The sequence below is a fragment of the Citrobacter sp. UYEF32 genome, from assembly GCF_040546205.1.
Taxonomy (GTDB): Bacteria; Pseudomonadota; Gammaproteobacteria; order Enterobacterales; family Enterobacteriaceae; genus Phytobacter; species Phytobacter diazotrophicus.
Map to the genome: position 1 here is coordinate 172,101 of NZ_JBEPNI010000001.1, position 57,132 is coordinate 229,232.

Below are 57,132 nucleotides of genomic sequence, written 5' to 3' on the forward strand. Positions count from 1 at the left end.
CCGCCATCGCCTGTTTAGTCAATTCCGTACGCGGCACACGTTGATTCGCCAGCATCGTGCGCACCATCCCGGCAATCACCACATGTTTTGGCTCCTGGCCAAGGTCTCGCATCTCAAGCACCACTTTCCCAACGACCCGGCACATTTCTTCATATAACTCGGCATCTTTTGTCCTGCCCATGCACTCCCCCATGAGGTGATCACGACTTTTCGTGGTTTGTTGTTCTTCTGTTACTCATTAATAATACTGAATAACCACAGCAAGGTGATAATCACAATAAGGAAATGTCGATGTCATTTACCGCACAAGAGCGCACTGCCCTGCTCGCCTGCAAAGGTGTCGGCCCGAAAGTCATTGAACGACTGGAGCAAATGGGATTTAGCGCGCTCGCTCAACTCCGTGAAGCTTCCGTTGACGATATCGTCGCCCAGGGGGCGGCGCTCGTCGGATCAACGTGCTGGAAAAACAGTCCGCAGGCAAAAGCTGCTATTAGCAATGCTATCGCGCTGGCAAAAACAACAGTATCTGAGGGAAAATAAAGGGCCGGAGAACCCGGCCCGGTGCGGTTACATCTTGTAGCCGAGGGAGACTGTGGTTCGACGATCGGTGTGCTCTGGCGCCGATGATGGCGGCTGAGAATTCCAGGTCACGTTGTATGCCACTTTCAGACCAAAGTGGTCATTAATAGCGACATTTAACGCAGTCTCAGAGTTCAGTGTCGTGTCATCTGAACCAAACACAGATACACCCTGTGTGAATTTGGCGTTGTCGGTCATCTGCCAGGTATAGGTACCAGAGGCATAGCCCAGGCCTTGCGTTTTGGTGTCCCCGTCAGTGTATTCGTCGTAACGAACACCGGGACCAAATTCAAAGCGGAAGCTGTGCACCGGACCATTGAGGAACTGACGACCATAACCAGCGGTCAGAACATCACGTTCACGATAGCCGTTGTATCGGTCAGTCAGCCAGCTTGCCTGGCCAAACAGATAATCGTAATCCGTCATGTTGTAACGGCTACGTCCACCTACGGAATATTTCTCTGAGGAACGCTCATCATTTGATGAGGTGTTGCTCGCGGTTCCCCATAAAGACCATGCGGTAGATGTGCCATACCAGGTCAGGGTGGAGTCAGCAGTCAGAGAAGAACTTGTGGTATTGCCAGACTGGGCCAGGTAACCACCGTTAACGCTACCTTCAAACGGTTTCTTCGCGGTGGAGGGGTCATCCATAACAGTAAAAACGGTGTCATCTGCGGCAGCATTCAACGACGCAAGCACGCCTCCCGCGAGAACAATCAGCACGGGTACTGTCTTAAAAAGCTTCATTTATTAGGAGTCCGAACAACAAAAAAAGAGACCATAACGGTCCCGGAAACTTTCAGGTGGATCAACGACCGACGGTCCATTGAAAGGTAACAAATTATAAAAAGGCCCGTTTAACATAGCAATGAATTCTTATTTCATTTTTTGAATAAGACAGATCTCAAATAGACATTAAATGTATAAAAGCTTTACGGCGACTTATCGAAAATTCATATTCTAAATCATCGATTTATTTACATTGCCTTCTGAGAATCAGATGCCAGGATTAATACATTCACCGTAAAAGGAGATCATTATGGTATCGGTTTATACCCTAACGCTGGCCCCTTCCCTCGATAGCGCGACTCTCACGCCGCAGATTTACCCGGAAGGGAAACTCCGCTGTAGCGCCCCCGTCTTTGAACCCGGCGGCGGCGGCATTAATGTCGCACGCGCCATCGCCCATCTGGGGGGGAAAGCCACGGCAATTTTCCCGGCAGGTGGTGCGACAGGCGAGCATTTAACGGCGCTGCTTGCCGATGAAAATGTTCCCACGCAATGTGTCGCAACGCATGACTGGACCCGGCAAAATCTGCATGTGCATGTTGAGGCCAGTGGCGAGCAATACCGTTTTGTGATGCCAGGCGCCACGCTAACCGCTGATGAATTCCGCCGACTGGAAGAGAAAGTGCTCGCCATTGAGAGTGGCGCGATCCTTGTGATTAGCGGCAGCCTGCCGCCGGGTATTGATGTGACGAAGCTGACGCAACTGGTTAAGGCCGCGCAACAACAAGGGATCCGCTGCATCATCGACAGTTCGGGTGATGCTCTCTCCGCGGCGCTCGAAATCGGTAATATAGAACTGGTCAAACCGAATCAGAAAGAGCTCAGCGCGCTGGTAGGCCGGGAATTAACGCAGCCGGATGACGTTCAGAATGCGGCAAAAGAGATTGTTCGTCAGGGCAAAGCGCGACGGGTCGTGGTTTCTCTCGGCCCACAGGGCGCGCTCGCCGTTGATGAAAGCCAGTGTGTCCAGGTTGTGCCGCCGCCGATGAAAAGCCAGAGTACCGTGGGTGCCGGCGACAGCATGGTCGGCGCGATGACGCTGAAACTTGCCGAAGGCGCGTCGCTTGAAGAGATGGTGAAATTCGGTGTTGCCGCCGGGAGTGCTGCGACCATTAATCAGGGTACGAAATTGTGTTCCCGCGCCGACACACAAAAAATCTACGATTACCTGCGCAATCTCTGAAAATACGCCCTCGCCTTACCGCGAGGGCCTTCCCTCCTCTGGCGGCAGTCGACAAATCCCCTTCGCCGACTATGCTAAAAAAATTCAGGATAACAACGAGGTGAATTATGAGCAGCGACGGTATTACCCGCTACGTGGTTACGGTGAAATTTCACGAGCAGAGCCTGGCGGAAATCAACGAGCTGAATAATCAGTTTACGCGCGCCGGATTCCTGCTCACGCTCACGGATGAAGAAGGCAAAGTGCATGACCTCGGGACAAATACCTTTGGCCTTATCAGCCCGTTGAACGAACAAGAGGTGACAGAGCTGGCCAGTGGCCTTGCAGATAGCGTCGTCAGCGCAAAGCCCGACATTAGCGTGACAACCTGGGAAGCATGGCAAAAACAGACACAATAAGTGCCATTGTCCGTCCCAGGATGCGCAGGTGTGCGTTGGTTCGTATTTTTTCATAGCAGTAGTGCGCTAACCTTATGATCTGGCTGATAACATGGGAGACATATCATGTGGCAAGCAATAAGTCGTCTGTTAAGCGAACAACTAGGCGTTGGTGAGATCGAACAGCGTGACGAGTTGCCAGGTGGAGAAATCCATGCTGCATGGCACCTGCGTTATGGTGGTCAGGATTTGTTTGTAAAATGCGATGAACGGGAATTACTGCCCATCTTCACCGCAGAGGCTGACCAGCTAGAACTGCTCTCCCGTAGCAATACGGTGCGCGTACCCAAAGTCCTGGCGGTCGGCAGCGACCGCGACTACAGCTTCCTGGTGATGGAGTATCTCCCTGCCCGCCCTCTCGATGCCCACAGCGCTTTTTTACTCGGCCAGCAACTGGCACGGCTGCATGAGTGGAGCGACCAACCGCAGTTCGGTCTTGATTTTGATAATGACCTGTCGACAACACCGCAGCCCAATGCCTGGCAACGTCGCTGGTCAACCTTTTTTGCCGAGCAACGTATCGGCTGGCAACTGGAGCTGGCGGCAGAAAAAGGGCTGGAGTTTGGCAATATCGATGCCATTGTCGAACATGTTCAGCAGCGTCTTGCTTCGCACCAACCTCAGGCGTCTCTGCTTCATGGCGATCTGTGGTCAGCAAACTGTGCGCTTGGTCCGGATGGTCCGTTTATTTACGACCCGGCATGTTACTGGGGAGACAGAGAGTGTGACCTGGCAATGCTCCCGTTACACCCGGACCAACCGCCGCAAATTTATGATGGCTACCAGTCCGTGAGTCCCTTACCGGGCGATTTCCTTGACCGTCAGCCCGTATACCAGCTTTATACACTCTTTAACCGGGCGATTCTGTTCGGTGGGCAGCATCTGGTAACGGCGCAAAAAGCGCTGGAGCGGGTACTTGCCGCATGACGGAACGATAAGGCCACCCAGAGGTGGCCTTAGTTCAAAGGAAGCCGAGCAGAGAGAAAAAGAAGTAACCTGCGACGATACAGATAACAGGCAGGACATAGAGCGGGAAAATCTGTCGGAAAATGGAGTGATTCGGTACCACGATACGCGCTGCTATTTGTTCGCGTGACAGCCCTTCGGCCCCTTTTGCCTTTTCCAGAATCAGTTGATCTTCAAGGTTTTCACGTAGAAACCGCGTCTGACGGCTCATCCTTGCCCCGGAAGCCTGCAGCGCCAGCCCCACAAAGATCAGCGCAAAAATAATCCAGAAACCGATATTAAGCTGGTGATGGAAATCCGGCGTGGGTGAGTTGTACCAGAAAAAATTGAGGAATGGCGTGTTAAACCGCATCATCTCAATCATCACATGGGCGAAATCCAGCATAACGGCATTGATGCCCGGCTGTTTTTCACTGTGGTCGTACATAAACTTAAGTACTGAAATAATTGTCGAAATCACCGATGGGATAAAGATAACCCACCCCAGGACGCGTTTTAGTATGGCAATGCGTCCAGCTTGTTGATACGTCATGGATTCCCCTTGTGAGACGTTCCGTTTTCCGCCTAAGTCTACCCTCTCATATTCATTTTCGCCCGATCTTTAAAGACGGTATGATGACCTCCTGACCAGAAAAAGTGTTTCTCCCTGTGTTCTAACGTAAGAAAGAGAGGTGTGAATGTCTGCCCCGCGACAAATACTCGCTGCCATTTTCGATATGGATGGATTAATTATGGACTCAGAGCCACTCTGGGATCGTGCTGAACTGGATGTCATGGCAAGCCTGGGGGTTGATATTACCCGCCGCGATGAGCTACCGGATACCCTCGGCCTGCGCATTGATATGGTTGTTGGCCTGTGGTTCGCTCGCCAGCCGTGGACCGGCCCGGACTGCGAAGAGGTCACCCAACGCATCATCAGTCGCGCCATCGCCCTGGTGGAAGAAACGCGCCCGTTGCTGCCAGGCGCGCGTGAAGCGATTGCTCTGTGCAAAGCCAGTGGTCTTAAAGTGGGTCTGGCCTCGGCATCGCCGCTGCATATGCTGGAAAAAACGCTCTCTCTGTTCGGCCTGCGCGATAATTTCGATGCGCTGGCGTCCGCCGAAAAACTGCCCTACAGCAAACCGCATCCGCAGGTTTATCTGGACTGTGCCGCAAAGCTTGGCGTTGACCCGCTTACCTGTGTGGCGCTGGAAGATTCTGTCAATGGCATGATCGCCAGTAAAGCCGCCCGGATGCGCTCCATTGTGGTGCCTGCCGAAGAGAACCGTGCCGATCCACGCTATGCGTTAGCCGATGTGAAGTTAGCCAGCCTTGAAGAGCTCACCCTGACGCATTTGTGCGGCTAACTCCTGACACCAGAGATAGGTAACACTGTCTCTGGTTTTTATTTTTAAAACATCGTTTCATTTTATTTGTAATTCTCCGTATCTGCCCCTATCCTCATCTCAGGCGCGATGACAATAACCAGGACCTGGGGGAACTATGATTCTTGATGCCTTTTCACTTGCAAACAAAGTCGCCATCGTTACCGGCTGCGATACCGGCCTGGGGCAAGGGATGGCGCTGGGGCTTGCCGAAGCAGGATGCCATATCGTCGGCGTTGGCCGTAAAAAACCACAGGAGACCGCCGAGCGAGTCACCGCGCTGGGCCGCAAATTCCTCGCAATCCAGGCTGATCTCAGCAAGCAAGACAGCATTAATGACATCGTCAGCCAGACCGTTTCACAGATGGGGCGCATTGATATTTTGCTCAATAACGCCGGGACGATTCGCCGCTGCGATGCGCTGGAATTTAGCGAGAAAGACTGGGACGATGTGATGAACCTTAACGTCAAGACGGTTTTCTTTTTGTCTCAGGCTGTCGCTCGTCAGTTTATTGCCCAGGGCGACGGCGGAAAAATCATCAATATTGCTTCTATGCTCTCGTTTCAGGGGGGCATCCGCGTACCGTCATATACCGCGTCTAAAAGCGGTGTTCTGGGGCTGACCCGTCTGCTCGCCAATGAATGGGCATCACACAACATCAATGTTAATGCCATTGCCCCTGGTTACATGGCGACCAACAACACCCAGGCGTTACGGGAAGATGCAGAACGTAACCAGGAGATTGTCGATCGCATTCCGGCAGGCCGCTGGGGAAAACCGGATGATCTCAAAGGCCCGGCGGTCTTTCTGGCCTCTGCGGCTTCTGACTATATCAATGGCTTTACTCTCGCCGTGGATGGTGGCTGGCTGGCGCGTTAAATGTCATTCTTGTGACAAAGAGTTACACCGTCACCTCTTCCACCTACTGTATAAAAACCCTATACTGTATGCATCGACAGTTTAGCGAGTTTTATCATGACGGCGGAAGGACACCTGCTTTTTTCCATTGCCTGCGCGGTGTTTGCCAAAAATGCCGAGTTGACGCCTGTGCTGGCACACGGGGATTGGTGGCATATTGTTCCGTCAGCTATTCTGACCTGTCTTCTGCCCGATATCGACCACCCGAAGTCGTTTCTTGGGCAGCGGTTAAAATGGATCTCAAAACCCGTGGCCCGCATGTTCGGTCACCGGGGTTTTACCCATAGCCTGTTGGCCGTTTTTATTGGCTTAACGCTGTTCTATCTCAAAGTGCCCGATAGCTGGATTATCCCGGCAGACGCACTGCAGGGGTTGGTTCTGGGTTATTTGAGCCATATCCTTGCCGATATGATCACCCCGGCAGGCGTCCCTCTTCTCTGGCCCTGCCGCTGGCGATTCCGTTTGCCCTTGCTCTCGCCGCAACGCGGTAACCAACTGGAGCGTGTGTTATGCATGGCGCTGTTCACCTGGGCACTGTGGATGCCACAAACATTGCCCGATAACAGTGCAGTGCGCTGGTCGTCGCAGATGATTAATGTGCTGCAAAACCAGTTCAATCGCTTTATTCATCACCAGACCGACCATTAAATCGCCACTTTCCGCACTTACGGCATAATTCATTCCATTTGGATATAAGGCTTGCGGACCTCTTCTGCTAACCTTCCGCCATTGGCTGACCTTTGGATGCCGGCCTTATAATGAGATCAGGAGAACGGGGATGAACTTTCCTTTAATCGCAAACGTTGTGGTGTTTGTCGCACTGCTGCTGTTGCTGGCGCAAACGCGTCACAAGCAGTGGAGTCTGGCCCAAAAAGTACTGGCCGGTTTGGGGCTGGGCGTAGTGTTTGGCCTTGCATTGCAGGCTATCTACGGCTCGGACAACCCGGTACTGAAGAATTCTATCCAGTGGTTCAACGTGGTCGGTAATGGCTACGTGCAACTGTTGCAGATGATTGTTATGCCGCTGGTTTTTGCTTCTATTCTGAGCGCCGTTGCACGTCTGCACAACGCGTCTTCGCTGGGAAAAATTAGCTTTTTAACTATCGGCACTCTGCTGTTTACGACGATGATTTCAGCGCTGGTTGGCGTCATGATGACCAATCTCTTCGGTCTGACCGCCGAAGGTCTGGTTCAGGGGACCGCCGAAACGGCCCGTTTAACGGCCATTCAAACCAACTATGTAGGCAAAGTGGCCGATCTGAGCGTACCGCAACTGCTGCTGTCGTTTGTACCGAAGAACCCGTTTGCCGATCTGACGGGTGCAAGCCCGACCTCCATTATCAGCGTTGTGATTTTCGCTGCGTTTCTGGGTGTCGCCGCCCTGAAACTGCTCAAAGACGATGCGCCGAAAGGCGAACGCGTGCTCATCGCCATTGATACGCTGCAAAGCTGGGTGATGAAGCTGGTGCGTCTGGTGATGCAACTGACGCCGTATGGCGTTCTGGCGTTGATGACCAAAGTGGTGGCCGGCTCGAACATCCAGGACATTATTAAGCTCGGCAGCTTTGTTATCGCCTCCTACATTGGTCTTGGCATCATGTTTGTGGTGCATGGCCTGCTGCTGGGTGTGAATGGCATCAGCCCGCTGAAATACTTCCGCAAAGTATGGCCGGTACTGACCTTCGCGTTTACCAGCCGTTCCAGCGCCGCGTCTATTCCGCTGAATGTGGAAGCGCAGACCCGTCGTCTGGGCGTACCTGAGTCTATCGCCAGCTTCTCTGCCTCGTTCGGTGCGACCATCGGTCAGAACGGCTGTGCGGGTCTCTACCCGGCAATGCTGGCGGTAATGGTTGCTCCGACAGTAGGCATTAATCCGTTGGATCCGATGTGGATTGCCACCCTGGTCGGTATTGTGACAGTCAGCTCCGCAGGTGTTGCGGGTGTCGGTGGTGGTGCGACCTTCGCCGCACTGATTGTACTGCCTGCTATGGGTTTACCCGTCACACTGGTTGCACTGCTGATTTCGGTGGAACCGTTGATCGACATGGGGCGTACGGCGCTTAATGTCAGCGGCTCAATGACCGCAGGTACGCTGACCAGCCAGTGGCTTAAGCAGACGGACAAAACCATTCTGAACAGCGAAGAGGACGCCGAACTGGCACATCGCTAATTTCGACGTCATTCGAAACGAAAACCGCCTGACAAGTCATTGCAGGCGGTTTTTTTATTCGTCGATTTCGCCTTCCTGACGAATCTGAGTTGCCCAGCGCTGAGCGGCTTCAGGCACGCTAAAAACAGGTGAACGCGTAAAACGCTCGCCCTGTAACACGAAGGCCACATATTTCCCGCGCAATAACCAGACGTCACGAAACCCATCAACCTTCAAAGCATGTTCAGGCGGTGCAGGTTCGATACGGGGTACATAGCTGATAACACGACGGTTTTGATGGCGCAAAGGTTTCATAAGCGAAGAGTTCACTAAAACGATTTCCACTAACACGAAAGTCCTATCATAGCCGATCGTCACCCCGCGCGTCGCCTCCGGGCTGACTTTCTGCGTATTTTTGCCGCTCTTTCAGTGCGCCCATAGCCGTTACGCCTGAGCACTGTCCTGAGTTGTTCTATAGTTAGAAGGGTTTTGCCAAAGCAACGACCATTTTTCAGCAATGAAAACAGGAGACGTGTTCAATGTCGGATCAAGAACAAAACCCTACAAATCATCAATCACCGGTGCATGATGCCAGTGAGTCAAAGCCCGGTCTCGATTCTCTGGCGCCGGCAGACGGTTCCCATCGCCCTTCCCCGCATCTCTCCGCGCCCGGCGAGCAACCCACGGCCCCAGGCAGTTTAAAGGCCCCTAACACGGCCAATGAGAAACTCACCGCGCTGGAAGCCTTTCGTAAGGGCAGCGAAAATTTTCCACTGACGACAAACCAGGGCGTACGCATCGCAGACGATCAAAATTCACTGCGGGCGGGCACGCGGGGACCGACGCTGCTGGAAGACTTTATTCTGCGCGAAAAGATCACCCATTTTGACCATGAGCGCATTCCTGAACGCATCGTCCACGCACGCGGTTCTGCCGCCCATGGCTATTTCCAGCCTTACGAAAGTTTATCGGCCATCACCAAAGCAGATTTTCTCTCCGACCCGGAGAAAATCACGCCGGTATTTGTGCGTTTTTCCACGGTTCAGGGAGGAGCAGGCTCCGCCGATACCGTGCGGGATATCCGTGGATTTGCCACCAAGTTTTACACCGAAGAGGGGATCTTCGATTTGGTGGGTAATAACACGCCCGTATTTTTTATTCAGGACGCGCATAAATTCCCGGATTTCGTTCATGCGGTTAAACCCGAGCCTCACTGGGCAATTCCCCAGGGGCAGAGCGCCCATGACACCTTCTGGGATTATGTCTCGCTGCAACCGGAGACACTGCATAATGTCATCTGGGCAATGTCTGATCGCGGGATCCCACGCAGCTATCGCACCATGGAAGGCTTTGGTATTCATACCTTTCGCATGATCAATGCCGAAGGCAAGGCCACGTTTGTGCGTTTTCACTGGAAACCCGTGGCAGGCAAAGCTTCACTGGTCTGGGATGAGTCGCAGAAATTGACCGGTCGTGACCCCGATTTTCATCGTCGCGATCTGTGGGAAGCGATTGAAGCGGGTGATTACCCGGAATATGAGCTTGGATTACAGCTCATTCCCGAAGAAGACGAATTTAAATTTGATTTTGATCTCCTCGACCCGACGAAACTGATCCCGGAAGAGCTGGTACCAGTGAAGCGAGTGGGCAAAATGGTGCTCAACCGCAATCCGGATAATTTCTTTGCCGAAAACGAGCAGGCCGCGTTTCACCCCGGCCATATTGTCCCCGGGCTCGATTTCTCTAACGATCCCCTGCTGCAGGGGCGTCTGTTCTCCTATACGGATACGCAGATTAGCCGTCTTGGCGGGCCAAACTTTCATGAGATCCCCATAAACCGCCCCACCTGCCCGTACCATAATTTGCAGCGCGACGGCATGCATCGAATGGATATTGATACCAACCCGGCAAACTATGAACCCAACTCGATTAATGACAACTGGCCGCGTGAGACGCCGCCGGGCCCTAAACGGGGTGGGTTTGAGTCGTACCAGGAGCGGGTCGAAGGCGGCAAAATTCGCGAACGTAGCCCCTCATTTGCCGAATATTATGCGCATCCACGCCTGTTCTGGCTCAGCCAGACGCCATTTGAGCAGCAGCATATTATTGATGCTTTCAGCTTCGAGCTGAGTAAAGTTGTGCGCGAGTACATTCGTGAACGGGTGGTTGACCAACTGGCGCATATTGACGTCCATCTGGCAAATGCCGTCGCCGGGAACCTCGGCATTACGCTGAGTGAAGAGCAACGTAACATCGCGCCACCGAAGGAGGTGAACGGTCTGAAAAAAGATCCTTCGCTCAGCCTGTATGCCATCCCGGATGGGGCCATCAAAGGGCGTGTCGTCGCCGTGTTGCTGAATGATAAAACGCGCGCTGACGATGTGCTCACCATCCTGCAAGCGCTTAAGGCGCAAGGGGTGCACGCGAAACTGCTCTATTCCCGAATGGGCAGCGTTGTAACCGATGATGGATCCGTCTTACCTGTCGCGGGGACTTTTGCGGGCGCGCCGTCACTGACGGTTGATGGCGTCATTGTGCCTGGCGGTGATCTCACCCAGTTACTGAATAATGGCGATGCGCTTTACTATCTGCTGGAAGCCTACAAACATCTAAAACCCATTACGCTGCTGGGCGATGCCCGTCAGTTCAGCGCCGCTTTACAGGTTGGCGCGCAGGGGGAAGAAGGTGTGATCCAGGCCGAGGATGCCTCAGGCAGCACCCTGGATGATTTTCTGGGGTTATTGCGCGCGCACCGTATTTGGTCACGCATGAGTAAAATCGCCAGCATTCCTGCCTGATAAACGCGCACCGCGGCCTGTTCCGCGGTGCGTGACTTACAGATCCCGAAAAGTGCCCGGTCTGAAGGCACGTTCGGCAATGACCCGCTTCAATGAAGGCTGCGTCAGCACTTCCAGCTCTTTTAAACGTGGGTAACAGTACTGACTTGCCATAAGCTGATTATCCACAAACGCCGGATGGCTCATGATCTCCAGTGAGCTGTCGCCACGCAGCGCGGCGGTATCCAGAATGGCGGTAAACAGCGATACCGTGATCTCATCGCCATAAAAGGCGCTGGAAAAACCGCTCGTGCTGCATACCCCGTTTGCATCAATTCCCTGGCGCCGGGCCTCATCGCGATCGACACGCAGCGGAATGCCTTTCTGCCGGGCAAACGCCGCAACCAGCGGGAAAATGGCGCCAATCATATGCACATGATGATGACTATCGATGTGTGAGGGCGGCTTGCCAAACAGCGCGATAAAACGCGCATACTGGCAGGCCAGCTCATCGGCAATCTCCTGGAGCGGCAGGGAACCTTGTGCAGCCAGATCCCAGATCCATTTTCCCAGTTTCCCCTCTCGCGTCAGTGATGGCGTATTTCCCACGGGTTTTCCCAGCGTCAGGGTGAAATGCAGCCCCACCGCCAGTTCCGGAACCTGCTCGCACAGCGCAACCGCATGTTCGATAGCGGCACCGTTCACCAGCGCAGTCGTGGACGTTACGACGCCGTTACGGCAGGCGTCGACGATGCCGTAGTTCTGCCCACGGCTTAAGCCAAAGTCATCCGCATTGACGATTAACAGTCTTTGCATAACCCCTCACTGTTTGAAGGATGCTATTGCCGTAGCAAAACGCGGTAACCACTGCTGATTGGCCAGCAGCATATCGCGGGCCAGTTTTTCCGCGTCTTTATCAGAATGGATCAACGGATTCAGGTTGAGCGCCAGCAAAATGTCATTCAGTTCACCGCTCAGTGCCGCGTTGCTGGCAGCAATCTCAAAGCCCTTAATGGTGTAAATCAGCCCAAGAATCTTGTCATCAAAGTGTGTGATTCGCGGATGCGGCGTCGCCCCCTCGCGCCCCAGAAGACAGGTCATTTCTACCGCCCATTGCGCAGGGATATTTTCTACGCAGCCCCGGTGCGGCACATTCACGTAATGCTCCGTCTGCTTATCATTAAAAATCGCATTGATCACTTCACAAGCGGCATCGGAATAATAGGCACCGCCGCGCATCTCCAGCGCCTTCGGTTTCACATTGAGTGTCGGATCTTTGTACATCTCAAAGAGATTTTTTTCGACCTCCTGAACCACCTGCGCACGCGTCCCCCCTTTGTAATATTCCCCCATTTCGATACCCAGCATCTCTTTGGATTTGAAATAGTATTGCAGGTAGGAACATGGCAGCAGGTTGAGCGAACGCAGTAAGCCTTCCGAGAAGGGTAGATCAAAAATATTCTTCACCGAAGATTTCGCCAGACGCCCGGAAGCGACCCCGTCCATTAATTCGGCAAAGCGCGACTCGCCATTCACCAGCACATCTTTGATAAAGACCAGGTGGTTCAGACCAAATAAATCGATCGATAGCGTGTCAGTCGTGGCGAGTTGCAGAACATCACGGACGAACATTTTCATGCCGATGGGGACATTGCATACGCCAATAAAGCGACGGAAGTTGGTATGCCGATAAACCGCTTCTGTGACCATGCCAGCCGGGTTAGTGAAATTGATCACCCATGCCTGCGGGCACAACGCTTCCACATCACGAAGAATATCGAAAATCACCGGGATAGTGCGTAGCCCTTTAAACAAACCACCGGCACCATTAGTTTCCTGACCAAGATAACCATGGCTTAACGGAATGCGCTCGTCGAGTTCCCGTGCTTTGAGCTGGCCGATACGGAATTGTGTGGTAACGAAATCCGCATCGCGCAGCGCTTCACGTCGATCAAGGGTTTTAAATATTTTTAATGGCACCCCCGCTTTGTCGACCATGCGGCAACAAAGATCATAAATGATATCCAGCTTATGTTTCCCCTCCTCCACATCTACCAGCCATAATTCGCTGACGGGTAATTCATGGTAGCGAAGAATAAATCCTTCCAGTAATTCCGGGGTATAACTGCTGCCGCCACCGATAGTGACAATTTTCAGTTTCGTCGTCATATTTTCTCCCTCAGGCCTGATGTTAAGGCAAGCCGTGTCATTACCGCAGTGCGATAATTATAGAATGGTGATGTTTGTTAGCGGGGACGAACCCCGCAAATCAGGAAATATTCGTCAGTTGTTTACGGTAACTACCCGGTGTAAATGAGGTCAGTCGTTTAAATGTTTTAATAAATAAGCTGGGGCTGCTGTACCCTGCCTCCCATGCAATATCATTGATTGAGAAATTCGAAATTTCGAGCTGCTTGCGGGCAAAATTAATCCGAATTTCATTAATAATTTGCAGCGGTGTTTTATGATAATAACGCTGTGTCGCCCTGGTTAAGTATTCCTGAGATTTCCCCGACAAGGCGACCATATTTTCCAGCGCGTTTTCAGCAAAACGGTGTTTGTCATGCATACCCTCTACGGTCATTTTTAACCATTGCGGAATGCAATCTTCCTCCTGCTGCTCGCGGTAATGGCGCAAGCGATTGATAACATGGAAGGTGACATTCTCAATAAACTCATCGAGTTCACTATCACGAAAATTGAGCGATGCTATGACCGATTCAATGTACGCCAGAAAGGTTGCCTTGATGCGGTAACTCTGCGAGGCAACGAAACAAAACGGCACCAGCGAAAGATAATGCGTATCAAAAAATTGCCGGCTGATCCCCACATTAAGGATCCGCGTTGCGCCAAACTCATAAAAACTCTGGTGGGTTGAACCGACGGGTATAAACACAAAGTCACCTCGCTCCAGCAACACCCGTTTCCCGTTGATCACCTGATAGTAACGCCCGGTCAGGACGAGCGTAAATTCATAGTAATCATGCTGATGCAGCCCACTGATGCTCTCAACTTTATTGTAGATAAACACGTGAAAAGACCGGCCATTAAAAAGCTGTTGCTCTCTGACTATTCTCGCGTCCGTCGCATTTATCTCTGGCTGCATCTGCGGGCTTCTCCTTTATCGTCACATTTTCTCGTGCAGTTCAATCAGCTCGGCAATAAGCTCACGCGCCAGCATGGCTGTCATCAGGTGATCCTGCGCGTGAACCAGTACCAGGCTTACCTTTATCTTACCCTGCCCTTCATCACTTTCAATGAGCTGAGTCTGTACGCGATGTGCCTCATGCAGGGCGGCATGAGATTGCGCCATCAGCGTTTTTGCCGTCTCAAAATCCCCCTGCTTGGCTTGTTTTAATGCGCTGTACGCCAGGCTTCGCGCCTGACCCGCGTTGATGATAAGCCCCATGACGACCTCTTCCAGGGCGTCCGCGTCGGTGCCTGTTTCCGGCAGGTTATCTAAATCCAACATGATGACTCCTCGTCTGTAGCCGCGGCGGTACACAGGCCGCGGCGAAGTTCCTTAAAATTTCAACGCCTGGGCGATATCTTCCTCGCTCTCTTCGGCTTCGATAGTGTTCTGTGCTTTGTTCGATATCACGACGAACGGCAGATAGAGCAGTGTCGCCACACCGAGGTTGAACAGCGCCAGCAACAGGGCTGCGATACTGCCGTTGGTGTTAAAGAAAGCCCCAAGCCCGGTGGGCATGGTCCAGGGTGCGATATTGGTGACAGGCGGGATGATTCCCATGTAATAAGCCGCCATGGTGATGGCTGCCAGTAACGGCTGAACCAGAATGAACGGAATAAACATCACCGGGTTCATGATAATCGGCAGGCCAAACATCATGGGTTCGTTAATCTGGAAGATCCCGGAAGGCAATGCCAGCTTCGCCACCTGGCGGTGATCGGCGCGGCGGGACGCAATAAAGATGGCGATAATTAACCCCAGCGTCGCCCCGGTGCCGCCCAGGAAGATATAGGAGTCAAGAACCGGTTTCGCCCAGGCATGGAAGGTTTTCCCCGCGGCCAGCGCCGCATCGACTGAACCGTATTCGGTATACAGCGCCACGTTTTCCAGCGCCCACGGCGTCATGATGCCGCTATCCAGTGCGGCCAGGGCCAGTGAACCATGGACACCAAAGAACCACAGCAGCGAGGTAAAGATGACATACGCCCAACCAACCACCCCGCCCATTGCCGCCAGTGGCTTAGAGATGGAGTCCATAATGATCTGGTGAAAGGTCGTTCCGGCACCGGCCAGTCCCCATGCGATAATCCCCATGACAGAGAGGATCACAAAGCCCGGAATCAGCGCCGAAAAGGAGCGAGAGACCGACGCAGGAACGCTGTCAGGTAACTTAATCACCCAGTTACGCCGGACAACAAAGGCGAACATTTCCGCGACCACCAGCCCAATTAACATACCGGAGATAATGTTCGAGCCGCCGAGCCAGTTGGCATCTACCGCATACGCCTCCCCAACGCTATAAGGGGTCACCGTCATAAACGCCGCCACGGCCAGCAACCCGGCAGCAAGGGGATCAACTTTGCGTTCCTCCGCCAGCGCCATGCCAATAAAAAAAGGCGCCATCAGCGACATAATGCCCAATGTACCGTTATAGACATTACCGCCGATGGCTTTAAGGCCATTCAGGGAATCAATTGTTGACGCATCCAGTCGAATGCCAAGAGAGTAGAAAAAAGATCCTTCGCCAAAACTAAGAAAGACATTATTAATTAAAACAAACATGGCCCCGGCGAGCGTTAATGGCATTAATTTAATAAAGCCATTTTTAATCGCATTGACATGCGGTTGCTTGCCTATTTTTACCGCGAACGGCAGCAGCACCTTTTCCAGAGAATTGATCGCTTTATTCATACAAATAAGCCCTTAAGTGCCGCAACGTTAATTGCGGCATGAATGTGTGAAATTACTCTTTGACGGGAAAAATAAAAATTTAAAGCGCTGCTTTTTTAATGGCAGCAATGGCACTTTTAAGAACGGCTAAACCATCGATTTTGCCATAAAGCAAAGAATCAATAACTTCTACTGGCTTATCGGGCAGAATGCGCTGAATTTCAGGCAACATATACGCAATTTGCGGACCTAATAAGACGACATCCGCCTGCGGGCCTTTCTCTGCCGCCAGCGTTTCCGGAAAAGCATCTATAATAACCGGCACATTATACTTTTCTGCCTGCGCGCGCATTTTCGACACCAGCAACGAGGTAGACATGCCCGCTGAGCAGAACAAATAGATGATTTTCTTATCCATAAAAACCTCCCTTGAGCGGCATTTATCATCGAAGAATGCAATGATTAAGCCGTGTGGCGAGACGCCGTGTTATCTGTTTTTTGATGTTGTAATGAGTATACGTTGGCGCGCTGCGAGGGGATAATTCGCTACAAACCACAATTGTCTCTCATTGACCTGGCATCATGACTCCCTTCACATTACGGCCAAATAATTCGCTTCGTTAAAAAAGATCCTGACGTAAAAAAACCGGCCCAGGGGCCGGTTTTAGATCTGCTCAGGCAAAGAGAATCAAAGGTTACTGCTTAGGCGCTTGCGGATCGGTGTCATATTCGGCACAGGTCTGGTAGCCTGAGTTCATCACGTGACCCGTCTCATCCAGCGCGACGAAATAGGTTTCAGTTTTACCATTACGTTGACCCAGGATATAGGTCTGGCAAGTGCCACGCGCGTGGATCATGGTCACTTCGGAAGAAGGACGACCGGCAACCTGCATAACCTGCTGGCGCGTCATCCCTTTTTTGACATCTTTCACTACCGGCTGGCTCACCTGATCTTTAGCGCGATCGTAAGCCGTACACCCTGCCAGCATAGTCAGTACCGCCACTGCACCCAGAATTCCTGCGATGTTCTTGTTCATATTCCATCCTCTTGTTTATCCGCTTGTGTATCAGCGTGTTATCTAAGCCTGGAATATAAAATTGCATTTTTCAACTATACTGCGTGACTGGCATAACTTTCGGAAAAATCTAATAAAACGACGATAACCTGCTAAAACGGCGTAATATGCGACACTCAAATTCGTGATCCTTGTCGTTTTACCGTCAAAGGGTTAATTTGGCTGCATCACCTATTTGCTACCTGCATAGCAGGCCACATGACGGAGGGGTTAAATGACTCTGCAACAAGAAATTATTCAGGCACTGGGCGTCAAGCCGACCATCAACGCCGAAGAAGAAGTTCGCCGTAGCGTAGATTTTCTCAAATCCTATCTGAAAACCTATCCTTTTTTACGCTCACTGGTGCTGGGGATCAGCGGTGGTCAGGACTCAACGCTGGCCGGTAAGCTTTGCCAGACCGCCATCTCCGAATTGCGTCAGGAAACCGGCGACGCCAGTTACCAGTTTATCGCCGTACGTTTGCCTTACGGCGTACAGGCTGACGAGCAGGATTGCCAGGATGCTATTGAGTTTATCAAGCCGGATCGCGTGCTGACGGTAAACATCAAAGGTGCTGTGCTGGCCAGCGAACAGGCGCTGCGCGAGGCAGGTATTGAGCTGAGCGATTTTATTCGCGGCAACGAAAAAGCCCGTGAGCGTATGAAAGCCCAGTACAGTATCGCCGGGATGACGAAAGGTGTCGTCGTAGGTACTGACCATGCGGCAGAAGCGGTCACCGGCTTCTTCACCAAATACGGTGATGGCGGTACAGATATCAACCCGATTTTCCGTCTCAACAAACGTCAGGGTAAACAACTGCTGGCATCCCTGGGTTGCCCGGAACATCTGTATAAGAAAGCCCCTACCGCAGACCTGGAAGACGATCGCCCTTCTCTGCCGGATGAAGCGGCACTCGGCGTTACCTACGAAAACATTGATGATTACCTGGAAGGCAAAACGCTCGACGCCGGTACAGCGCAGATCATCGAAGGCTGGTATGTGAAGACGGAACATAAACGTCGCCCGCCGATCACCGTTTTCGACGATTTCTGGAAAAAGCAATAAATCTCAGGGGCGGCGCAAGCCGCCTCTTTTTTCACCTGCCGCAGCCTGCTACACTGGATATCTAAACAGTATCAGGAGTCCGCAGTGAACAGGCGTCAATCCGCCCCGCGTCTTGAATTTGAAGCGGCGGCTATTTATGAATATCCCGAGCATTTACGTCCATGGCTGGAAGCACTACCAAAGCAGCCAGGCGTCTATTTTTTTCATGGCGAAAGCGACGCGATGCCCCTGTACATCGGTAAAAGCGTGAATATCCGTAGCCGGGTGCTTTCCCATTTGCGTACCCCCGACGAAGCGGCGATGCTCCGCCAGTCCCGACGCATCACCTGGATATGTACCGCAGGTGAGCTTGGAGCCCTGCTGCTTGAAGCTCGCCTGATTAAAGAGCAACAACCGCTTTTTAATAAACGTCTGCGCCGCAATCGACAGCTTTGTTCATTATCAGTCAACGGCGATAAACCACAGGTAGTCTACGCCCGTGAAGTGGATTTTTCCTCAGAGGTCGGCCTGTACGGCCTGTTCGCCAACCGCCGCGCCGCCCTGCAAACCTTGCAGTCCATCGCCGATGACGAAAAGCTCTGCTATGGCCTGCTTGGCCTGGAGTCATTAACCCGCGGTCGCGGCTGTTTTCGTTCGTCGTTGCGCCGGTGCGCAGGCGCGTGTTGCGGTAAAGAAACCGTGGCCGAACATGATGGCCGTTTTCTGGCCGCAATGGAGCGTATGCGTCTGGTGTGCTGGCCCTGGAACGGGCCAATTAGCTTACAGGAAGTGGGTGAACAGATGACGCAATACCATATCATCCACAACTGGCTGTGGCTTGGCGCAGTAAACCATCTGGATGAGGCGGCAGAGTTACTCCGCACGCCCGCCGGGTTTGATCACGATGGTTATAAAATACTCTGCAAGCCATTACTGTCCGGGGAATATTTGATTAGTGAGTTCCCTCAGTGACCGGGAAGCCAGGTAATTTCGCTACAAAGTAACTGACCTTCTGATTTTAACAAGCGAAGCGTCTGGCGACCTTCGCTCCAATAGGCCCCCTGATCGGCGGTAAGCAGCTTATCGCCAAGTTGCCATGCCCCACTCAGTACGAAGATCACGCCCCCACGGGTACCAAATGTGGTAAAAGTCCGGTCCGCAATACGCACTTTTGCACGACAGTGATCGCGGCGAGTCATGATATTGAAATCCATCGACATCTGCCCTTCATGAAGCTGGACTTTAACCGGCTGTTCTCCGGGAAACGTAAAAGGCTGGAATTTTTTCAACGTGTGACAGAATTCATGGCCGGCATCTAAGGTAACTTCACCGCCTTCAATAAGGGTGATGACACGATCGACGCCGGGAAATTGCGGAAACTCACCGTTACTGGCCAGCGATGCGATACTTGCCCGCCAACTGAAATCTCGCGTCGCCTCCGGAAAACAACAAATTTCTCGGGTTTCCCCTGCACCATTACGCCAGAGATTTACCGGCATTTTGCGGATATCAAAGAATTCCATCATCACTCCTGAATGGCGCAGCATGGAAGCGCCGCGCCGCTGCTTCTAAAGGCAGCGTGTCATTATCATCCATCCTGCCATTAAAAGATTATCGGCAGCAAAGCAGGATGCCTTAGCGATGCTGTGGTCAGCATGTAAAAAATTAACGTAATGATACACGGAAATTTTTTCTCAAAACGAGCAGGTTGAGGATACCGTGATACAGGCGGCAGACAAGGGGGCGAAAAAGAAAAAACCGCCAGTCCTGCCCACAACGTAAACACGTGCTATGAGCAAGACCGGCGGTCTTGATGAGGGTTGCTGAATCAATTATTCAGCAGGTTGTGGCATTTTACCTTCTGGCGCCGGACGTTCTGTCAGACGCTTCTCAAAATTGGCATTAAACTGTTTTTTCTGTTCCGGCGTCAGAACATTGTAGATTTTGTTCTGGGTTTCCAGATGTGCCAGAATGTGCGCTTTACGCTGCTCATCCATCTTCGCGATTTGCGCTTCTGCTTTCGCTTTATCGAAGGTGTCACTGGCAATAATGTTGTGCATATCGCGGCGTTCTTGCAGCATCTGCTCATACTCGCCTTTCCTGATGTCACGGATCTGCTGTTTCTGCGCATCCGTCAGGTTCAAACCTTTGAACATCATGTCATGATGAGGTCCGCGTGGGCCTTTATGGTGCATTGCCGGGCCGCCATCAGCCGGTGCGGTCGTGGTATCGGCAGCATGCGCCAGGTTAGCAGCGCCAAGAGCCAGGGTAGAGGCAACAAACAGAGCGGTGAGTTTACGCATAATATTATTCCTTACTATTCATGTTTTCTTGCGGCGTGTGCCGTATCGACGATATTCACTTTAGCGTTTTATTCGTCAATAAATCAGAGCATCAGTAAAACAATGAAAGTGTAAAAAACATTTTTACAGCAATTGTGGAGAGAATATGGATAAACGGAGGAGAGTGGCAAACCAAATATAACAGCAGGGAGTTTTACAGGTAATAATGGAGATTATATAGTGCTGATGAATAATAACAAGCCAATGCAACAGGAATAATCTGCAATTCACTATGTACGTTCGCTTAAAGGCCAGGCAGATAGACAGATAACCGGATCATGCACAGACAGTGGCATGGCGAAAGGTAGAAAATGCACTCTTTTACTGATCGGGCGTCTACGCCACCTTGCAACAAAAGAGTGCGATTTTAGAGCATCAATTCATAAAGAGGGCATTAAAGACTGACCTGATTATAAATGGATAACTTCAAGGTTATTAATATCCATACCATAAGCAGCGATCTTTTCACTACTCAGGCAAATAATATCGTATTGACCGTAGCGAGAAATAATATATTCATCAGAGATACCTTTGACCTTATCAAAGATTTCTTTGAGATCTGATTTTTGAACTTCGATTTGCAGGACCGGCATCGATTTACGGAAAGTTTCGACCGCGCCATCAAGAACTTTATTCTCCATCCCTTCCACGTCGATTTTAACAAAGCATACATTTTCAAAATTAAAATCGTCGATACGAACTTGTTTAACGAATTCGTTTGAAATACCACGTTGCTGTTGCAGTTTTTCTTTCTGGCTGTTACCAAACTCGATGCTACCGAAGTTCATTTCTTTAGTATAATCAAAGCGAGGAATGGGAATCGGAGTGTTATCATTACCGACACAGGCATGATGTACAAACAAATTCTGATAACCGTTAAGTACAGCGGAACCGCACACCATATAAGAAATGATGCGTTGGGCTTCAAAAGCATGAACCACGCCGCCTTTACCCTGCAAAAACGAGGCGCAGCTTAATGCATATGAACCAAAGTTTGCGCCAATATCCAGCATGACGCTCTTTTCAGGTGCCAGGTTGCAGATATGTTGCGCAATGTCGATTTGAAGAATATCAGGCCCGCCGCAGGTTTTAATCAACGAATTGGTTTGGTTGACGTCATAGCGGTTAACCAGCATTTGACCATGTACTGTGGGAATCGAAATCGTAAAAGGAATAGCCATCATGCCCTCTGTTGCTATTGATTTGCCATATGTTTTAGTATGATACCTGACCAGAGTCTAACGCCCGCGCGATCCAGCAATGGGTCTAACATGATAAAAAAAGCGTGTCTAATCGTCTGTTAGAAACATAGGGTGAATGTTACGATCAAAATTTAATAGAATGATGGCAAAATCAGTCGTGTCAGGGATGGCTCATTGAGGATCGAGAAGATGAAGTTCCATTTTTATATCGAAACGAGCCCATCTGCGTTCAGTATGCAGGCAAGTGATATTTCGCAGACAATAAAAAATACCGATGAACATGTATTTATTTTAAGACAGGCACTGGATTACAAGGACGAATTTAAAGAAAAAAGCAATGTCACTATTATCAATATCACTTACGCGAACTTTCCAGATGTCGTAAAAGACATCCTGCATGGTATTAGCCAAAAATCAATCCCTTCTGTTTATCTTCATTTTGGTACCGGCCATGCAGAAGATATTGGCACGATCCTCAGCAAATCGCGTTATCCTGAGAATAAAACGCATCTACGAATTTATGAAGATGATCCCCTTTCTATTATAACGCGTAATACGTTACTTGCCCTGCCTGCTGCGCAACGTCAAAATGCCATCAGTACCTATGCGCAACACTTGCAAGATAAAATATACACTACAAATGAAAACCTTATATCAAGCAGAGGGTGGAATTCTGTCGTCACTTACTCTTTTGGGAAAATTTACGATACCAAATACTACTCAAGCGACAAGACTCAGCTCACTGAAGACGGGTTATCCATTTTCCCATTGGAAACCGACCCAAATTTAAAAACTATACTCTTTACTTTCCCTGAAATCGAAACAGCACGGGAATTCGTTGATAGCAATACGTTATTAATCATCTTTAAAAATGATTATTCCGTTCGCGATTGCCAGGCAAATGTCGACAATATCATTAGCGAATTTCGCGCAAACCCACTCAACAATAATATTAATAAACTCCTCGTGTGGGGTGGTAGAAAAGGCGTCATTTATCCGGACGATTTGCAGGTTTTAAATCTGGCAAACACGATACCTCTCGTCTTCCTTGATAGATGCAATGTCCTGCCAGGGAAGATGGCCGGGGAATTATGTACTGAGATGTTTTTGATGAACGGGAATGAAGTTATTTTGACATTGCCGCGCATGGAAGAGACGCCTTTAGAACAACTTACCGGTAAATTCGCCTGTTTTGCCAATACCAAAAGCCTTGAGCTTATTGATAACGATGCGCTTTTATCGCCTGATAATCTGCGTATTTTTCGTTGCGCAGCCTCGATGGGTGACGTTGTTTTTGCATTGGGTGCCTTAACTGCGCTCAAAGCACAAACGACAGAAAAATTTGTGCTCATTGCCAATAAGCTTTATGAGGATATGGCGTCAGCCTGTCCGGCAGTTGACTACTTCTGGCCAATGAATTCGGTTACAGAAGGGAAAAGCAAGCTCATTGAAAAAGTCGGCATGCGAGATAAGATTCACATTCTCGATAAATGGGAGCAGATTCTGGCGCCCAAACATATGTCTTTGGCCTTTCTTGATGAGTTTGGAAGTCAGTGGCGAGAAAGCGATTTACAGCCGAAGCTCGATTTAAGCCATCTCGATACCACCCGTGTCGACGCCTTCATAAAAGAACATAACCTTAACCCGGCCAAAACGGTGCTGGTGCATCCGAACATTGGTGCGCCAAATCGTACCTGGACCGAAGAGGGCTGGAATGCCGTAACCGATCATATGGTCGCTACGGGATGGCAGGTGGTTATCATTGGCAGCGACAAGCACAATAGCCACAAACGTGCTCTGATGAGCATTACCAACCCGCACGCTATTTCCGCAGTCAATGCGTTTTCAATTATGGAAACGATCTATTTTATGCGCCATTGCGCGCTATTGATCGCCTGTGATTCCGGTCCGGTTGCCCTTGCAGGCATGACCTCGATCGGCATCATTTCAATTTACTCGCAAATTGAGGCGAAAAACCGTTTACCGTTCAGGAATGGCGCTCAGGGTTGGAATGCATTAGGTATTGATGTTGCCTGTCCGGCTTACGGTCCCTGCGGCAGGCTGGTGAGCACAAACCCCAAAGAGACAACCGGGGTGTCCTTTGCTGAATGGTGTCCAAAAGACAAAACCTATGAGTGCATGCGTGGCCTGTCAGGAGAGACCATGGTCTACCTGATTAACCACTTCCTGCAATCTGATGACTATATTCCGCAGGTGGCTAACGCCTGACGGATCATTGCAAAGCACTTCGCAATAAAAAACGCGCCCGACGTGATGTCCGGGCGCGTTTTTCTTGATAGCGACTTTCCTAACTGATGCGCTCCAGCATCAATCCCGCCCGTAGCCCCACGGCGACCTTTGGATTAGGAAAGAGCACATATTCCTGATCGCGCTGGACAACGTAACGCTCGCCGCGATCTTCTGCCAGCAACGTTCCCGCCGCAAACGGGGTAAAATTGAGCGTATCGTCCGACATATAAAGCACGAACTCTTCACTGCGCCGTGTTAACTGCTGCACCACACGATAGCGTATCGGTGCGTTTTCCGCTTCGGGCACCACGTCGCCAGCAAGCAACGCCGCCAGCGCCCAGCGAGTACGTTCGAACTGGCTCAAATCATTTTCACCAAAAGGTAGCGCTTTACCAAGCTCCAGCGTACAGGAATGGGCCTGAAACTGTTCGCAGGTGTAGTGAGTAAAGGTTCCCGCCGGGGACTGATGGAAGACTAACGCTTCCAGCCCGGCATCGCCCAGCCATTTGAGAAAAATTTCATCCCAGGGTTCTGCACGCGCAGGCAGTACACCAAAACGTACATGATGAGAACCACGGATCGCCGTGTGCAGGTCAAGGTGCCAGCGATCTTCATCATCTTCGGCGTAAAAATGGGTGACGGCCCGTTCTAGTTGTGCGGCGCGAATCGTCTCATCACTGGCCGGAAAACCTTGCCAGCGCGCGCCAAACATGCGGTTAAGGTCGCTGCGCAGAAAACGTTTATTCTGTCCCAGCGCCTGCGGGTTACCGATAATGATCAGCAAGCGCCAGCTTAAGGCCAGCGTCCCGTTCAGGAGCTGTTTTAACAGACCATCCAGCATCTCCACTGGCGCGGTTTCATTGCCGTGAATCGCGCAGGAAAGCACCAGAGAGCGCTTTACTGGCTTTGGGGGCACTAACTCCAGAACGCCCTGTTCATGCCATAACCAGTGGATCGCGCCAGCCTCACCCACCGTCCTGCGGGGCATTTCACCTGACAGCGTCATTGCGAGAAAATTGTCCATACGGCCTCCTGTCACTGCTGGAAGGGATAAACGGAACCTAATCTCAACATTTGCGTCAACGTATCCAGTGCTTCCCGGCTCTCCCGTAATAGCATCGGATCAGCCAGATCGGCCTGCGTTAACCTGTCACGATAATAACGCTCAATCCACTCATTTAGTGCGCGGAACAGCACATCATTCATCATCACTGCCGGATTTACCGCACGTGCCTCTTCGTCCGTCAGAACGACGCGCAGGCGCAAACAGGCCGGGCCGCCGCCATTAGACATACTTTCACGCAGATCAAACACCTTGATCTCGCTGATGGGGTTGTCTTGCTCCAGCAGCGTGGTCAAATAGCGCCAGACGCCCGGATGCTCGCGGGATTCCTGAGGCAATATGAGCACCATGCTGCCATCTTCGCGGCTCAGCAACTGACTGTTAAACAGATATGTTTGTACCGCATCGCTGACGGATACCTCAGCGTCGGGCACCTCCAGCGCCATAAACCCCGGCACCCGCGCACGCAACTGGCTAAACAACGCCTGTTGATGCAAAAAAGCCTGCTCATGGCAGAAAAGCACCTGTCGGTTTGATACCGCGATAACATCATTATGGAAGACGCCCTGATCGATAACAGCAGGATTTTGCTGGGCGAAGATAACCTGTCGTGGGCAGACCTGATTAAGCCGCGCGACCGCCTGGCTGGCTTCCAGCGTCTGACGGGCGGGATAGCGCCCTGGTGCGGCGTTGCTGCCCTCTTCACGGCCATAAACAAACAACTGAACACCCGGCTCGCCATAGTCGCCCCCAAGACGATTATGGTTAGCCGCCCCTTCATCGCCAAACATGGCCACCTGCGGCAATGCGGGATGCACGGCAAACTTACGCTCATCGCGGAAGATGGCTTTTAGCACCGCTTCGGTGGTCGGCGCTTCGATGGCCCGGTGAAATTTGTTATTGAGGTTAGCCACCGTCAGATGCACCCGCCCGTCGAGCGCATCGGCAGAGGGGCAGACCGTTGCCGCATTCGCCACCCACATGGATGATGCAGAGCTGACGGCAGAAAGCAGATGCGGTGAATGCGCAGCGGCTTTTTCCACCACCTGCTCATCACTTCCGCTAAAACCCAACTGGCGCAGGACCGGGATGTTCGGCCTCTCCTGCGGTGGGATCACGGCCTGCACAAAACCGGCATCCGCCAGCGCTTTCATCTTTAACAGCCCCTGCTTTGCCGCAAGCTTCGGGTTAGAAACCTGGTGACGGTGTTTCGTCGACGCCTCGTTACCGAACGACAGTCCGGCATAATGGTGCGTCAGGCCCACCAGACCATCGAAATTGACTTCCCGCGCTTTCATCACCTCTCCTCCCGGCTGAAATCAAGCCCCGGACTGAGCGATTGCGGCAAGGCCAGCTCTGCCGATTCAAGGCTCGCCATAGGCCAGGCGCAGTAATCGGCGGCATACCAGGCGCTGGCGCGATGGTTGCCTGAGGCGCCCACTCCACCAAATGGCGCGGTACTCGCGGCGCCGGTGAGCGGTTTGTTCCAGTTGACGATCCCGGCCCGCGCCTCCAGCAGCAACTGGTCGAACTGTTCACGGTCCGGCGAAATCAAACCACAGGCCAGCCCGTAACGCGTGTTGTTTGCCAGCGTGATGGCCTCGTCAAAGTCGTCATACCGCCAGACACAGAGCAACGGCCCAAAGACCTCTTCATCCGGCACATTCTGCGCCTCCGACATCTCAACAATGCCTGGGCTCAGCAGTGAGGTGCCGGGCTGCAGCAGACGAGGTTCAAGCAAGGTTTTACCGCCACGTTCGATGTGGCCCTGCCAGGCCTGCCAGACATGCTGTGCCGCTTGTTCCGAAATCAGCCCGCCAAAGAAGGGCTGCGGATCCGCATCCCAGGCCGCAGGTGTCAGCCGTGAGGAGACCTCCACCAGACGGCGCAAAAACGCATCCCCCGCTTCGCCCCGTTTGACCAGCAGACGACGCGCGCAGGTACAACGCTGCCCGGCGGTGATAAACGCCGATTGGAGGGTCAGATGGACGGCTGCGTCAAGATCCGCCGGGTCTTCAACAATCAGCGGATTGTTGCCGCCCATCTCAAGGGCCAGGATCTTCTCCGGCTGCCCGGCAAGCTGGCGATGCAACTGGAAACCGGTATTGGCGCTGCCGGTAAAGAGCAGACCGTCAATGCCTTCCAGGGCACTTAGCGCCTGGCCGGTCTCCCGTCCCCCCTGCACCAGGTTCAACACGCCCGGCGGTAACCCCGCCTCTTCCCACAGTTTGACCACCGCCTCGCCGGTCCACGGCGTCAGCTCGCTGGGTTTGAAAATCAGGGTATTTCCCGCCAGCAGGGCCGGAATAATATGCCCGTTGGGGAGATGTCCCGGGAAATTGTAGGGGCCAAACACCGCCAGAACGCCATGAGGGCGATGGCGCAGCGTGGCTGCGCCGTCCGGCATCTCTGTGTGCTGAGTGCCGGTCCGCGCGTGATACGCTTTTACCGAAATGGCGGCTTTATTGATCATCGCCGTGATTTCCGTGGTCGCTTCCCAGCGCGGTTTCCCCGTTTCGCGGGCGATAATCTCAGTTAATGCGGCTTTGTTGGCTTCCAGCAGTCCGGCAAATTTTTCAACAATCGCCTGACGCTGGCTAAACGCCAGTTTTGCCCAGGCCGGAAACGCGGCGCGTGCCGCCTCGCAGGCTAAACCGACCTGAGAAGCATCGGCATCATTACCCTGCCACAGCGTTTCGTTACTGACCGGGTTCGTTTTGATGCGTCGGGCACCCAGCCCCGCAATCCACTCACCGTTAATCCATTGCGTCATGATTTTTTATCCTCTGCGCACAGGCGTACCAGGCGCACTTTGTCGCCCGGATGACATTTAAGAGCATCAAGTTGTGCAGCGCTCAGCACCAGCTGTTCCGTTGCCGGGTCGGCATAGATAAGCATGGATCTGAATTGATGATATTGCTCGTTGGCTACCATGCAGGCAGGCCATTCCCCAGGCACAGGCTCTCCTTGTACCACCTCCACCAGTCGGCTTTTACGGATTGCGCGAACGCGATCAATGTCGCACTCAAGGGTTGGCCCGCCGTCGAAAATGTCGACATAGTTGCAGTAGCGAAAACCTTCTTTCTCCAGTACCGCGCGGGCTGGCGCGGTTTGCGGGTGTACCTGACCAATCACCGCTTGCGCCTCGGGCGAGAGAAAATCGGTGTAGATGGGGTGCTTCGGCATCAGTTCGGCGATAAACGCCTTCTGCCCGGTGCCGCACAGGTAATCCGCACGAGCAAATTCCATTGAAAAGAAGCGCTTGCCAAGACTCTCCCAGAACGGTGAATAACCGGTTTCATCGATGACCCCGCGCATCTCGGCCACCACTTTTTCGTTAAAGCGATCGCGGAAAGCGGCCATAAACATAAAACGCGATTTAGAAAGCAGATAACCATTGCCCTCTTTGCGCCAGGCCGGGTCGAGAAATAAGGTGCAAAGTTCGCTACTGCCCGTATGGTCATTGCTGAGGAACAGCGTGGGGAGCGCGTTATAAACGTTAAGCTCTTTTGAGGCATGGACCAGCGTGCCGACGCGGTAGTTATACCAGGGGTCGTTGAGGCCCACGGCGACCTCAATGGCGCAGATCCCGGCCACTTCGCCGGTCTCTACGACTTCAAGGACAAACACATACCCCTGTTCGCTTTTCGCCAGCTCCCCGCGCCAGGTTTTCAGGGCGCGCTCGATGCGCGCAGAGAGCGTGGCTTCGTCCGCAGGCAGCGAGGTCAAACCCCCGCCTGTTTTTCCAGCCAGCGCCATCAACGCCGGAAGATCGTCGTGCTCAACAGGACGAATCACCATCATGATGGACACCCCGCAAGGAATTTATCGCAGGCGATACCAAAGCGTGCCAGCCCGCGAGAGACTTCATCTTCGCTAATATTGAGCGCAGGCGCGAAACGCAACACATTTGCCCCGGCAATCAGCACCATGACGCCCTCAGTGGCGGCCAGTTGCGAAATCTGTTTCGCTTTTCCAGCGTATTCAGCGTTGAGTTCGCAGCCAATCAATAGCCCCAGACCGCGAATTTCACGGAACAGGCCGCAGCGCGCATTAATAGCCTGCAACTGTTCGTTAAACCACTGGTGGCGCTGTTTGACGCCATCCAGCGTCTGACGGGTGTTCACAATATCCAGTACCGCACCGGCAACCGCAGAGGCAAGCGGGTTACCGCCGTAGGTCGTACCGTGGGTGCCAACGGTCATCACGCGGGCATATTTCTCACGAGCCAGCATCGCCGCTACCGGGAAACCGCCGCCCAGCGCTTTGGCGGTGGTCAGCACATCAGGCGTTACGCCATAGTGCATATACGCATAAAGTTCGCCGGTACGCCCGACGCCTGTTTGTACCTCATCGAAAATCAGCAGCGCATTATGGCGATCGCACAGCTCACGCAGCCCCTGTAAGAACGCGGTGCTGGCCGGCACCACGCCGCCCTCACCCTGCATCGGCTCAACAATCACCGCACAGGTATCGTCATTGATAAGCGCACTGGCCGCCGCCAGGTCGTTGTACGGGGCATGGGCGATATCCGGGGGTAAAGGGGCAAAATCCTGCGAGTAGGCAGGCTGACCGCCTGCACTTACGGTAAACAGCGTGCGACCATGGAAAGCGTTTTTGAACGCCACAATGCCGGTTTTCTTGCCGCCATAGGTATCGTGAGCATATTTGCGCGCCAGTTTCAGCGCCGCTTCATTGGCTTCTGCCCCGGAGTTACAGAAAAAGACTTTCTCAGCAAACGTGGCGTCGATTAAGCGTTTTGCCAGACGTAATACCGGCTCATTGGTATAGCCGTTTCCGGTATGCCAGAAGCGCGAAGCCTGCTCGCTCAACGCTTTGCATAACGCGGGATGGGCATGGCCCAGCGCATTAACGGCGATGCCACCTGCAAAGTCGATGTACTCTTTATCGTTCTGGTCCCAAAGGCGCGAACCCTCGCCACGGACCGGAATGAAAGGCGCTGGCGCGTACACAGGCATCATCCATTCATCAAAGTTCTCACGCGTAATTGACTGTGACATAGCGACCTCATCCGGTAAATAATTGGTTGAATATATGTTAAAAAATATGAGTATTTACGCTGTAAATGTATATTGCACAGGGCGTGCCAGCCAGCCATCAAAATGCATAAAGGCGGCCTGACAACGAAATATCAATAAGTTAAAACCTGTCGCTATTCACTTAAATTGCATAAAAAGTGAATAATATTAGATGAAGTCTGGATGGCGGAGGGAAAATCAGAAAGATTATGCAGCGATAAAATATAATTCTGGATCTGTGATCGTCTGCGAAATTTATCGGTAAATCCTGCGACAATTTGGGGCATCACGCACTGCCATGGGGCAATTATCCTGTTCAACAGAACAAAAAAAGCCGGCTTCGTTGCCAGCTTTTTGAGTGCTATGACGTAATAGGTTCTTAAATCAAACTTGCTCTGCCATCGCTTCGACGCGCGCAATCGCCTGGTAGAGCGCCTGTGCGGTAACGTTATCCGGCATATTTTTCATATCCGGGGCATGCAATGACATTTGCACAATTTGCTCAAGCTCACCGGTATCAAGCGCGGCAATATCACTCAGACGCAGCGGTACCGCACAGGCATGCGCCAGACGTACCGCCTCAAGTAATTCGTCATCACTACGATTTTCCAGCGCCAGCAGACACAGGTTGCCAAAGCCCACCAGGAGCCCATGACCAAATTCGCGGGTTTTATCACAGACCGTAAAGCCTTCATAAATCGCATGGGCGGCGGCAGCATGCGCACCGCTGCTCATCAGCGATGTCAGCCCGGCAAACATAAATATGGCATCCAGCACCTGTTCCAGCGCGGCGTTGGGTTTGCCTGCCCGCACGGCGTCGCAGGCGGCAGGTCCGTGGGCCTTAATCAGGTCATAACAGATACGGCTGTTGGCGCTGGAAGCCTGCGCGACGCCGCTGTGGTTCTGATGCCGCACGCTGATCGCACGGAATTCGTACCATTTTGCCAGCGTGTCGCCAAGGCCCGCCGCCAGCCAGCGCAGCGGCGCGGTGGCCAGAATTTCGCTGTCGATAATAACCGCAGCGGGCGCCTGCGCTAAGGGGAAAAGATCGCGAAAATGGCCATTGGCGTGATAACGAATGGTCAATGGCGTCACGGCCGCACAGGTCGCTGCAATGGTAGGAATGGTAACAACCGGCACATGCGTCTGTACCGCAACGGCTTTACTGGTATCAAGTGCTTTGCCGCCGCCGACGCCTATCACCAGATCCGCCCCTGTCACCTCGACCTGGTGGGCCAGGCGCTGGATATTCTCTTCGCTGCACACACCGCCAAACCACTCCAGGCCCACCAGTTCGACCGCAGAGGCCGCCAGTTGATGGCGAATCTGTGTGTCCACCGCTGCCAGCCCGGCATGCCCGCCAATGACAAGTGCGCGTTTGCCTAACGCGGCGCACACCCCGCCAAGGCGGTTGATAACGCCTGCGCCACGTAAAATTTGCGCCGGGAAGATGATATTCAGTGCCTGCATAATTGACTCTCCGTGATAAACAAACCAGCCCCCTTCTCTGTCAGGATTGAGGACGCAGCAAATGTGGCCCTAAGCGGGCAATAGACGTACATCCCAACTGTGCCAGGGTGCGGTCAACTTCCTGCAAAATCAGCGCCAGAGCCTGCTTCGCCCCGGCCTCACCGTCAGCGGCCACGCCATAGAGCATTGGCCGCCCGAGTAACACCCCGTTTGCCCCCAGCGCCAGTGCTTTCACCACGTCAGTACCACGGCGAAAACCGCTGTCGATAAGGATTGTGGCCTCCGTCCCGCAGCGGCGGCGAATCTCGGGTAGCACCTCCATGGCGCTCACTGAACCATCCAGTTGACGCCCGCCGTGGTTAGACAGCACAATGCCATCGGCGCCTGTGGCAAAAGCACGGGTTGCGTCATCCGGCGCGAGAATACCTTTCACCAGCAGCGGCCCCGACCACTGGCTGCGGATCCACGCCAGCGTCTCCCAGGTCAGGCGCGTATCCATTTGCCCGGCAAAATAACTGGCGCCCCCGGCGCCCCGCTGTTTATCCGCCGGGACATAAGGCGTTAAGTTACCAAACCCCGGTACCCCCGCAGGCCGGATGGTGCGCCAGACCCAGGCCGGATGTAACGCGATATCAAACAAACTGGAAAGGGAGAGCTTCATCGGGCGGCGGTAATTGCGTTTATCTTTTTCACGATTGCCGAAATGTACCGCATCAACGGAGACCACCAGCGTGGTGCAGCCTGCCGCTTTTGCACGGGCAAGTAGCCCCAGGGTGACCGTGCGGTCTTTAAGTACATAGAGCTGAAACCAGTGTTGAGGCAGATTTTCAGCGGCGATCTCCTCAATCGCTGCAGTCGAGACGGTGCTCTGGATATAGCCAATCCCGGCATCTCTGGCGACACGCGCGAGCATCGCATCGGCACCATAACGTAACATGCCGTTATAACCGGTAGGGGCAATCAGCAGCGGCGCCGCCAGTTTCTGCCCAAAGAGGGTGACCGCGAGATCGCGTTCGCTCGCCTCGTTGAGTACCGGGGGAATAAAACGCCAGCGGGCAAAGACACTGCGGTTATCGCGCAACGTTTGCTCGTCATCCGCGCCCCCTTCCAGATAACTAAAAGCAAAACGCGGTAGCGCCCGTCTGGCGCGATGGCGCAATTCTTCGATATTCAGTGCCGGTCGTTTCACGCCGCCCCCTGCGCGAGGATCGCTTTCAGGGCGTCGATAAACTGCTGATTATCCTCTTCGTTGCCAATCGACACCCGGATCCACTGCTCATAGCCTGGCTCCCGCCACGGCTTGATGATGACGCCATAGCGCAACAACTGCTGCGCCATCTCGCCGCTGGGCCGTCCACAGTCAAAGAAAAGGAAATTGGCATGAGAGGGCGCTACGTAAAACCCCAGCCCTGTAAGCTCTGCGGCCATGCGCTTCCGCAGCACGCGCACCAGAGCAACGCTCGCTTTCACATGCGCCTGGTCGCCTATCGCCGCCACCGCTGCCGCCTGCGCCGCGCGGTTAATATTAAAGGGCGTACGCACGCGGTTGAGCAGATTGACCAGTTCAGGATGACTGGCTAAGCCATAGCCCACGCGCAGCCCCGCCAGGCCATAAGCCTTCGAAAAGGTCCGCAGCACGATCCACGGGCGCGACTGCGCCGCCAGCACTGCCAGACTGTCGGGATAATCCGGGTCGTCCTGGCAATATTCGAAATAGGCTTCATCAATGACCAGCACACACTCCTGTGGCGCGGCGGCAATGACGCGGGCAAAACCGTCTTTGTCGAGCATGCACCCCACGGGGTTTGACGGATTGCTGAAAATGACCATTTTCGCGGGCGTGGAGAGCGCCTGCTCCCAGGCCACAACATCAAACTGCTGGTGTTGATCCACCCCGACCAGGGTCACATCTGCCCCCATCATGCGCGGGAAAATCTCGTGCAGGCCAAAGGAAGGGATCAGCGTGACAACGCGGTCGCCAGGGTTAAGAAAAGCCAGCGCCAGCATATGCAGGATGTCTTCTGAACCATTGCCGGTGACAATCTTATCGGCGCTCACACCGGTATAGTTCGCCAGCGCATCACGCAATTGGCCGCTGGCGGCATCGGAATAGACCGCGCTAAAACCGGCATCCTTCTGTAAAGCCGATACCACCTGCGGGCTGGCGCCTGACGGGTTTTCATTACTGGCCAGTTTGGCAATATGCGTTACGCCATATTGCTGTCGTACCGCCTCTGCCGACAGCCCGGCGTTATACAGCCCCAGGCTACGTGCCGTAGGGCGGGCAAGGTTGTTGAGCGTCTGGTGTTGTAACGCAAAAAGCGGGTCGGAAACTGCGACATCTGAAGCCATTACTCCCCCTTCGGGAAAAGCCGGATAACCGCGAACGGCCTGTCCGGCATTCATCATCAGATCATGGGTAAATTCAGGTGGTTACGCTGCGCGCAGGCTTTTGCCTGTTCATAGCCCGCGTCCGCGTGGCGCATAACACCGGTAGCCGGGTCATTCCACAGCACGCGCGCCAGCCGCTCATCCGCCTCTTCGCTGCCATCACAGACAATGACCATCCCGGCGTGCTGAGAGAAGCCCATCCCCACACCGCCGCCGTGGTGCAGGCTGACCCAGGTCGCGCCACCGGCGGTATTGAGCAGCGCATTGAGTAGCGGCCAGTCGGAAACTGCATCGGAACCGTCTTTCATCGCTTCTGTTTCACGGTTTGGCGAAGCCACAGAGCCGGTATCCAGATGGTCACGGCCAATCACAATCGGCGCTTTTAATTCACCATTGCGCACCATTTCGTTAAAGGCCAGACCAGCAAGATGGCGTTCCCCCAGGCCAAGCCAGCAGATACGTGCAGGCAGCCCCTGGAACGCAATGCGCTCGCGCGCCATATCCAGCCAGTTAATGAGATTGGCGTTATCCGGGAAGAGCTCTTTCAGCTTGGCGTCGGTCTTGTAGATATCTTCCGGGTCGCCGGAGAGCGCTACCCAGCGGAAGGGGCCTTTACCCTCGCAGAAGAGCGGGCGAATATAAGCAGGAACGAATCCGGGGAAATCAAAGGCATTGGTCACCCCTTCCTCTTTGGCAACCTGGCGAATATTGTTGCCGTAATCGACGGTCGGGATCCCCATCGCGTGGAAATCGAGCATCGCCTGCACGTGTTTCGCCATGGAGGCGCGGGCCGCTTTCACCACCGACTGCGGGTCAGACTGGCGCGCCTGCTGCCATTTTTCCAGGCTCCACCCCTCCGGCAGATAACCGTTGAGCGGATCGTGCGCCGAGGTCTGATCGGTCACGATATCCGGGCGCAAACCGCCTGCTTTCGCCCGCGCCGCCAGTTGGGGCATCAGTTCGGCGGCGTTACCCAGCAGGCCAACGGAGATGGCTTTGTTCTCGGCGCAGGCTTTTTCAATCATCGCCAGAGCCTCGTCGAGGCTGTTGGTTTTGTAGTCGAGATAGCGCGTACGCAGACGGAAATCGATGCGCGATTCCTGGCACTCAATCGCCAGCACGCACGCGCCCGCCAGCACCCCTGCCAGCGGCTGTGCGCCGCCCATACCGCCCAGCCCGGCGGTTAAAATCCACTTACCGCGCAGGCTGCCGTTGTAATGCTGGCGGCCCGCTTCAGCGAAGGTTTCGTAGGTGCCCTGCACAATGCCCTGCGCACCGATGTATATCCATGAACCGGCGGTCATCTGGCCGTACATCATCAGACCCGCTTTATCCAGTTCATGAAAATGTTCCCAGTGCGCCCAGTGGGGAACGATATTGGAGTTGGCAATCAATACGCGCGGGGCGTTGGTATGGGTACGAAAAACACCGACTGGTTTCCCCGACTGTACCAGCAGCGTTTCGTCTTCCCGCAGCTTGCGCAGGCTCTCAAGGATCGCCTCAAAGGCGGGCCAGTTGCGGGCCGCTTTGCCGATACCGCCATAAACCACCAGATCTTCCGGCCGCTCGGCGACATCCGGATCGAGGTTGTTCTGAATCATGCGGTAGGCCGCTTCGATCAGCCAGTTCTGGCAGCTCAGTTCGCTCCCCTGGGGAGCACGGACAACGCGGGCTTCGGCATTTTTGTGTGGCGCATTCATGTTCATTTCCTTCTCTAAATTTGAATTTTTTGCACAGCGTTATCAGGCGAAGCTTGGCAACAGCGCTTCGATTTCTGCGGGCCAGTGTTCGCGGGAGGCCCACAGACGCATCATCTCGACGTCCGGTGACATCAGGCGGTCCTTTTCAAGGAACGCAACGTTCTGGCGGATCGCCTGCATTTCGTTTTCCAGGGTATTTGAGCTTTGCAGCGGACGATGGAAATCCACCCCTTGCGCGGCGGCCATGGCTTCAATGCCAACCACAACGCTGGTGTTAAAACACATATCCCCCAGGCGACGCGCGGCGTAGGTCGCCATTGAGACATGGTCTTCCTGATTGGCTGAGGTAGGCAGGCTATCGACGCTTCCCGGATGGGCCAGCGATTTGTTTTCTGAGGCCAGCGCGGCGGCGGTGACCTGAGCAATCATAAAGCCGGAGTTCACGCCGCCGTCGCGTACCAGGAACGGCGGCAAACCGGATAATCCCGTATCCAGCAACAGCGCCATACGGCGCTCCGATATCGCCCCGATCTCAGCGACCGCCAGCGCGATAATGTCCGCGGCGAAGGCGACCGGTTCGGCGTGGAAATTGCCGCCGGAAATCACGTCGCCGTTTTCCGCAAACACCAGTGGATTATCGGACGCAGCATTGGCTTCAATGCGCAAAATGCGGGCGGCGTGATGTAAGTTATCAAGGCACGCCCCCATCACCTGCGGCACACAGCGGATGGAGTACGGATCCTGTACGCGGCCACAGGCCGCATGGGAGGTCACAATCTCGCTCCCGGCAAGAATTTTGCTCAGCGCTGCCGCCACGGCAATCTGCCCTTGCTGTCCGCGGGCTTCATGGATACGCGGGTCCAACGGTTTAACAGAACCTTTAATGGCTTCCAGCGACAGTGCGCCAGCCACCAGCCCGGCGGAAAAGACGCGTTCTGCCTCAAACAGTCCCGACAGCGCGAGGGAGGTCGACACCTGGGTACCGTTAAGCAGCGCCAGCCCCTCTTTCGGCCCGAGTTCGAACGGGCGTATCCCCGCGCTTGCCAGACCTTCCACCGCAGACAGGGTGTTGCCCTGCACCGTCACCGTGCCTTCGCCAATCAGCATCAGAGACAGATGCGCCAGCGGGGCTAAATCGCCGGAGGCGCCCACCGAGCCTTTTTCGGGAATGCAGGGATAGACCCCGGCATTGAAGAGGGTTATCAGGGCATCAATGACTTCAATGCGAATGCCGGAATGCCCACGTGACAGGCTGAGGATTTTGGTTGCCATCACCAGGCGTACGATGTTATCCGCCAGATATTTACCCGTCCCCACGCTGTGCGACAGCACCAGATTGCGCTGTAATTCCGCCAGGCGCTCGGCCGGAATACGGGTTTGCGCCAGCTTGCCGAACCCGGTATTGATGCCGTACACCACTTCCCCCGATGCCACAATGCGGGTGACCGTCTCCTGAGAGGCCAGCACATCGGCACGGGCCTCTTCCGCCAGCGCGAGATGAACATTGCCCTGATAAATCTGGCGCAGCATCGGCAGATCAACATGACCAGGCTGCAGGCGGCAAAGGGTGAAACCGGTGGATGAAGGAGCCATAATCTATTCCTGTATATACAAGTAGAGCTGAAAATATACCCGGTCAGGACTCGGCCCACCGGGTGCTTACGCACAACCTGACAAAAAAGTGGCAACACGACGCAAAAAATAGCGATCAATGATCCAGGGTTTGCAGCGTTTCGGTACGGATCTCTTCCGTTATCCGCGCTTTGAGCGTCATAAACTCCGGCGATGTCTTTAAGGTGTAATCACGCGGGTGCGGGAAGTTGACCGCCACTTCGGTTTTGATTCTCCCCGGCCGGGCGCTGAAAATTGCCACTTTATTGGCCATAAAAATGGCTTCATCAATATCGTGCGTCACAAACAGCACCGTCTTGCGCGATGACTCCCATATTGACAGCAGTAACTCCTGCATCATCACGCGCGTCTGGTTATCGAGCGCGCCGAAGGGTTCATCCATCAGCAAAACTTTCGGGTCATTCGCCAGCGCACGGGCAATAGCCGTACGTTGCTGCATGCCACCTGACAGTTGCCGTGGGAAGTGATGCTCAAAGCCGCGCAAACCGACCTTATTAATAAAGTAGTCGCTGCGCTCCTTTTGCGCCGCTTTACTCACGCCTCGCTCCTGTAAGCCGAAGCGGATATTTTGCTCAACGGTCAGCCAGGGGAACAGCGTATAGCTCTGGAACACCATGCCGCGATCCGCACCGGGGCCATCGACCAGCTCCCCATCCAGCCAGACTTCACCGCGTGTCGGCTGATCCAGCCCGGCGACAATACGCAGCAGCGTCGATTTGCCGCAGCCGGAAGGACCGAGAATGGTAATAAAATCGTTCTCATTGACCTGATAATCCACCGGCAATAGTGCCTGGGTTTTTTCACCTTTCGGGCCAGTGAAAACACGCTCTACCTGGCGAACGCTGAGCTTCGGATAGTTCATTACAGAGAGCTCCATACAAACAGGCGGCGGTTGACCGCTTTAAACAACAGGTCGGAGAGCAAGCCGATACAGCCAATGACGATAATGCCGAAGATCATCTGCCCGGTGTTGAGTAACGCCTGGCTGTTGACAATCATATGGCCTATCCCGCTGGATGAACCGATAAGCTCCGCCACGATGACGTAGGTCCAGGCCCAGCCGAGCACCAGACGCAAAAGTTCGGCGATTTCCGGTGCCGCACCGGGAATAATCACCCGACGCACCACGCTTTTATTGGTCGCCCCCAGCGTGTAGGCCGCTTCGACCAGATCGCGACGCGCGGCACCTACGGCGACAGCGACCATCAGGGTTATCTGGAAGAAAGAGCCAATAAAAATCACCAGGATCTTCTGCATTTCACCAATGCCGGCCCACAGGATCAAAAGAGGCACAAACGCGGAGGCTGGCAGATAGCGGCAAAACGAGACAAACGGCTCGAAGAAGGCTTCGATAAGCTTGTACGAGCCCATCCAGATGCCCAGCGGCACGGCGATAACGCAGGCCAGGACAAATCCACCCAGTACGCGCATTACCGTCATGCCGATATCGGTGGTGAAATCGAAATCGGTAAACAGTAATACCCCTTCCTGCACCATGCTGGCGGGGCTTGCGAGGAAGGTCGGTGCCACCAGGCCGGTAAAGGTCACCAGCGCCCACAAGGCGAAAAACAGCACAAAGAAGCAGAAGCCCAGAAACCAGCGATGACGGGGCGCAACGGGGCGTAATGGCACCATCATCGGGTTATGCCAGACCTTTTTGCTTGCCGGCAGGGGAGCCGGCTCGCGTAAGTCTGTCGTGGTCTTGCTGGCGTAGTCCGCGGCCTGACTGACAGGACTATTCATATCGTGGTCCTTCATGGCTGAGTAACGTACTTCGCGTCGTACAACGTATTGATATCCGGCGTTTTACGCAGAATTTTCATCTCCGTGAGCAGCCGTGCCGCCTCATTGGTGAAGCTTACGATTTCGCCGCTAAAGAATTTTTTGTTGGCATCGCGATCCTGCCAGCGCAGATAGCTGGACTCTTCGGCAAACTGTTTGCCGGTCTCTTTCACCGCCGCGCCCATGATTTCATTGGCTTTATCCGGGTCGGCTTTGATCATGTCCAGCGCTTCGAAATAACTGTTGACCAGCGCCTGGGCCGCTTTCGGGTTTTTATCCAGCCAGGACGGCGTGCAGCCAAGGGTATCCATCACCATCGGGTAGTCGAGCGTGGTGGTCAGGATTTTGCCCTTATCCGGGCTCTGGCGGATGTTGGAGAGATACGGTTCGTAGGTCACGGCAGCGTCGTTCTGCCCGGCAATGAACGCGTGTGCGGCGGCATCCGGCCCTAAGGTTGCAAGCTTGACGTCTTTCATCGTCATGCCGTTTTTATCGAGGATCCACGCCAGCAGGAAATAAGATGACGTACCGGGCGCATCGACGCTGATCGTTTTGCCTTTCAGGTCCGCCACGCTATTGATACCGCTGCGTACCGCAATCCCATCCGCACCGTAGGATTTATCCAGTTGGACAATTTGCTTAACAGGCACGCCGCTGGCATTCCAGGTGAGATAGGTTTCAACCGTAGTCCCGGCGCATTGCAGCGAACCGGAGGCAATCGCCAGATGACGGGATTGCTGCGGGACCATTTTCAGGGTGACATCAAGACCATTCTTTTTGAAAATGCCCGCTTTATCGGCAAGGGTCAGCGGCGCAAAGCCGGTCCAGCCGGAAATCCCAATCGCCACCGGCGTATCCGCCGCCAGTGCTGTATTAGCCGCACCGCCTAACGCGACTGCCAGCCCTAACAGAGATAACGAACGCTTTAGTACAGTCCTGGAAATCATGTTGCTCATCTGCCACTCCTGCCAAATTACCTGTCTCGGGAATGCCTGCGCAGCAATGTGCCACCGGCGAATGACGCTACTGTATATTCTTGTCTATACAATTAAGCCGAGAAAGATAAAGCAAGCTTTGTGCCAGTCCGGAAGAGCGCCCGTATCGTTGCTTTCGCCCACTGACCGTGGGCCTGACGAATCAAAGTAGTGCACCCGGCGCGCTATTTCAGTGCACTCTGCTCCGGGTTAGTCCGTGACTGCGGCCCACAAGAGCAGCCCCTGCCCGGGATGGGTTTGCGCACACGACGAAATAGCCCACTGCGCCTGCACTTGTCTGTCGCTCGTCGACCACCAGAAACCGTCGCCCTTGCCAAAGCGGGTCCCGTCCGGCAGTTGCCACTCACCCTCAATGGCGTAGAGCACACCGCCTTTCTCTGCGGTGACTGTCCCGCTTTCACGCAGGACGACCACGCGAGGGGCGCAGACATGGCGGCGGGTCATCAGATTGAAATCCATCGTCATACCGCCCAACAGATGCGCGCTGAGTGAGAGGTCGCCACTGAAAGCAAACGGTGCGCCGACCGTGCTCAGACGGTGGCTAAGCTGCCCGCCATCAGACAGATGTACCCCCTCTCCGCTCAGTAAAGTTATCGAGCGATCAATACCCGGGAAGGCGGAAAACGGGCCATCGGCGGCGATAGTGGCAATGCTGGCGCGCCAGTCAAATTCCGCCGTACCCTGCGGCCAACTGATGATCTCGCGGGTTTCTCCCCCGCCATTGCGCCAGCGACTTACCGGCAACGCCGCCTGGGAAAACGGATGCCAGTTGTTCATGCGTTCTCCTGAGAAAGCTGTTGCAACAGACGCAGAAAATCAGCCGCGGCGGCCTGCTGCTGAGGATGAACCCCGTCAATAACCCGCGCCACGCCGCCAACATAGACATCGCGAATTTGTCCGGCATGACCGGCAAACAACCAGCGGTTAAGTAGCTCGTTGTTGCTTGCCGCGGCCAGGTAAGGGTCCTGATGGTCAAGCACCAGCCAGTCGGCGCGATAACCGACCGAAAGTTGCCCCAGCGGGACACCGCAGGCCTGCGCACCACCGGACAACGCCTGCGTGTAAAGCACATCCCCTACCCGCGTTTGCCCCGCAGCGACCAGCCGGTTACGCCGCTGGTCGCGCAGGCGCTGGCCATATTCCAGCCAGCGCAACTCTTCCACCACGTTGAGCGAGACATGACTGTCCGAGCCGATGCCCCAGCGCCCTTCCTGCGCCAGATAGTCAACGCCGGGGAAAATACCATCGCCAAGGTTCGCTTCGGTGGTTGGGCACAATCCGGCCACCGCACCGCTGTGGGCCATTTTTGTCACTTCGCTGGCATCCGCATGGGTCGCGTGGATCAGGCACCAGCGGGCATCCACGTCCAGATGATCATACAGCCAACTGATCGGGCGCTGACCGCTCCAGTTCAGGCAGTCGTTAACCTCTTTTTGCTGTTCGGCAATATGAATATGGACCGGGAGCGTCGGGTCGCTGGCGCGTAACACCTGCTCCATTTGTTCAGGCGTGACCGCGCGCAGGGAGTGAAAGCACAACCCCTGGTTTTGCAGCGGTTTTCCTTTGATTTGCCGCCCAATGATCGCCTGCTGCTCCAGATAGCTGTCGGCATCCTGAATAAAGCGTTTTTGCCCGGCCTGAGCGGGTTGGCCGCCAAACCCGGCATAGCTGTAAAGCACCGGCAATAACGTCAGGCCAATGCCCACATCCCCGGCGGCGGCGCTCAGGTGTGCGGTCATCTCACCACGATCGGCATAGGGTTTGCCGCTGATGTCATTGTGCAGATAGTGGAATTCGGCGACCTGGGTGTAGCCGCCTTTGAGCATTTCGATATAGAGCTGGCGGGCAATCACGCCGACCTGTTGCGGGGTCAGACGCTGCACCATGCGGTACATCAGATCCCGCCAGGTCCAGAAGCTGTCCTGCGGGTCGCCCGCCACTTCCGCAAGCCCGGCCATCACGCGCTGAAAGGCATGGGAGTGCAGGTTTGGCATGCCCGGCACCACCGGGCCGGAAAGCGGGATACTGCCATCGGGAGTAGCATCAGGCGTGATGGCGGTCAGCATGCCGACATCATCAACCTCCAGTCGAACATTGTGCGCCCAACCTGTAGCGAGCAAGACACGTGGAGCAAAATATGCAGGCATAACACTGTTCCTGAGCGGGGAAAAGCAATGTCTGAGCACCGTTGCGCAGACCACTGCCAAACCTTTGACCAATTTGTCTATACATATACATATGCCTGAATTGGCTGTAAACTTGCAGCGTGTTTTTTTTACTATTTTCGTTTTTCATCAACGTGCGCTTATCCCCTGCGCGGTGGACATAGCCGGACGTTGGGGAAACGTTCCTGATACCTGTGGATTTTTTGAGAGGTAAGAAAATGTCGGAGCCTTCACCGAACGGTGTCGCACAACACGGCGTGACCCGGCAGGCATTGTCTGAGCTTGCCGCTGCCATGAGTGATACCCCTGCCCCGATTTATCAGCGCGTGAAGCAGGCTATCATCAGCCAGATTCGCTCCGGTGCCTGGAAGCCCCATCAACGTATTCCGTCGGAAAGTGAACTGGTCAACGAGATTGGCGTGAGCCGCATGACCATTAACCGTGCGCTACGTGAACTGACCAGCGAAGGTTTTCTTATCCGCATGCAGGGTGTCGGCACCTTCGTTGCCGAAGCGAAGGCCTACACGCCAATGCTCGAAGTGCACAATATCGCCGATGAAATCGCCCAGCGCGGCCATCGCCACGACAGCAGGATTCTGGTGTGTGAGGCCCGCGAGGCCGATGCCGATCAGGCCATGCAATTGGGTATCGCGCCCGGCGACACGCTGTTTTATTCGCAGATCGTCCATTACGAAAATAATGTCCCCGTACAAATCGAAGACCGCTACGTTAACCCGGCCGCCGCGCCGGATTATCTGCGTCAGGTCTTCAATAAGCAGATGCCCTACACCTATCTGATGGAAATATCGCCGCTCACAGCCGGTGAACATCGGGTCGAAGCGGTAAGCGCCAGCGACGAGCAGCGTGAATTGCTGCAACTGGAGGAGCACGAACCCTGTCTGCTGATCCACCGTCGCACCTGGAGCGGCAGCCGCATCGTCACCTCCGCCCGTCTGGTTTACCCCGGTTCGCGCTATCAGCTATTTGGCCGCTTCACCAGCCACGGCTAACCCCGCTTTACCCATAGCGGCTTTTCTGGCCGCTGTGTCTCCTGATATGTAAGCTCACCAGCAATAAGAAAAAACTCTTTCTGCTCGCCTTGCCGCGTTTCCGGTTATGCGTTAGGTTGACTTTAATTGTCTATACAAGATAAATCCAACCTGGAGTTTGTCATGTCGTTAGCCGAATCTTTATCGTTTTCCGCCACGCCACCCGCCCGTTGCGATAGCGTCTGGCGTGGCGCCACGCTGGTCACGATGCAAAACGGACACTACAGCCAGATAGAAAACGGTGCGATTGCTGTCACTGACGGAAAAATTGTCTGGCTCGGCCCGGCCGCCGATTGTCCTCCCTTCCCCGACGCGGAGTTGCATGATTTTGCAGGCGGGATCATTACGCCTGGTTTTGTCGATTGCCATACCCATCTGGTCTTTGGCGGTAACCGCAGCGGTGAGTTCGAGCAACGGCTGAACGGGGTGAGTTACGCGCAGATTGCCGCTGCCGGCGGTGGGATCATCTCCACGGTTAACGCCACCCGTCAGGCGACAGAAGAGGAGCTGATCGAATCGGCGTTATTCCGCCTGCGCCCGCTGTTGGCAGAAGGCGTCACCAGCGTTGAGATAAAATCGGGCTATGGGCTGTCCATCGACAGCGAACTGAAAATGCTGCGGGTGATTCGCGCATTAGCGACCCGGTTGCCGGTTGACATTGTATCGACCTGCCTTGCCGCCCATGCGCTCCCACCCGAATACAAAGACCGCGCTGATGCGTACATCAGCCTTGTCTGTGACACCCTGTTACCGATTGTCGCCCGGGAAAAGCTGGCCGATGCGGTCGATGCATTTTGCGAACATCTGGCGTTCTCCCCGGCCCAGGTTGAGAAGGTATTCACCTCCGCGAAAGCCCTGGGCCTGCCGGTGAAATTGCATGCAGAGCAGCTCTCCTCACTGCACGGCAGCGCACTCGCGGCCCGGCATGGCGCCCTGTCGGCCGATCACCTGGAATATGCCACCGAAGAAGATGCCATCGCCATGGCGGCCAGCGGGACCGTCGCCGTGTTGTTACCCGGTGCGTTCTATTTATTGCGCGAAAAGCAGCCGCCGCCGGTGGCCTTATTCCGTCAGCATCGGGTGCCGATGGCGCTGGCCAGCGATGCCAACCCCGGCACCTCCCCTGTGCTCTCGTTACGCCTGATGCTGAGTATGGGCTGCACGCTGTTTGGTCTGACGCCGGAAGAGGCGCTGGCCGGGATCACCTGTCACGGCGCCCGCGCGCTCGGTTTACAGGACTCTCACGGCACGCTGGCGCCAGGCAAAGTCGCCGATTTTATCCACTGGCCGCTCTCGCGACCGGCTGAGCTGGTCTACTGGCTGGGCGGAGAACTGCCCTGCACGGTGGTCTATCGCGGAAATGTACGAGGAAAACATGACCTATGAGTCTTTCAGCTATCACCGCACCCTATGATTTCACGGCGGGCACATCGCCGCTGCTGATCAGTATTCCCCATGCCGGAACACGCCTGACGCCGGAGGTCGCCGAAGGTCTCAGCGAGGCGGCGCAGCCGCTGGGCGATACGGACTGGCATATCCCCCGTCTGTATGACTTTGCCCGCGCCCTCGGAGCCAGTATTTTGGTCGGCAATTATTCCCGCTTTGTTATCGACCTGAACCGACCGTCTGATGACAAACCACTCTATACCACGGCAACGACGGGCCTCTATCCCGATACCCTGTTTGATGGTCGTGACACCTTTAAGCCCGGAATGGCCCCGACCGATGCCCGACGTCAGGATTATCTGGCACAAATCTGGCAGCCATATCATGAGCGCCTCCAGGCAGAGCTCGCACGGATTAAGCAGCAGTTTGGCTATGCGCTGTTGTTTGATGCCCACTCCATTGCGTCGGTCATCCCGCGGTTGTTTGACGGGCAGTTACCCGATTTAAATCTCGGCACCAATAATGGCGCCAGTTGCTCGCCCGAATTGAGTGGTGTGCTGACGGGGATTTGCCAGCAACAGTCACAGTTCAGCCACGTGCTTAACGGGCGTTTCAAAGGTGGTTACATCACCCGTGCTTACGGACAGCCCGCTGCCGATATCCACGCCGTGCAGCTTGAATTAGCGCAGATGAATTATATGGATGAAACGCCACCTTATGCCTGGTCTGAGACCCGCGCCCCTCAATTGCAGACGCTGTTAAAACAGATGCTGGAAGGGATGGTGGCATGGGGAAGCGAACAGTATGGCAATAAAAGGTTAAAAGGCTGATGTGCCAGTAAGTTCAGCGTAGCGATGGCATGTGGGCAATGTATGGTTTAATAAATGCGTTGCCCCATCTACAGACAGGCCCCGCCCCCTGCCCAATCCCATAGGCATCCGTTGTCATTATCTGCTAACATCCCTGCCACATTCCCACAGCAATCTGGCGGCGACTATGAAATTTGTCTCTTTTAATATCAACGGCCTGCGTGCCCGTCCCCATCAACTGGAAGCGATTGTCGAGCAGCATCAGCCCGACGTGATTGGCCTGCAGGAGACGAAAGTCCACGACGACATGTTCCCGCTCGAAGAAGTCGCGAAACTCGGTTATAACGTCTTTTATCATGGGCAGAAAGGGCACTATGGCGTGGCGCTGCTGACCAAAGCGACGCCCGTTTCCGTGCGTCGCGGTTTCCCGGACGACGGTGAAGAAGCCCAGCGCCGTATCATCATGGCGGAAATTCCGTCTCCTCTGGGTAACATCACGGTCATCAATGGTTACTTCCCGCAGGGGGAAAGCCGCGACCATCCGACCAAGTTTCCGACAAAAGAGAAGTTTTACCAGGACCTGCAAAACTATATTGAAACCGAACTCAAGAAAGAAAATCCGGTGCTGATTATGGGTGATGTCAACATCAGCCCCACCGATCTGGATATCGGCATCGGCGAAGAGAACCGCAAACGCTGGCTGCGAACCGGCAAATGCTCCTTCTTGCCGGAAGAGCGTGTATGGATGGATCGCCTGATAAACTGGGGGCTGGTGGATACCTGGCGTGCGGCGAACCCGGATAATAACGAGCGCTTCTCGTGGTTTGACTACCGCTCCAAAGGGTTTGATGACAACCGGGGCCTGCGTATAGACCTGCTGCTGGCAAGCTCACCGCTGGCAGAGCGCTGTATCGAAACCGGCATCGACTACGATATCCGCAGTATGGATAAACCCTCCGACCATGCTCCGGTATGGGCTACATTTAACGTCGAATAAGCGTCATTTTCCCATTATGGCGGTCATGTTTATGACCGCCCTCTTTGGACCTGCCACGCTATGGCTCAAAACATTACACTTTCCCAATTCCGCCAGAACAACGGCGTAGTTATCGATACTCGCAATAGCGCCTTGTACAACGGCTGGCCGGACGCGCTGCACGGTACATCCGGCCATGTATCCGGTGCGCGTAATCTTGCCGCTTCCTGGCTGGACGAAATGACGGACGCACAGTTTGACGCCTGGTCTGCCCTGCGCCCGTTAAGCGCCGAAACCCGCATCGCGCTCTATGGCGAGCCAGAAGACAACGCCGCGGTAGAAGCCTGGTTACGTCAGAAGGGTCTCCATGCGCCATGGCGTATCAGCGACGCATTCTCCTGCGCTTGCCCCCTCGAACGTTTGCCCGGTTTTCATCAACTCGTCCCGGCATGCTGGCTTAACGCGCTGATCGCTCATCGCCAGGTCAGCGAAAAACCCGTCGGTAAATGGACGGTGATTGAAGCGGGCTGGGGCGTGCGCGATACCTTCCGGCAAGGGCATATTCCCGGCGCGGACTACCTCGACACAGGCGAACTGGAAAGCGAGCCCCTGTGGAACGTGGTTGCTCCTGAGGCGTTGCGTAACGTGCTGGCCGCGCACGGCATTCGTTGCGATACCACGGTCATTCTCTATAGCCGTACCCCGCTTGCCGCGACGCGCGTGGCCCATATTCTGTTGTACGCGGGGGTACAGGATGTGCGTGTGCTGGACGGTGGCTGGCGAGCATGGTTTTGCGCTGGTTTTCCGGTGGCATCCGGCGATGCTCTACCCATCACGCCCGCTTGTGATTTTGGCGCACCGCTCCCTGCTCAGCCTCAATTGATGCTTTCCCTGCCGCAGGCACGGGCACTGCTCAACCGTAAGGATGCTTCGATGGTGAGTGTTCGCTCGTGGGCTGAGTTTTCCGGCGCGACCAGTGGTTATGATTATATTGATGCCTGTGGCGAGATCCCCGGTGCGCGCTGGGGACGTGGCGGACGCGGTAAAGATGGTGTTGAGGATTTCCTTAATCCGGATGCAACTTTACGCTGCGCGGATTACGTTACGGCCATGTGGGAAGCGTGGAATATTACCGCAGACCAGCACATCGCTTTTTACTGCGGAACCGGCTGGCGGGCCTCACTGGCGTTTATCTGCGCGCGCGCCATGGGCTGGACGAACATCGGAGTATATGATGGCGGCTGGTATGAGTGGAGTTTGCATCACAACAATGGATAACCATGCTTAAAACGATAGAGGTCGTCGCCGCGATTATTGAGCGCGATGGCCAGATTTTGCTGGCCCAACGCCCGGAACAGGGCGATCAGGCAGGGCTGTGGGAATTTGCTGGCGGTAAGGTAGAAGCCGGAGAGAGCCAGTCAGATGCATTAATACGCGAGCTTCGAGAAGAGCTGGGCATTGAAGCCGTGCCCACGGCGTACATCGCCAGCCACCAGCGGGAGGTCTCCGGGCGCATAATCAATTTGCATGCCTGGCATGTGCCGACCTTCACCGGCACACTGACCCGTCATCACCACGCGGCGCTCATCTGGTGCGCGCCACAGGAAGCCTTTAACTGGCCGCTTGCGCCTGCCGATATCCCTCTGCTGGAGGCGTTTATGGCTTCACGCGCCGCCAGACCAGCGGGTTTGTAGAAACGGTGCGTTCATCGCGCTGGCACTGGAGCAACACCCCTTCGGCTTTAATAACCGCCCCTTCGGTGTAATTCTGATTCTGATAAACGCAGCACTGGTTACAGGGCTGCGAACTCTGCTGACCACCAGAGGTAAACACTTCCGGTGGAACATTCACCTGCACATCCGGCGACAGGCGTCTCTCCGCACTGGCCCCCGCTGAAACCAACATCAGTACACAACCCCATACCCACAGTGAACGCTTCATAGCATTTTCTTCCTGAATAGAACCTTTTATCACTATAACGTATCTCTATTACCGAACCGCATTTTCTTTCTTCATCGGTTTTTATTATGACAAGCCACCCATTATTAATTTGATACCGCTGGACTATTTTTGCTTGCTTTACGCCATATTGCAGATGTTATAGTCGAAAAACGCTGAATTTTTAGCTCACAACAACCAATAAAATCTGACTATCAACATAAGAGGCTCTTATATCTATGGAACAGACATGCTCTCTTGAATCGTTTCTTTCCCACGTTCAAAAGCGCGATCCGCATCAGCCTGAATTCGCTCAGGCCGTACGTGAAGTAATGACCACGCTGTGGCCTTTTCTCGAACAAAACCCTCGCTATCGTCAGCTCTCCCTGCTGGAAAGACTGGTTGAACCGGAACGTGTTATTCAGTTCCGCGTGGTGTGGGTAGACGACAAAAACCAGGTGCAGGTTAACCGCGCGTGGCGCGTGCAATTCAACTCGGCCATTGGCCCGTATAAAGGCGGCATGCGTTTCCACCCGTCCGTCAACTTGTCGATCCTGAAATTCCTTGGCTTCGAGCAGACCTTCAAAAATGCCCTCACCACCCTGCCGATGGGCGGTGGTAAAGGCGGTAGCGATTTCGATCCGAAAGGGAAGAGCGACGCGGAAGTGATGCGTTTCTGTCAGTCGCTGATGACCGAGCTGTATCGCCACCTGGGGCCGGATACCGATGTCCCGGCGGGTGATATGGGTGTGGGCGCGCGTGAAGTGGGCTTTATGGCCGGGATGATGAAAAAACTCTCCAACAACACTGCCTGCGTGTTCACCGGTAAAGGTCTCTCCTTCGGCGGCAGTTTAATCCGCCCGGAAGCTACCGGCTACGGCCTGGTGTATTTCACCGAAGCGATGCTCAAACGCCATGGTATGGGTCTGGAAGGTCTGCGCGTGGCCGTCTCTGGCTCCGGTAACGTGGCGCAGTATGCTATCGAAAAAGCGATGGCTTTTGGCGCCCGCGTGATAACCGCCTCAGACTCTAACGGTACCGTGGTTGATGAAGCTGGTTTCACCGCCGAAAAACTGGCGCGTCTGATTGAAATTAAAGAGCAGCAGCATGGGCGCGTAGCGGATTACGCCCGTGAATTTGGCCTGCAATACCTCGAAGGCCAGCAACCCTGGTCAGTGCCGGTCGATGTCGCTCTGCCGTGTGCCACCCAGAACGAACTGGATGTCGATGCCGCACGTACGCTTATCGCCAACGGCGTGAAAGCGGTGGCGGAGGGCGCCAATATGCCCACCACGATTGCGGCAACCGATCTGTTCCTGGAAGCAGGCGTCCTGTTTGCGCCGGGTAAAGCGGCGAATGCCGGGGGCGTGGCAACGTCAGGTCTGGAAATGGCGCAGAACGCCGCACGTCTTGGCTGGAAAGCGGAAAAAGTGGATGCGCGTCTGCACCACATTATGCTGGATATTCACCAGGCCTGTGTGGAGTATGGCGGCGAAGCGAAGCAGACACACTATGTTCGTGGCGCAAACATTGCGGGCTTCGTGAAAGTGGCGGATGCGATGATCGGTCAGGGGCTTATCTAAGTCATTTTGCCGGGCGGCGCTGCGTCGACCCGGCTAGCATGTTCCATGCCCGGTAAGCGCAAAGCCGCCGGGCAACCTCATCAGGCGTTCAGTTAACCACCAGCGATGAGACAATTTCCCTGTGACGTTTAAGAATGATCGCGATTTGCTCATCCGCGGTAAGCTCGTTGAACATTTTTTCATTGCGATCGGAATGCGCGTTGCGCACAGTGGCGGGGATACGTACTTCGCTTTTTTCTATTGCTTTTTGCTCGCTCATTTTCCAGTCCTGCTACTCAATGGTCTGTGTTCGCGCGCATAATAATCCCGTTTAGCTGTGACAGGAAGACGACACCATCACGTCTTTTTACGAATTGTGCAAGTTAACGTCATCTTTGGGCAAAATCACGGTGATTCTACCGTGACTGCCCCTCTTCTTATGCATTTGCTGATGTCTTACCGCTAAACGAGCCTCAGGCAGCAGGCTGTGGAGGTGTCGGGTCGTCTTTACGTGGCTTGCGCGTTGTGCGTTTACCCGCTGTTTTTTTCTTCTCACCTGCCGGAGCGCTGATTCCCCGAAACCGCTGCACTGGCGTATTGCGCGCCTGATGAATCAACTCATGCAAGGTGCCAACCAGCGGCTGCATAAAGTCCTGGTAACGACACTGCTTCTCGCTGATTTGCGTCAGCACAGACTCCCAGTGCGCGGTCATATCCGGCCTGGCAGCCATCTCCGGCAGAGAATGGATCAACGCGCGTCCGGCGTCGGTCGAGAGGATATAGCGCCCTTTCTTACTGAGAAAACCACGCTTAAACAGCAGTTCGATAATCCCGGCGCGGGTGGCTTCAGTGCCCAGACCGTCCGTCGCACGCAAGATCTTTTTCAGATCTTTATCCTGCACAAAACGGGCAATACCGGTCATTGCCGACAGCAGTGTCGCATCGGTGAAATGGCGCGGCGGTTGCGTCTGACGCTCCACAACCTCACCTTTTTCACACAGGAGTTCGTCACCTTTCGCCACGACCGGAAGCGGCGTGCCGTCGTTTTCTTCGTCGCGCTCTTTGGCACCCAGCAACGTGCGCCAACCCGCTTCGGCAAGGAAACGCGCTTTGGCGATAAATTTGCCGTTGGCAATATCCAGGTCGATCTGGCATTTACGGAACACCGCATCGGGGCAAAACTGCATCAGGTACTGACGCGCAATCAGATTGTAGACGTTGGCTTCACCTTCGCTCAGGTTCACCTTTGTACTGCGCGCGGTGGGAATAATGGCGTGGTGGGCATCCACTTTTTTGTCATCCCAGCAGCGGTTACGCAAATCGCCATTCACCACGGGCTGCGGCAGAAGATCCGGTGCATGGGCACCAATTGCGTTCATCACCGCATGACGCCCGACATAATGTTCTTCCGGCAAATAGCGACAGTCCGAACGCGGGTAGGTAATCAGCTTGTGGGTTTCATAGAGCTTCTGGCAGATGTCGAGTACGTTCTGCGCGCTCAGGCCATAGCGTTTCGCGGCTTCAATTTGCAGTGCCGAAAGCGAAAAAGGTAACGGCGCCGGCTCCGATTCCCGCTTATCGTTATACGCGGTAACGTTCGCCGGTTGCCCGGTAATACGGGCGACCACATGCTCGGCCAGCGGGCGGTGCAGTAAGCGCCCTTCTTCATCCTGATAAGGCTCACAGGCATCGCTCGGCTGCCACAGGGCGGTAAACCGCTCTCCGGCCGGAGTGACAATGTGCGCCTTCACTTCGAAGAAATCTTTTGCCACGAAGTTCTCGATCTCTTCGTCGCGGCGCACCACCAACCCAAGGACCGGCGTCTGTACGCGTCCAACGGAAAGTACCCCCTGATACCCGGCATTACGCCCAAGCAATGTATAGGCGCGTGTCATATTGATGCCGTACAGCCAGTCGGCGCGTGCACGGGCCAGTGCCGAGACGCACAGAGGAATAAACTCACTGTTGGCGCGCAGGCGAGAGATCGCCCGCTCCACCGCCTGGGGGTTAAGATCGTTAATCAGGCAGCGCTGGACCTGCTGACGCTTTTGCGGCGACAGTTCGAGGTAATCAAGCACCTCATCAACCAGCAACTGCCCTTCTCTGTCCGGGTCACCCGCGTGCACGACTTCCGTCGCTTCGGCGAGCAGCCGCTTAATCACATTAATCTGTTTGGTCACGGAAGGCCGCGGTTGCAGCCGCCATTTTTCGGGCACGATCGGCAGATCCGCCAGATTCCAGCGCGCATAGCGACTGTCGTAGACATCCGGCTGTGCCTGCTCCAGCAGGTGACCGATACACCAGGTCACCACCTGCCCGTTGCCACATTCAATATAGCCGTCGCCTTTGCGATGTGGCTTGGGTAGCACATCCGCAATGGCGCGGCCCAGACTGGGTTTTTCGGCAATAAACAACCGCATTGGCTTAACGGATCTCAATCATCGGACGCCCTGCGCGTGCGCTAACCAGCTCACCCACCGCCGCAAGGGTAATACCATATTCTGCCGCCGTGGCGTAAACGTCGCCTTCGGCTTCGGGGTTCACTGCCAGTAACAGGCCGCCAGAAGTCTGCGGGTCGCAGAGCAAATCGCGCACCGCATCCGGCATCTCGCCCATCAAATGACCGTAGCTGGCGAAATTACGCTGGGTGCCGCCCGGTACTGCGCCAAGCGCAATATACTCTTCAACACCGGGTAATTTCGGCACATCCTGATACCAGATTTGCGCCTGCACACCGGCACCCTGGCACATTTCGCTCAGGTGCCCCAGCAGACCAAAACCGGTGACATCGGTCATCGCCTTCACGCCACTGATGCCCGCAAACGCGGCTCCGGCCAGGTTCATCTGGCACATCACGTCCGTTGCCAGCCCAATGTGTTCGGGTTTTAACAGCGATTTTTTCTCGGCGGTCGTCAGCACACCAATGCCCAGCGGTTTGGTCAGGAAGAGACGGCAGCCCGCCTGCGCGGTACTGTTTTTCTTGATGCGATCGGTTGGCACAACGCCCGTCACCGCCAGCCCGAAAATGGGTTCCGGTGCATCAATAGAGTGCCCGCCCGCCAGAGCAATACCCGCCAGGCGGCAGGCATGGCGACCACCCTCAACCACTTCCCGGGCAATCTCCGGCGCCAGTTTGTTGACAGGCCAGCCTAAAATTGCAATAGCCATGATCGGTTTGCCGCCCATGGCGAAAATATCGCTAATCGCGTTAGTGGCAGCGATACGACCAAAATCGAAAGGATTGTCGACAATGGGCATAAAAAAGTCGGTTGTGCTGATAACGCTGGTGCCGTTGCCGAGATCGTAGACCGCCGCGTCATCGCGGGTTTCGTTCCCCACAAGCAGGTTCGGGTCGATAAACTTCGCTTGCTCGCTATGCAGGATAGTATCGAGCACTTTGGGGGAAATTTTACAACCACAACCCGCTCCGTGGCTGTATTGCGTCAGACGAATACCTTGTTCGTTCATGGACAACTCCTGTCAGGACAATCCGGCTATGGTAACGCCCAAAACGTTGCATGATAAGCGTGACTGTCCGAATTGCGGCGGTTCGCTCACAATCCAGACAGTTTTACCGACAAGTATCAGAAATAACGGACGAAAGGCGCGGTATCCGGTGTGCTAATGGTCGTAGAAGCTTTGAGTTGCGGGGTGCCAAGGTATAAGAAACCGACGACTTTATCCTGCGCGCGGCAGTTCAGTGCCTCGCGGACAACCGGGCTGTCGGTCAATGGACCGGTACGCCAGATCCCGTTGAAACCCTGGGCCAGCGCCGCCATCTGCATCGCCATCACGGCGCAACCTGCCGAGAGCAGTTGCTCCCACTGCGGCACTTTCGGATTCTCTTCACATTTCGCCACCACGGCGATAATCATCGGCGCGCGCGACGGTGAAGTCCGGGCTTTTTCTACCGCTTTTTCGTCCAGCCCGGCGCTGACAGCACCCTGCTCCAGCGTCTTGCCAAAGCGGGCCAGACCTTCGCCTTCAATAATGAAAAATTGCCACGGCTGTAGCGTACCATGGTCCGGCGCGCGCATCCCCGCACGGATAATATTGTCCAGTTGTTCGCCTGTCGGTGCCGGTTCAGCCAACCGGGAAGCACTACGGCGGTTGACGAGCAGTTCAAGTGCATCCATTAGTTAAACTCCTGTATTGAAATTTGTTCCTAAAATTAACACGTGCGTAGATTTTGTTACAGCACCGGCAGCGATTCCTGCTGACAACAGGAGCCCGGCTAATTAGGATAACCACACTTGCTGCTCAGGGCAGCGGCAAACGTTACTAACCAGGGAGAATACATGCGAACCCTTTGGCGCTTTATTGCCGTTTTTTTTAAGTGGACATGGCGATTGCTGAACTTTATCCGCAATCTGGTGCTCAATTTGTTCTTTATTTTATTGGTACTGGTCGGCGTTGGCCTGTGGATGCAGTTTAGCGACAGCAAAGCAGAACATGCCAGCCGGGGTGCGTTGTTGATGGATATTACCGGCGTGGTCGTGGATAAACCCTCCGCCAGTAACCGACTCGGCGCGCTGGGTCGCCAGTTCTTTGGCGCAAGCTCCGACCGCCTGCAGGAAAACTCGCTGTTCGACATCGTCGACACCATTCGTCAGGCGCAATCAGACCGGAATATCACCGGGATTGTGCTCGATCTGAAAAACTTTGCCGGGGCGGATCAACCGTCAATGCAGTATATCGGTAAGGCACTGCGCGAGTTCCGCGACAGCGGTAAGCCGGTTTATGCGGTGGGCGATAACTACAGCCAGGGGCAGTATTACCTCGCGAGCTTCGCCAATAAAATTTGGCTCTCGCCGCAAGGGGTGGTTGATCTGCATGGCTTCGCCACCAACGGCCTGTATTACAAATCCCTGCTCGACAAGCTGAAAGTCAGCACCCATGTGTTCCGCGTCGGCACCTATAAATCCGCCGTTGAACCGTTTATCCGCGACGACATGTCTCCGGCTGCGCGCGATGCAGATAGCCGCTGGGTGGGCGAACTTTGGCAAAATTATCTCAACACCATTGCCGCAAACCGTCAGGTTACCGCGCAACAGATTTTCCCTGGCGCACAAGGCGTACTGGACGGTCTGCGTAAAGTAGATGGCGATACGGCGAAGTACGCGCTGGATAACAAACTGGTGGACGAGCTGGGCTCCAGCGCCGATGCGGAAAAAGCGCTGACCAAACAGTTTGGCTGGGATGACAAAGACAAGAATTTCCGCGCCATCAGCTATTACGATTATCAACTGAAAAAACCGAGCGATATGGGCGACGCCGTAGCCGTGGTCTTTGCGAACGGCGCGATCATGGACGGTAACGAAACCCCGGGGAACGTGGGTGGCGATACCACTGCGTCGCAGATCCGCGACGCGCGTCTGGATCCGAAAGTGAAAGCCATTGTGCTGCGTGTTAACAGCCCTGGCGGCAGCGTCAGCGCCTCGGAAGTGATCCGTTCTGAACTGGCCGCAGCCCGTGCGGCAGGCAAGCCGGTCGTGGTCTCGATGGGCGGTATGGCGGCATCCGGTGGTTACTGGATCTCAACGCCTGCGAATTACATCGTGGCGAATGCCAGCACCCTGACCGGGTCGATTGGTATTTTCGGCGTCATCAATACGCTGGAAAACAGCCTCGACAGCATTGGCGTGCATACCGACGGCGTGGCAACGTCTCCGCTGGCGGATGTCAGCGTGACCAAAGCGCTGCCGCCGGAAGTTCAGCAGATGATGCAGATCAGCATTGAGAATGGCTATAAACGCTTTATCACGCTGGTCGCTCAGTCGCGTAACAGCACGCCGGAGCAGATTGATAAAATCGCACAGGGCCATGTCTGGACTGGTCAGGATGCGAAAGCCAACGGGCTGGTCGACGGGCTGGGTGATTTCGACGATGCGCTAAACAAAGCGGCTGAGCTGGCGAAACTCAAACAGTGGCATGTGGACTGGTATCAGGATGAACCGTCATTCTTTGATCGCGTGATGGATAGCATGTCAGGTTCCGTACGCGCCATGTTGCCACAGGCATTGCAGGCGTATCTGCCTGCGCCGCTGGCCAATGCGGCAGTTCAGGTCAAAGCTGAAACAGACAAACTGGCGGCGTTTAACGATCCGCAAAACCGTTACGCGTTTTGCCTGACCTGCGCCAACATTCGCTAACGAACTGAACGTTTTGTATTCAGGCGGAGATCGGCATCACGCTGGCTCCGCCTTTTCTTTGCGCTTTCGCTGTATCATTCATTCACTGCGTATATAATCCCCCCACTCTGTAACAACACATTTTCAATCATGCAAAAAAAATCGATTTATGTTGCCTACACCGGCGGTACCATCGGTATGCAACGTTCCGAACACGGCTACGTTCCCGTCTCCGGTCACCTGCAGCGTCAACTGGCGTTGATGCCTGAATTCCATCGCCCTGAAATGCCTGATTTCACCATCCACGAATATGATCCGTTGATGGACTCCTCCGATATGACGCCGGAAGACTGGCAGCATATTGCTGACGATATCAAAGCCCACTACGAGGATTATGATGGCTTTGTGATCCTGCACGGCACCGACACCATGGCATACACCGCCTCGGCGTTGTCGTTTATGCTGGAAAATTTGAGTAAGCCGGTTATCGTCACAGGCTCGCAAATCCCGCTGGCAGAGCTGCGTTCCGACGGACAGATCAATTTGCTCAATTCGCTGTACGTGGCGGCCAACTTCCCGATTAACGAAGTGACGCTGTTCTTTAATAACCGCCTCTATCGCGGCAATCGCACCACTAAAGCACATGCGGACGGCTTTGACGCCTTTGCCTCGCCGAACCTGTCGCCGCTGCTGGAAGCGGGAATACATATTCGCCGCCTTAATACCCCGCCTGCGCCGCACGGTAACGGCGAGCTGGTTGTTCATCCGATCACCCCGCAACCGATTGGCGTGGTGACGATCTACCCGGGTATCTCGGCAGACGTGGTAAGAAACTTTCTGCGCCAGCCCGTGAAAGCGCTGATTTTGCGCTCTTATGGCGTGGGCAATGCGCCGCAAAACGGGGAGTTTCTCAAAGAGTTACAGGAAGCCAGCGCTCGCGGCATTGTGGTTGTCAACCTGACGCAGTGTATGTCGGGTAAGGTCAATATGGGCGGCTACGCCACCGGTAACGCACTGGCGCATGCGGGCGTGATTGGCGGGGCGGATATGACAGTAGAAGCCACGCTGACTAAACTGCATTATCTGTTGAGTCAGGATTTGGACGCCGCGGCGATTCGCAGCGCCA

Annotated in this window: 55 protein-coding genes (2 of these 55 running past the window's edge); 21 read left to right on the forward strand and 34 right to left on the reverse strand. The window is 54.5% G+C overall.

The features are described 5' to 3' along the window. Nucleotides 1–181: the 5' portion of a fumarate hydratase FumD gene (gene fumD / locus ABIB59_RS00865; RefSeq protein WP_041851606.1), read on the reverse strand. Its footprint begins 35 nt before the window's first position; only the first 181 of its 216 coding nucleotides appear in the window; it begins with the start codon at nt 179–181; its stop codon lies off the left edge, out of view. A gap of 110 nt (nt 182–291) precedes the next feature. On the opposite strand from fumD, the gene ABIB59_RS00870 reads away from it, so the two are divergent. Further along, a complete protein-coding gene (locus ABIB59_RS00870) occupies nt 292–540 on the forward strand; it encodes a Pathogenicity locus (protein ID WP_079496495.1) in 249 nt (82 codons plus the stop codon). Nucleotides 541–567: 27 nt separating this feature from the next. On the opposite strand, the gene ABIB59_RS00875 is transcribed toward ABIB59_RS00870, so the two are convergent. Beyond that, nucleotides 568–1,326, reverse strand: a complete 759-nt coding sequence (locus ABIB59_RS00875) for a DUF481 domain-containing protein (protein WP_041851608.1) — start codon at nt 1,324–1,326, stop codon at nt 568–570. 292 nt (nt 1,327–1,618) lie between these two features. Between ABIB59_RS00875 and pfkB the strand changes: the two genes are divergently transcribed. The 3 genes from pfkB to ABIB59_RS00890 all read left to right on the forward strand — a co-directional run bounded on the left by pfkB (nt 1,619) and on the right by ABIB59_RS00890 (nt 3,915). After that, nucleotides 1,619–2,551, forward strand: a complete 933-nt coding sequence (gene pfkB / locus ABIB59_RS00880) for a 6-phosphofructokinase II (RefSeq protein ID WP_041851609.1) — start codon at nt 1,619–1,621, stop codon at nt 2,549–2,551. Between the two features lie 107 nt (nt 2,552–2,658). Beyond that, nucleotides 2,659–2,949: a type V toxin-antitoxin system endoribonuclease antitoxin GhoS gene (gene ghoS / locus ABIB59_RS00885; RefSeq protein WP_041851610.1), complete on the forward strand. Its 291-nt coding sequence runs from the start codon at nt 2,659–2,661 to the stop codon at nt 2,947–2,949. A gap of 105 nt (nt 2,950–3,054) precedes the next feature. Next, on the forward strand, nt 3,055–3,915 hold the full coding sequence (locus ABIB59_RS00890; protein ID WP_041851611.1) for a fructosamine kinase family protein: 861 nt from the start codon (nt 3,055–3,057) through the stop codon (nt 3,913–3,915). A 34-nt stretch (nt 3,916–3,949) separates the two neighbouring features. Here the strand turns inward: ABIB59_RS00890 and ABIB59_RS00895 are convergent, their stop codons facing one another. Next, nucleotides 3,950–4,486 (reverse strand): YniB family protein, encoded by a 537-nt coding sequence (locus tag ABIB59_RS00895; protein ID WP_041851612.1) that lies wholly within the window; start codon nt 4,484–4,486, stop codon nt 3,950–3,952. 145 nt (nt 4,487–4,631) lie between these two features. Here ABIB59_RS00895 and hxpB point away from each other — a divergent pair, with 145 nt between their 5' ends. From hxpB to ABIB59_RS00915, 4 genes are all read left to right on the forward strand, one after another. Further along, entirely contained in the window at nt 4,632–5,300 is a 669-nt protein-coding gene (gene hxpB / locus ABIB59_RS00900; protein ID WP_041851613.1) for a hexitol phosphatase HxpB, read from the forward strand. 136 nt (nt 5,301–5,436) lie between these two features. Beyond that, complete coding sequence (kduD, locus tag ABIB59_RS00905; RefSeq protein WP_041851614.1) at nt 5,437–6,198, forward strand: 2-dehydro-3-deoxy-D-gluconate 5-dehydrogenase KduD; 762 nt, start codon at nt 5,437–5,439, stop codon at nt 6,196–6,198. A 96-nt stretch (nt 6,199–6,294) separates the two neighbouring features. Continuing rightward, entirely contained in the window at nt 6,295–6,885 is a 591-nt protein-coding gene (locus ABIB59_RS00910) for a metal-dependent hydrolase (protein ID WP_041851615.1), read from the forward strand. 130 nt (nt 6,886–7,015) lie between these two features. After that, nucleotides 7,016–8,407, forward strand: a complete 1,392-nt coding sequence (locus tag ABIB59_RS00915; RefSeq protein ID WP_317077328.1) for an L-cystine transporter — start codon at nt 7,016–7,018, stop codon at nt 8,405–8,407. Nucleotides 8,408–8,461: 54 nt separating this feature from the next. Here ABIB59_RS00915 and cedA read toward each other — a convergent pair whose 3' ends face one another. Next, on the reverse strand, nt 8,462–8,716 hold the full coding sequence (cedA, locus tag ABIB59_RS00920) for a cell division activator CedA (RefSeq protein ID WP_072039777.1): 255 nt from the start codon (nt 8,714–8,716) through the stop codon (nt 8,462–8,464). 209 nt (nt 8,717–8,925) lie between these two features. On the opposite strand from cedA, the gene katE reads away from it, so the two are divergent. Then, on the forward strand, nt 8,926–11,184 hold the full coding sequence (gene katE / locus ABIB59_RS00925; protein ID WP_354033681.1) for a catalase HPII: 2,259 nt from the start codon (nt 8,926–8,928) through the stop codon (nt 11,182–11,184). 36 nt (nt 11,185–11,220) lie between these two features. Here the strand turns inward: katE and chbG are convergent, their stop codons facing one another. The 7 genes from chbG to osmE form a co-directional block, all read right to left on the reverse strand. Further along, complete coding sequence (gene chbG / locus ABIB59_RS00930; RefSeq protein WP_317077325.1) at nt 11,221–11,979, reverse strand: chitin disaccharide deacetylase; 759 nt, start codon at nt 11,977–11,979, stop codon at nt 11,221–11,223. 6 nt (nt 11,980–11,985) lie between these two features. Next, nucleotides 11,986–13,332, reverse strand: a complete 1,347-nt coding sequence (locus tag ABIB59_RS00935) for a 6-phospho-beta-glucosidase (RefSeq protein ID WP_317077324.1) — start codon at nt 13,330–13,332, stop codon at nt 11,986–11,988. 100 nt (nt 13,333–13,432) lie between these two features. Beyond that, nucleotides 13,433–14,269, reverse strand: coding sequence for a transcriptional regulator ChbR (gene chbR / locus ABIB59_RS00940; RefSeq protein WP_041851621.1), 837 nt, complete (start codon nt 14,267–14,269; stop codon nt 13,433–13,435). 21 nt (nt 14,270–14,290) lie between these two features. Further along, entirely contained in the window at nt 14,291–14,635 is a 345-nt protein-coding gene (gene chbA, locus ABIB59_RS00945) for a PTS N,N'-diacetylchitobiose transporter subunit IIA (protein ID WP_071195375.1), read from the reverse strand. A gap of 51 nt (nt 14,636–14,686) precedes the next feature. Continuing rightward, on the reverse strand, nt 14,687–16,045 hold the full coding sequence (gene chbC, locus ABIB59_RS00950; RefSeq protein ID WP_071195376.1) for a PTS N,N'-diacetylchitobiose transporter subunit IIC: 1,359 nt from the start codon (nt 16,043–16,045) through the stop codon (nt 14,687–14,689). A 79-nt stretch (nt 16,046–16,124) separates the two neighbouring features. Beyond that, nucleotides 16,125–16,442, reverse strand: a complete 318-nt coding sequence (locus ABIB59_RS00955; protein WP_041851624.1) for a PTS sugar transporter subunit IIB — start codon at nt 16,440–16,442, stop codon at nt 16,125–16,127. 277 nt (nt 16,443–16,719) lie between these two features. Next, the gene (gene osmE / locus ABIB59_RS00960; RefSeq protein ID WP_354033685.1) at nt 16,720–17,061 is read right to left on the reverse strand and encodes an osmotically-inducible lipoprotein OsmE; all 342 of its coding nucleotides are present in this window, start codon (nt 17,059–17,061) and stop codon (nt 16,720–16,722) included. 253 nt (nt 17,062–17,314) lie between these two features. On the opposite strand from osmE, the gene nadE reads away from it, so the two are divergent. After that, a complete protein-coding gene (gene nadE / locus ABIB59_RS00965) occupies nt 17,315–18,145 on the forward strand; it encodes an NAD(+) synthase (protein ID WP_041851626.1) in 831 nt (276 codons plus the stop codon). Between the two features lie 84 nt (nt 18,146–18,229). After that, entirely contained in the window at nt 18,230–19,096 is an 867-nt protein-coding gene (cho, locus tag ABIB59_RS00970) for an excinuclease Cho (RefSeq protein WP_223886969.1), read from the forward strand. On the opposite strand, the gene ves is transcribed toward cho, so the two are convergent. The 3 genes from ves to ABIB59_RS00985 all read right to left on the reverse strand — a co-directional run bounded on the left by ves (nt 19,090) and on the right by ABIB59_RS00985 (nt 21,650). Then, complete coding sequence (ves, locus tag ABIB59_RS00975) at nt 19,090–19,647, reverse strand: environmental stress-induced protein Ves (protein WP_354034143.1); 558 nt, start codon at nt 19,645–19,647, stop codon at nt 19,090–19,092. The genes cho and ves overlap by 7 nt on opposite strands. 309 nt (nt 19,648–19,956) lie before the next feature. After that, complete coding sequence (gene spy / locus ABIB59_RS00980; RefSeq protein WP_354033687.1) at nt 19,957–20,427, reverse strand: ATP-independent periplasmic protein-refolding chaperone Spy; 471 nt, start codon at nt 20,425–20,427, stop codon at nt 19,957–19,959. 449 nt (nt 20,428–20,876) lie between these two features. Beyond that, nucleotides 20,877–21,650, reverse strand: coding sequence for an FkbM family methyltransferase (locus ABIB59_RS00985; RefSeq protein ID WP_079496486.1), 774 nt, complete (start codon nt 21,648–21,650; stop codon nt 20,877–20,879). A gap of 207 nt (nt 21,651–21,857) precedes the next feature. On the opposite strand from ABIB59_RS00985, the gene ABIB59_RS00990 reads away from it, so the two are divergent. Further along, the gene (locus ABIB59_RS00990) at nt 21,858–23,897 is read left to right on the forward strand and encodes a glycosyltransferase family 9 protein (RefSeq protein ID WP_354033689.1); all 2,040 of its coding nucleotides are present in this window, start codon (nt 21,858–21,860) and stop codon (nt 23,895–23,897) included. Nucleotides 23,898–23,976: 79 nt separating this feature from the next. Here ABIB59_RS00990 and astE read toward each other — a convergent pair whose 3' ends face one another. From astE to ABIB59_RS01065, 15 genes are all read right to left on the reverse strand, one after another. Continuing rightward, nucleotides 23,977–24,942, reverse strand: a complete 966-nt coding sequence (gene astE, locus ABIB59_RS00995; RefSeq protein WP_108701111.1) for a succinylglutamate desuccinylase — start codon at nt 24,940–24,942, stop codon at nt 23,977–23,979. A gap of 11 nt (nt 24,943–24,953) precedes the next feature. Beyond that, nucleotides 24,954–26,279, reverse strand: a complete 1,326-nt coding sequence (gene astB / locus ABIB59_RS01000) for an N-succinylarginine dihydrolase (protein WP_079496484.1) — start codon at nt 26,277–26,279, stop codon at nt 24,954–24,956. Further along, complete coding sequence (gene astD, locus ABIB59_RS01005; protein WP_165158425.1) at nt 26,279–27,754, reverse strand: succinylglutamate-semialdehyde dehydrogenase; 1,476 nt, start codon at nt 27,752–27,754, stop codon at nt 26,279–26,281. The genes astB and astD overlap by 1 nt, the downstream gene beginning before the upstream one ends. Then, nucleotides 27,751–28,785: an arginine N-succinyltransferase gene (astA, locus tag ABIB59_RS01010; protein WP_354033692.1), complete on the reverse strand. Its 1,035-nt coding sequence runs from the start codon at nt 28,783–28,785 to the stop codon at nt 27,751–27,753. The genes astD and astA overlap by 4 nt, the downstream gene beginning before the upstream one ends. Continuing rightward, on the reverse strand, nt 28,782–30,002 hold the full coding sequence (gene astC, locus ABIB59_RS01015; protein WP_103245551.1) for a succinylornithine/acetylornithine transaminase: 1,221 nt from the start codon (nt 30,000–30,002) through the stop codon (nt 28,782–28,784). Before astC ends, astA begins: the two co-directional genes overlap by 4 nt. A 402-nt stretch (nt 30,003–30,404) precedes the next feature. Further along, entirely contained in the window at nt 30,405–31,490 is a 1,086-nt protein-coding gene (locus ABIB59_RS01020; RefSeq protein WP_317077318.1) for an iron-containing alcohol dehydrogenase family protein, read from the reverse strand. 40 nt (nt 31,491–31,530) lie between these two features. Next, nucleotides 31,531–32,679: an alpha-hydroxy acid oxidase gene (locus ABIB59_RS01025; protein WP_041851637.1), complete on the reverse strand. Its 1,149-nt coding sequence runs from the start codon at nt 32,677–32,679 to the stop codon at nt 31,531–31,533. Next, nucleotides 32,676–33,842, reverse strand: a complete 1,167-nt coding sequence (gene hisC, locus ABIB59_RS01030) for a histidinol-phosphate transaminase (protein WP_354033695.1) — start codon at nt 33,840–33,842, stop codon at nt 32,676–32,678. Before hisC ends, ABIB59_RS01025 begins: the two co-directional genes overlap by 4 nt. Nucleotides 33,843–33,898: 56 nt before the next feature. Further along, nucleotides 33,899–35,581 carry a urocanate hydratase gene (hutU, locus tag ABIB59_RS01035; RefSeq protein ID WP_041851638.1) on the reverse strand — a complete coding sequence of 561 codons (1,683 nt, stop codon included), beginning with the start codon at nt 35,579–35,581 and terminating at the stop codon, nt 33,899–33,901. Between the two features lie 42 nt (nt 35,582–35,623). Then, a complete protein-coding gene (gene hutH / locus ABIB59_RS01040; RefSeq protein WP_071195385.1) occupies nt 35,624–37,174 on the reverse strand; it encodes a histidine ammonia-lyase in 1,551 nt (516 codons plus the stop codon). Between the two features lie 115 nt (nt 37,175–37,289). After that, complete coding sequence (locus ABIB59_RS01045; RefSeq protein ID WP_041851640.1) at nt 37,290–38,075, reverse strand: ABC transporter ATP-binding protein; 786 nt, start codon at nt 38,073–38,075, stop codon at nt 37,290–37,292. Beyond that, nucleotides 38,075–38,956 (reverse strand): ABC transporter permease, encoded by an 882-nt coding sequence (locus tag ABIB59_RS01050; RefSeq protein ID WP_041851641.1) that lies wholly within the window; start codon nt 38,954–38,956, stop codon nt 38,075–38,077. The genes ABIB59_RS01045 and ABIB59_RS01050 overlap by 1 nt, the downstream gene beginning before the upstream one ends. An 11-nt stretch (nt 38,957–38,967) precedes the next feature. Further along, entirely contained in the window at nt 38,968–39,951 is a 984-nt protein-coding gene (locus ABIB59_RS01055) for an ABC transporter substrate-binding protein (RefSeq protein WP_041851642.1), read from the reverse strand. Between the two features lie 228 nt (nt 39,952–40,179). After that, the gene (locus tag ABIB59_RS01060) at nt 40,180–40,767 is read right to left on the reverse strand and encodes a HutD/Ves family protein (protein WP_354033698.1); all 588 of its coding nucleotides are present in this window, start codon (nt 40,765–40,767) and stop codon (nt 40,180–40,182) included. Next, the gene (locus ABIB59_RS01065; RefSeq protein WP_354033700.1) at nt 40,764–42,137 is read right to left on the reverse strand and encodes a formimidoylglutamate deiminase; all 1,374 of its coding nucleotides are present in this window, start codon (nt 42,135–42,137) and stop codon (nt 40,764–40,766) included. Before ABIB59_RS01065 ends, ABIB59_RS01060 begins: the two co-directional genes overlap by 4 nt. 236 nt (nt 42,138–42,373) lie before the next feature. On the opposite strand from ABIB59_RS01065, the gene hutC reads away from it, so the two are divergent. The 6 genes from hutC to ABIB59_RS01095 all read left to right on the forward strand — a co-directional run bounded on the left by hutC (nt 42,374) and on the right by ABIB59_RS01095 (nt 48,069). After that, nucleotides 42,374–43,165, forward strand: a complete 792-nt coding sequence (gene hutC / locus ABIB59_RS01070; protein WP_041851645.1) for a histidine utilization transcriptional repressor HutC — start codon at nt 42,374–42,376, stop codon at nt 43,163–43,165. A gap of 162 nt (nt 43,166–43,327) precedes the next feature. After that, on the forward strand, nt 43,328–44,590 hold the full coding sequence (gene hutI / locus ABIB59_RS01075) for an imidazolonepropionase (protein ID WP_354033702.1): 1,263 nt from the start codon (nt 43,328–43,330) through the stop codon (nt 44,588–44,590). Continuing rightward, on the forward strand, nt 44,587–45,420 hold the full coding sequence (hutG, locus tag ABIB59_RS01080) for an N-formylglutamate deformylase (RefSeq protein WP_354033704.1): 834 nt from the start codon (nt 44,587–44,589) through the stop codon (nt 45,418–45,420). Before hutI ends, hutG begins: the two co-directional genes overlap by 4 nt. Before the next feature lie 166 nt (nt 45,421–45,586). Beyond that, the gene (gene xthA, locus ABIB59_RS01085) at nt 45,587–46,396 is read left to right on the forward strand and encodes an exodeoxyribonuclease III (RefSeq protein ID WP_354033705.1); all 810 of its coding nucleotides are present in this window, start codon (nt 45,587–45,589) and stop codon (nt 46,394–46,396) included. Nucleotides 46,397–46,456: 60 nt separating this feature from the next. Beyond that, nucleotides 46,457–47,653: a rhodanese-like domain-containing protein gene (locus ABIB59_RS01090; protein ID WP_354033707.1), complete on the forward strand. Its 1,197-nt coding sequence runs from the start codon at nt 46,457–46,459 to the stop codon at nt 47,651–47,653. 2 nt (nt 47,654–47,655) lie between these two features. Then, on the forward strand, nt 47,656–48,069 hold the full coding sequence (locus tag ABIB59_RS01095) for a pyrimidine (deoxy)nucleoside triphosphate diphosphatase (protein WP_041851650.1): 414 nt from the start codon (nt 47,656–47,658) through the stop codon (nt 48,067–48,069). On the opposite strand, the gene ABIB59_RS01100 is transcribed toward ABIB59_RS01095, so the two are convergent. Beyond that, entirely contained in the window at nt 48,032–48,316 is a 285-nt protein-coding gene (locus ABIB59_RS01100) for a YnjH family protein (protein ID WP_041851651.1), read from the reverse strand. The genes ABIB59_RS01095 and ABIB59_RS01100 overlap by 38 nt on opposite strands. Before the next feature lie 236 nt (nt 48,317–48,552). On the opposite strand from ABIB59_RS01100, the gene gdhA reads away from it, so the two are divergent. Then, on the forward strand, nt 48,553–49,896 hold the full coding sequence (gene gdhA / locus ABIB59_RS01105; protein ID WP_041851652.1) for an NADP-specific glutamate dehydrogenase: 1,344 nt from the start codon (nt 48,553–48,555) through the stop codon (nt 49,894–49,896). A gap of 88 nt (nt 49,897–49,984) precedes the next feature. Here gdhA and ABIB59_RS01110 read toward each other — a convergent pair whose 3' ends face one another. The 4 genes from ABIB59_RS01110 to ABIB59_RS01125 form a co-directional block, all read right to left on the reverse strand. Next, nucleotides 49,985–50,155 carry a hypothetical protein gene (locus ABIB59_RS01110; protein WP_158276515.1) on the reverse strand — a complete coding sequence of 57 codons (171 nt, stop codon included), beginning with the start codon at nt 50,153–50,155 and terminating at the stop codon, nt 49,985–49,987. 193 nt (nt 50,156–50,348) lie between these two features. After that, entirely contained in the window at nt 50,349–52,295 is a 1,947-nt protein-coding gene (locus ABIB59_RS01115) for a DNA topoisomerase III (RefSeq protein ID WP_354034145.1), read from the reverse strand. Nucleotides 52,296–52,299: 4 nt separating this feature from the next. Further along, complete coding sequence (selD, locus tag ABIB59_RS01120; RefSeq protein WP_354033710.1) at nt 52,300–53,343, reverse strand: selenide, water dikinase SelD; 1,044 nt, start codon at nt 53,341–53,343, stop codon at nt 52,300–52,302. Between the two features lie 116 nt (nt 53,344–53,459). Beyond that, complete coding sequence (locus ABIB59_RS01125; protein WP_107222844.1) at nt 53,460–54,011, reverse strand: NAD(P)H nitroreductase; 552 nt, start codon at nt 54,009–54,011, stop codon at nt 53,460–53,462. A gap of 162 nt (nt 54,012–54,173) precedes the next feature. Between ABIB59_RS01125 and sppA the strand changes: the two genes are divergently transcribed. Beyond that, nucleotides 54,174–56,027 carry a signal peptide peptidase SppA gene (gene sppA, locus ABIB59_RS01130; protein WP_071195397.1) on the forward strand — a complete coding sequence of 618 codons (1,854 nt, stop codon included), beginning with the start codon at nt 54,174–54,176 and terminating at the stop codon, nt 56,025–56,027. 129 nt (nt 56,028–56,156) lie between these two features. Next, nucleotides 56,157–57,132: the 5' portion of an asparaginase gene (gene ansA / locus ABIB59_RS01135; RefSeq protein ID WP_041851657.1), read on the forward strand. It continues 41 nt past the right edge of the window; the window shows 976 of its 1,017 coding nt (coding positions 1–976); the start codon lies at nt 56,157–56,159; its stop codon lies beyond the right edge, outside the window.

What these genes read in the sequence shown, in the direction of transcription:
- ABIB59_RS00990 (WP_354033689.1), top strand. Translation starts at nt 21,858, where the DNA reads ATGAAGTTCCATTTTTATATCGAAACGAGCCCATCTGCGTTCAGTATG.
- hutG (WP_354033704.1), top strand. Translation starts at nt 44,587, where the DNA reads ATGAGTCTTTCAGCTATCACCGCACCCTATGATTTCACGGCGGGCACA.
- astD (WP_165158425.1), bottom strand. Translation starts at nt 27,754, where the DNA reads ATGACGCAATGGATTAACGGTGAGTGGATTGCGGGGCTGGGTGCCCGA.
- hutC (WP_041851645.1), top strand. Translation starts at nt 42,374, where the DNA reads ATGTCGGAGCCTTCACCGAACGGTGTCGCACAACACGGCGTGACCCGG.
- chbG (WP_317077325.1), bottom strand. Translation starts at nt 11,979, where the DNA reads ATGCAAAGACTGTTAATCGTCAATGCGGATGACTTTGGCTTAAGCCGT.
- hutU (WP_041851638.1), bottom strand. Translation starts at nt 35,581, where the DNA reads ATGAATGCGCCACACAAAAATGCCGAAGCCCGCGTTGTCCGTGCTCCC.
- ABIB59_RS00895 (WP_041851612.1), bottom strand. Translation starts at nt 4,486, where the DNA reads ATGACGTATCAACAAGCTGGACGCATTGCCATACTAAAACGCGTCCTG.
- ABIB59_RS01100 (WP_041851651.1), bottom strand. Translation starts at nt 48,316, where the DNA reads ATGAAGCGTTCACTGTGGGTATGGGGTTGTGTACTGATGTTGGTTTCA.
- hxpB (WP_041851613.1), top strand. Translation starts at nt 4,632, where the DNA reads ATGTCTGCCCCGCGACAAATACTCGCTGCCATTTTCGATATGGATGGA.
- ves (WP_354034143.1), bottom strand. Translation starts at nt 19,647, where the DNA reads ATGGAATTCTTTGATATCCGCAAAATGCCGGTAAATCTCTGGCGTAAT.
- astA (WP_354033692.1), bottom strand. Translation starts at nt 28,785, where the DNA reads ATGATGGTGATTCGTCCTGTTGAGCACGACGATCTTCCGGCGTTGATG.
- ABIB59_RS00890 (WP_041851611.1), top strand. Translation starts at nt 3,055, where the DNA reads ATGTGGCAAGCAATAAGTCGTCTGTTAAGCGAACAACTAGGCGTTGGT.
- osmE (WP_354033685.1), bottom strand. Translation starts at nt 17,061, where the DNA reads ATGAACAAGAACATCGCAGGAATTCTGGGTGCAGTGGCGGTACTGACT.
- xthA (WP_354033705.1), top strand. Translation starts at nt 45,587, where the DNA reads ATGAAATTTGTCTCTTTTAATATCAACGGCCTGCGTGCCCGTCCCCAT.
- ABIB59_RS00870 (WP_079496495.1), top strand. Translation starts at nt 292, where the DNA reads ATGTCATTTACCGCACAAGAGCGCACTGCCCTGCTCGCCTGCAAAGGT.
- nadE (WP_041851626.1), top strand. Translation starts at nt 17,315, where the DNA reads ATGACTCTGCAACAAGAAATTATTCAGGCACTGGGCGTCAAGCCGACC.
- ABIB59_RS01095 (WP_041851650.1), top strand. Translation starts at nt 47,656, where the DNA reads ATGCTTAAAACGATAGAGGTCGTCGCCGCGATTATTGAGCGCGATGGC.
- ABIB59_RS01055 (WP_041851642.1), bottom strand. Translation starts at nt 39,951, where the DNA reads ATGAGCAACATGATTTCCAGGACTGTACTAAAGCGTTCGTTATCTCTG.
- ABIB59_RS01050 (WP_041851641.1), bottom strand. Translation starts at nt 38,956, where the DNA reads ATGAATAGTCCTGTCAGTCAGGCCGCGGACTACGCCAGCAAGACCACG.
- ABIB59_RS01110 (WP_158276515.1), bottom strand. Translation starts at nt 50,155, where the DNA reads ATGAGCGAGCAAAAAGCAATAGAAAAAAGCGAAGTACGTATCCCCGCC.
- ABIB59_RS00955 (WP_041851624.1), bottom strand. Translation starts at nt 16,442, where the DNA reads ATGGATAAGAAAATCATCTATTTGTTCTGCTCAGCGGGCATGTCTACC.
- astB (WP_079496484.1), bottom strand. Translation starts at nt 26,279, where the DNA reads ATGAAAGCGCGGGAAGTCAATTTCGATGGTCTGGTGGGCCTGACGCAC.
- chbC (WP_071195376.1), bottom strand. Translation starts at nt 16,045, where the DNA reads ATGAATAAAGCGATCAATTCTCTGGAAAAGGTGCTGCTGCCGTTCGCG.
- chbR (WP_041851621.1), bottom strand. Translation starts at nt 14,269, where the DNA reads ATGCAGCCAGAGATAAATGCGACGGACGCGAGAATAGTCAGAGAGCAA.
- pfkB (WP_041851609.1), top strand. Translation starts at nt 1,619, where the DNA reads ATGGTATCGGTTTATACCCTAACGCTGGCCCCTTCCCTCGATAGCGCG.
- ABIB59_RS01090 (WP_354033707.1), top strand. Translation starts at nt 46,457, where the DNA reads ATGGCTCAAAACATTACACTTTCCCAATTCCGCCAGAACAACGGCGTA.
- hutI (WP_354033702.1), top strand. Translation starts at nt 43,328, where the DNA reads ATGTCGTTAGCCGAATCTTTATCGTTTTCCGCCACGCCACCCGCCCGT.
- katE (WP_354033681.1), top strand. Translation starts at nt 8,926, where the DNA reads ATGTCGGATCAAGAACAAAACCCTACAAATCATCAATCACCGGTGCAT.
- ABIB59_RS01065 (WP_354033700.1), bottom strand. Translation starts at nt 42,137, where the DNA reads ATGCCTGCATATTTTGCTCCACGTGTCTTGCTCGCTACAGGTTGGGCG.
- astE (WP_108701111.1), bottom strand. Translation starts at nt 24,942, where the DNA reads ATGGACAATTTTCTCGCAATGACGCTGTCAGGTGAAATGCCCCGCAGG.
- astC (WP_103245551.1), bottom strand. Translation starts at nt 30,002, where the DNA reads ATGTCACAGTCAATTACGCGTGAGAACTTTGATGAATGGATGATGCCT.
- ABIB59_RS01045 (WP_041851640.1), bottom strand. Translation starts at nt 38,075, where the DNA reads ATGAACTATCCGAAGCTCAGCGTTCGCCAGGTAGAGCGTGTTTTCACT.
- spy (WP_354033687.1), bottom strand. Translation starts at nt 20,427, where the DNA reads ATGCGTAAACTCACCGCTCTGTTTGTTGCCTCTACCCTGGCTCTTGGC.
- selD (WP_354033710.1), bottom strand. Translation starts at nt 53,343, where the DNA reads ATGAACGAACAAGGTATTCGTCTGACGCAATACAGCCACGGAGCGGGT.
- ABIB59_RS00935 (WP_317077324.1), bottom strand. Translation starts at nt 13,332, where the DNA reads ATGACGACGAAACTGAAAATTGTCACTATCGGTGGCGGCAGCAGTTAT.
- ABIB59_RS01060 (WP_354033698.1), bottom strand. Translation starts at nt 40,767, where the DNA reads ATGAACAACTGGCATCCGTTTTCCCAGGCGGCGTTGCCGGTAAGTCGC.
- ABIB59_RS00910 (WP_041851615.1), top strand. Translation starts at nt 6,295, where the DNA reads ATGACGGCGGAAGGACACCTGCTTTTTTCCATTGCCTGCGCGGTGTTT.
- ABIB59_RS00915 (WP_317077328.1), top strand. Translation starts at nt 7,016, where the DNA reads ATGAACTTTCCTTTAATCGCAAACGTTGTGGTGTTTGTCGCACTGCTG.
- hutH (WP_071195385.1), bottom strand. Translation starts at nt 37,174, where the DNA reads ATGGCTCCTTCATCCACCGGTTTCACCCTTTGCCGCCTGCAGCCTGGT.
- ABIB59_RS01020 (WP_317077318.1), bottom strand. Translation starts at nt 31,490, where the DNA reads ATGCAGGCACTGAATATCATCTTCCCGGCGCAAATTTTACGTGGCGCA.
- ghoS (WP_041851610.1), top strand. Translation starts at nt 2,659, where the DNA reads ATGAGCAGCGACGGTATTACCCGCTACGTGGTTACGGTGAAATTTCAC.
- hisC (WP_354033695.1), bottom strand. Translation starts at nt 33,842, where the DNA reads ATGGCTTCAGATGTCGCAGTTTCCGACCCGCTTTTTGCGTTACAACAC.
- ABIB59_RS01125 (WP_107222844.1), bottom strand. Translation starts at nt 54,011, where the DNA reads ATGGATGCACTTGAACTGCTCGTCAACCGCCGTAGTGCTTCCCGGTTG.
- kduD (WP_041851614.1), top strand. Translation starts at nt 5,437, where the DNA reads ATGATTCTTGATGCCTTTTCACTTGCAAACAAAGTCGCCATCGTTACC.
- sppA (WP_071195397.1), top strand. Translation starts at nt 54,174, where the DNA reads ATGCGAACCCTTTGGCGCTTTATTGCCGTTTTTTTTAAGTGGACATGG.
- chbA (WP_071195375.1), bottom strand. Translation starts at nt 14,635, where the DNA reads ATGTTGGATTTAGATAACCTGCCGGAAACAGGCACCGACGCGGACGCC.
- ABIB59_RS00985 (WP_079496486.1), bottom strand. Translation starts at nt 21,650, where the DNA reads ATGATGGCTATTCCTTTTACGATTTCGATTCCCACAGTACATGGTCAA.
- gdhA (WP_041851652.1), top strand. Translation starts at nt 48,553, where the DNA reads ATGGAACAGACATGCTCTCTTGAATCGTTTCTTTCCCACGTTCAAAAG.
- ABIB59_RS01115 (WP_354034145.1), bottom strand. Translation starts at nt 52,295, where the DNA reads ATGCGGTTGTTTATTGCCGAAAAACCCAGTCTGGGCCGCGCCATTGCG.
- ABIB59_RS00875 (WP_041851608.1), bottom strand. Translation starts at nt 1,326, where the DNA reads ATGAAGCTTTTTAAGACAGTACCCGTGCTGATTGTTCTCGCGGGAGGC.